Origin of the sequence: Paenibacillus qinlingensis (assembly GCF_031455095.1) — a bacterium.
GTDB lineage: Bacteria > Bacillota > Bacilli > Paenibacillales > NBRC-103111 > Paenibacillus_E > Paenibacillus_E qinlingensis_A.
Window position 1 is genome coordinate 1 of sequence record NZ_JAVDSB010000023.1, and the last position, 57671, is coordinate 57671.

A 57671-nucleotide genomic window follows, 5' to 3' on the forward strand; every position below is an offset into this window, starting at 1 on the left:
ATCCTCGGTTGTAAAGTTAAGATTACTGCTGTAGTCTCCTGCTTTTCGCACTGTTTAGTGCTTATGGCAGAACTTGTCGTACTTCGCCAGTTAGCGTTACGAATGACGGTATATGTCATCACAAATTTTTCTACATGAATATTGTTTACATGAAAACTTACTCTATTTGCAATAAAACGACAAGAAATATTACATATTTTCTCTATTTCAATGAAATTAAACTTCGAAAATATACCTTCGTATACTGCTTCAACAATGTAATCAACTAAGCTAATATTGGGAAGGTTTGTAGCAGCTCTAGGTTAGAAACTACGTTTCAGACATCCCCATCACTGAAATACTTCCAAGTGAGATTCCAAGGTTAAGTAATTCATATATTTCACACTTTTCTTCTAATAAGACATCTTTCCCAACTATACACACGTCGGCAACAAGCGAAATCAGGTTAACTTATTCCTGCCTTCGCCAGTTCCCCGTCCAGATTCGTCTTCTGACGCAAATGATGCCTGCTGTGCATGCCAACCATCTCAAACCAATCCCCCGCGTTGAGCCACCCGAACCAGCCATGGCGCACCTTGCAAGCCGGATTCGCTTCATCTACGCAACCTGCCCAGTAGGCCAACTTCTCAAGCACCTGTTCCAAGCCGGCTATGATTTCATCCTTACTCTCGGGGTTGCTTGTCTCGTTGGCCGGTTGCTCAAGTTTCACACGGATATTGGGCCACTCCTTTTCCGCAAGCGCCTTCGTTCCGACCTCCGTTTTACCTTCGGGTTCTTCATGCGTTCCCTTTGTGCATGTTTCTATATACCCAATGTACTCTTTCGCCACCTCGATCACATGGATATACATTTGCCCGACCGACCACACGTTTTCTTTGCTTTTAAAACGCAATTGTTCTATCGAATATCTGTCTAGATTCCGAATGTATTGCTCGATAATTGCCGAAGAATCGTTTAACACCCAGATCCTCTCCCCGCTAATCCCAATTTTTTAACAATGGCAGCCTCATTTTTAACTAACGTTTCCCATTTATCGTAATCATTCATCACTGTGAGTTTAGGGAGCTGTCCCATTAGAAGTTACTCTCCAACCCAGTGTACTTTTCTTTACATATATAAAAGAAGAATTAATTCCTTCTACTTCGTATAAGTCGCCATATCTTGAATCATTTTTAATTTTTCCTTCATGAATTGAATTGCTGAATGCCTTTATTGGATGGAGAGTAAAAAATAAATCTTTACGAACTGCTAATTCTGCGGTTGCTGATGGAAAAAATAGTATATAAATAATGAGCAAAACTGAAAAAATGACCCAAAGATATTTCTTCCTCATATGCTGCACACCTCCTATCTTTTAGGGTAGATGTAATGTTCTACACTTAGGGTTATTTTCCTTCTCATTCCATTATGCTCGCGTTAGATAGATCGGTTCCATCACCCTAAAAAACTAGTCGCATATGCTGGTTTAGTTGAGTGAATGAGTCTCGCCTACTCTCCATCGTGAAACATCTGAGATTTAAGCGCAATTATTTTTAAATTTCCTCAAAAACCGAAGAAATCCTTTTTTCGATTTCCAGTCAGTTAGCGCAGAAGATTAATTTCTGGAACTTTGTGTCTTCGAGAAACAAAAAAAAGAAGACGCATTTAGCGCCTCTTCAATTGGTTTTTTATAAACTTGGGATGCAATTAAACTGAACTTGACGTACATCCTTCTTGTAATTCACAAGATAATATAGAGCTGATACCGTATCGTTTTTTAAAGTTAACTCAACATACTCGCTATTACTTCTAAGAATTCCAACGGTTATCTCAAAATACTTTTGACCATGTATAGCATCGACTGGCAGCTCTTTTGCTCGCTTTCTCAATGCGGTTACTCGTTCATTAATAGAGACAATACGGATGCATTTATACTGCGTGTGTTGTTCGTGATAAATACTTTGCAGTGATGAATACACAACTGGATGCAATTGCTGTAAGAAAGCTTCCTCAAGAAATTCTTCTCGCGGCTCAGCATACACGGTAGATGCCCCAAGAATAACTAGCGCACTAGTCAAGAAAATTATATTAATTTTAAACGAACTCACTCAAATCACCTCAGAGATAGATTCTCCAGCAATCTGAATAAGTATGTAAAAAACAGGGAATATCTGGGCAAATGATTAGCTAGTCGCTACGAAATATTACATTTCGAATCTGTCATGATTTTAGGAAAGTCTTATAAAAAAGCCATGTACAGTCCTTTACCTGGGATTAACTTAAATCCGAGATTACTATATAACTTTCGAGCTGGACTATTCTCATCATCTGTCTCAAGCTGTAATCGGGACGCTTTGTTCTCAATAGCTATGCCTATGGCGTATTGTACTAGTTTACTACCTACACCTTTATTCCTATGATGCGGCGATGAATATAAAGCATCTACTCGGAGCACAGGATACCCTTTCGATATAGAAAAACTCCATGACAGAACAATAAACCCTACATACTCTTGCTCGAACTTAGCCACATAACAATGCGACTTATTATTTCGTAAAAACCGGTATAAAATATCCTCGCATTCTCTTAATTGGGTAGTTGTTGTTTCTGATTCGGTTACACCATTTGATGAAGAATTCATATATCCAGCTAACAACCTTTTAACAGAAGGAACAAGAGACTCATTCAAAGGTACAATCTCTACACTCATTCACTAACGCCCTCCAATTGGTTGCCTCGGTTTAGGAAGGGAATCTAGCTGCTTCAAAATGCGTTCCAGTAGGATTTCCTAATATTCGACCTTCACCTTGAGGATTAATTGCAAACACTTGTACAATATCACCAGCTTGTAATTGCAGAATGCCATTAAGTAACATCGTTTCTACTAAAGATGGTGCACCATTAGGTTCATATCTGATCGAGATTTGAGTATTACCATTAACTCTAATATCAGCAGTATAGTTAGTTCCACTTTTTGGATTGAGACTTAAAGTTACCGTTACAGCGTATATACCCGAATATGTTGGTGTAAAAGTTGATGTAGCTGTATTGTATTCATTATTTAAATCAAATATTTCAAGTGTAAATAATACTTTTGTTGTAGCCGAAAAAGATGGTAATTGCTGATTTACATTAGCCGAAGCTCTAAATGCTGATATTGGCATTGTTGGTCCTGTTGGTCCTGTAACTCCTGTTGCACCAGTTAATCCCGTCGATCCTGTCGGACCTGTCGCTCCTGTAACTCCTACTCCTGTTGCACCAGTAGATCCTGCCAATCCCGTTGTTCCTGTACTACCAGTTGCTCCTGTACTACCAGTCTCCCGTTGCCCCTGTTACACCATGCGCCCTAGTAGATCCTGTCGCCCCTGTATCGCCATCAGCTCCAGTTGCACCTGTTGCTCCAGTTGCACCTGTTGCTCCAAGTGCACCTGTTGGACCAGTTGCACCTGTTGGACCAGTTGCACCGATTGCGCCTGTTGCTCCTTTTGCTCCAGTTGTTCCTGTCGCTCCAGTTGCACCTGTTGCACCAGTAGGCCCTGTTACTCCATTACTCATAGTTTGCACCTCCTAGTTAATCATGCATCAGCTCAACCTTTTTATAGCATCTCTTCATTATATGATTGCGAAATTTTAATGCATGGACGAAACTAGTAGACATAATAACCGAATACTTTAAGTCTAGTGCTATATTTTCAAAGTACAGGTGAGTTAAAGAAAAGCACGATTAAAAACCCACCTTGTATTATAAGGTGGGCTGCACTTATTCCAATTATCGGTCAACCATACAAATCTTCTATTGTAAGTTGATTTTTTTAATTTTCTCCATCTCGATCTTGGGTTCACGTTGAATTGTTAACAGGCCATTCACTTCTTGCTGCACGTCGGTTAACTGGGTATAGCAGAACCCGCTAACGTATGTTAAGTTTTTAATAGCTTGCGTGATGCTTTCATACCGCGCCAAAAATTCTTCTTCATTCTTCACTTGATTGCCATAACCCCAACCCTCTTCGCTCTTGAACGCAATACCGCCATACTCACTGATGATGACCGGCTGCCCCTTGTAGCTGTATCCATTAGCAAAAGGATATCGATGTTTGTCATGAGCAACTTCATTGCTAAGTAGTGCTTCTGGGTCCTTGTAACGAGCTTCGAGTACGGATCCTAGTTCCTCGTAATCATGCAACGTTATAATATCCGAAACCGTGTGCTCCCAACCGTCATTTACAACGACAGGCCGCGTTTGATCAAATGCTTTTGTCAAATGATAGATCGATTCGGTGAACTGCTGCTGTTTCCGGTCCGTAGAGATGCTTGAAATGCCCCATGATTCATTGAACGGCACCCATGTGACAATGCTCGGATGATTATAATACTGACGCACAACTTCGGTCCATTCCTTCGTGAATCGTTGTAAGGCATCATCTCCAAACTCATACGTGGATGCGAATTCCGACCATACCAAAAGCCCTTTGCGATCCGCCCAGTACAAGAACCTCGGATCTTCCAGTTTCTGATGCTTACGTACACCGTTAAATCCAAGGGCTAATGTTTTCTCGATATCTTCAATAAGAGCTTCCTCGTTTGGCGGTGTCAGATGAGTATCTTCCCAATACCCTTGATCTAGTAGCAGACGTTGATAATACGGATGGTTATTGAGGAGGATACGATTTCCCTTTATCTGAATGCGGCGCATACCGAAATAGGTGTAAACAGTGTCGACGGGCTTGCCGTCCTTCTTCAGAACCACTTCCACATCGTACAAATTCGGATGATTGGGATGCCAAGCATGTACCTTCCATTCGCCGACATCGTTCATAACGCTTAAATCCACTTTCACGAACTTCCTATCTACGTTCATTTCGGTTGAGCGAATCAGCTTGCCATCGTATCTTACAATTGTCAGCAGCGTCAATCCTTGGAATGAGCGAACGGTACTTCCCAGTTCGTATTCGAACGAAACGGATGCTTCCTCCAACTTCGGCGTAATCTTCGCACTGCTTACATAGCAAGTGTCGACGTATTCTAGCCATACAGACTGCCAGATACCCGTCGTCTGTACATACCAGCATCCATAGTTCATATCGATCCAGCGCTGCTTACCTCGCGGCTGCATCGTGCTGTTGCCATCCTCAACTCGGACAGTAATGCGGTTATTACCACCTTGTTCAACTGCATCCGTAATATCAAAAGAGAACGCTGAGTACCCTCCCTCATGCGAGCCGATATATGCGCCATTCACCCAAAGTTTAGTTATATAGTCGACAGCTTGAAAATGAAGCATGACACGTTTACCATTTGTTTCTGCCGGTATAGGCACGATTCGTTCGTACCAAACGCATGGATGGAAGCTCTCCTCGCCTATTCCGCTTGCCTTCGTCTCGTACGTAAATGGAACTTGAATTGTCCGATCGGCATAGAGATTGCTGTACCAATTGTTCCGTTCTCCTTCGAACGAATCATCGAAGCGGAAGCTCCACTCCCCATTTAACAATTGCCATTCGTCACGTATCCATTGCGGTCGCGGGTAATTTTTAACATACTTATGCGTGCTCGTCATGTTTGGCCAACTCTCCATTAGATTAACTTTTAAGTTAACTATTTAACATTAAAAAATAATTACTAATGGTCATATTATGCGAAATAACCTGTATAATGTCAATAATAAAGTTTTTTAGTTAACTAAAAAGTTAACCAATGAGTCATGTAATTGAGAAATAAAAACCTTGAATGGCACAAAGCCAATCAAGGTTTTTATAAATTGCTTTCGTGATAAACTGGCAAAATAAATCTAAATATCGACCCGATCCCGACGATACTTTGAAAGTCCAACCTGCCACCGTGGTCCTGTGCAATTTTTTGACAAATGGATAAACCAAGACCAGTACCATTGTCTTTTGTCGTATAAAAGGGTTGGAGTATCTTCGCTTGTTCTGCCAATGATATGCCTTGTCCAGTATCCTCAATTTCAACAACAGCATAGTTGTCTTCACGTTTTGAACGAATATAAATAGTCCCCGGTTCATTCATTGCTTCTAAGCCATTCCTTACAAGGTTTAGTAATACTTGAACCATTTTATCTCGATCAATATATACACATAAGGAGTCTGCAGCAGTCTCTAGAACTATTTTATGTCCGCGGGAAACTGCATCTGATTCAGTTAAGAATAACAATCTATCTAAACAACTAGTTACAAGTTCAGGTTTCATATTACTAATATTTGGTTTCGAGAACTGTAAGAATTCTGATGTTAGTTCATTCATCCGCGTAATTTCACTCATAATTATTTCAAACCAAGGTCCAATATCATATCCGTTTTGGGTCGATAATTGCATAAACCCCTTAATTGTTGTAAGCGGATTGCGTATTTCATGCGCCATTCCTGCCGCCAATTCCCCCACTGCTCTCATTTTCTCAGAACGGAATAAGCTCTCTTCACGTTTCAACCATACATTCCGTTTGTTTTGAAACAATTTTTCTTCTGCTATAGTGATTAGTTCTTCTTTCAAAGCTGACTCTTGTGGAAATTGCGTACTACTATGTGTAACCTGATATCCTAATACATCAGAACTCAGTAATTCATCGATTTCATGAATAATGTTTTCTTTTGCTGGAATTGTAATTGCAAACCGATCACCTGCATAACGGGAAATCATATAAGCATCTGAGAATACTCGTCTCAAAAGTAGTGAGATATTTACTAATACCTCGTTTCCGTTACTGATGCTTTGATTATTTACGGACTTAAAGTCTTGGAAATCAATTAATATCAAAACAAAGTTACAGGGTTTGTTTATCAAATCTTGAAGGGCATTGATATAACCTTTATAATTCAAAAGCTCTGTGAGAGGGTCATGTGTTTCTAAAAAAGCATTTTTCTCCTTCAATCTTATTTTTTCCAATTCTAAGTTGAGGAAATAATGATAGAGTAGCACGATTAAAGCTGCACCAATAAAATCATACACGGCAACCAATAAATTGTAAGTATTTATTGGTTGATAAGCTAAACGGATTGTAGAGTAAAGTGAAATATACATAAATGAGATAGGTAACTTTTGATTGTACGTCTGTTTCTTTTGAGAAGAAAGTAGAATTAAGATGTAGTAAAAAATTAAACACCAATTCAAGTGACTATACCAATGAAAAATAAGAAGAAACACAATCTGTAATCTATGTAATCTCGGGTATTTATTATGTACTGCTACACTAAACGCAAAGAGCGAACCGAATATGATTACCATCCAAATGTTTGTTACTTTTCCCAATAGCACGGAAGAGAGTATTGTGAAAAAACATATAAGGGGAACAAAAAACTTTAAGAGCATCTTAGAGTACCTCCATTTACTAAACCATTTCGACTTCGGGAGAGCTCACTTACTAAATACCGATCCGCTATTACTTAAAATTATTCGTGATATTTCATTCGTTACCTGCTCTTTCTGCTAATTAAAATTACCTTCACATTTGAAGAATAGAAGTAATGCCAAAACGATGTCCATGACCTTAAAGCTCAGTCGTTAATAACAAAAAAAGACCCACAGCAAAGAGCTGCAGGTCTATGTTTATAATTAAAAGGCGGCGGTTTTCACTAGTTAGGCTTTGCGAACGTTCAGCAGCCGATAAACGGCAACCGCAAGCAGTGCCCCAAGGAACGGAGCCGTGACGAAAACCCACAGCTCATTCCACGCTTCTCCCCCTAGCAGAATCGCCGGTCCGAAGCTTCTAGCTGGATTGACCGAAGTTCCTGTCAAGCCAATGCCGAGAATATGTACGAACGCGAGCGTCAATCCGATGACTAGCCCAGCGACTCTGCTGTTGCCGGGCTCCGAGGTCACGCCGAGAATCGCGTAGACGAAAACGAACGTCAAGACAATCTCCACCACAAAAGCCATCAGCGCCGTAATGCCGATGCCGTAGCCATCGCTGAAACCGTTCTGCCCAAGGTTTGTCACCGCCTTGCCCGTCGAGTCGATGATCGCGTACAGGAGCGCCGAACCGGCGACAGCACCAGCGACCTGGGCGACGACGTAGCCGAAGAAATCTTTGGCAGAAAGCTTCCGGGTGACGAGCATGACGAGTGATACGGCAGGATTAACATGGCAGCCAGAAATAGGGCCTATCGTGTAGACGAGTGCTACGATCGACAGACCAAAAGCCATTGCGATGCCCAAATACCCCAGCTCGCCTCCAGCAGTAGCTGCGCTTCCGCAGCCGAACAGAACAAGTACGAACGTGCCGATGAATTCAGCCACATACTTTTGAAATGATTTCAGATTCTACCCCTCCCAAGATCAGTTTGCTGTCATTATATGCGAGAGATCTGGACAAGATTCTAACTATTAGCGTGAAAACAACCGCTAGACTGCTCCACTAACTGGGCGAGATTTCGGCTTTTAAAGTTGTTTGGAATATAGAACGGTCAATTCTTCAGAAGGGCGAATACCTAGCTCCTGATGAAGCAGCCGAACATAATCCGTATACAGTACGGTCAATCCTTTTTTGTCCCCAGTCATCTCGCGTATCAACATCAAATGGTGGATGACCGACTCATCTAGCGGATTATTCTCGTTTAACTTAAGCAATAACTTAGAAGCGGAACCTGTATCTCCCGATGAAATAAGTACGTTGACGAGGCGTTTGACGAATGACGTGTACATTTGACTATAACGTTCCGTTTCGTGAATAGCCCATACATATGCTTTATCGCCGAACAGATCACCCGTAAAAAGCCGCTCAACCCTTAAGGCCAGTTCCACTTGACTGGCATTGATCGATTGCAGTTCTTTCGCTTGCGATTCGAACTCGACATAATCAATAGTAGCGTCCTTCAACTCAAGTACATAGCCATCGTTCTCTGAACGTATGGTTTCGCGCAAACCAAGCGGTTCTAGTGACTTGCGCAGTTGGTACACGGTTGTATTCAAATAGCTCACCGCTCCTGACTGATCTATACCGCCAAAAATATCAGTAATCAATTTGGAACGTGTAATACGTCTACCTCGGTAAAGCAGGAGATAGGCAAAGAGTTCCGCACATTTTCGGGAGATCCACTTCACTCGGCCCATTTCATTGCTTACAAGAACATCTCCAAGCAGTGTAATAGCAAGCCTTCCTCTATACTCCGCAGGTGGTGTCTGGGTTGCTGGCCTATGGAAAGCCTGCCAGTTCTGAAGCGCACGATGTACGGTTCGCTGCAGCCTTTCTTGGGAAACTGGTTTGACCAGATAGTCGATCACCGAAAGGTCATAAGCTTCTAAGGCGAAATCCTTGTGAGAGGTGACGAATACAATTTGAACCGGAGATCCAGTGTTTCCTAATCTGGAAGCGAATTCCAGCCCATTCTCACCTTTCATGGAGATATCAACGAATGCAAGGCCAATATCTGTGTTCTCTTGTAAAAAGATATCAGCAGATTTCGTATCCTTGAAGGCACCAACAACATGAACCTCTGGCAGCTTATGCAACATTTTGCTCAAAATTAAATGCATTGTCGCGTCATCGTCTACCAAAATAACTTTCAAGCTTTATCGCCTTCCTTCCAATAAGAGTCAATTACATCCTTCCCGTCTTTTGAACTGTGCAAAGTAAAGTAAAACGTCGTTCCTACTCCCGGCACGCTATCAAACGACAGAGTTCCTCCATGAATTGCAATAAATTCACGAGTCAACATAAGTCCAAATCTGGCATGCCCTGCAATTTGTTCAGTATCCGGCACTTTAGTAAATGTATCGTCACGGCGCAGCATGTTCACCGTCTCTTCGTCCATTCCTTCTCCATTATCGCGTATAGTCACAACAATCCTATCCTTATCCTGATCAGCTCCTATTTCAATCCATCCACCAATTCCCGTAAACTTTATCGCATTCGATAGCAAGTTCCGCAGAATGAGATCTAGCATCTCTTTATCTGCGCAAACAGTCAACTTCTCATCAATTTGCTCTCTCAGCACAATTTGCTTCATTTCTGCCTTCGACTCTGCTAGTAACAGGGCTTGACGAACGACTTGCTGCAAATTCCAGCCTAGCGGCCGAAACACGACATTGCCTTGCTGGTTGCGATACCAGTCTAGCAAATTCTCGACAAGATAAAATGTGTTCTGTACTTGTCCTTGGAGTACTCCGAATAATTCGGCATGCTCATTGTTATCCGCAGCAAGTTCTTCACCAAGCAGTTCGGTTATACTGACTAAATGCGCGATCGGATCACGAACGTCGTGTGCCACAATAGTAAACATCTTGTCCTTAAACGAATTTAATTCCAAAAGCTGCTTCGCACTCTCACGCAGCCTTGCCTCGTTTTCTTTCAACTCCGTGATATCATTAAACAGGATCATTTTTCCAATGTGCGTGCCTGAATCAGAGATGAACGATACACTACATTGATAATATTTATTTTTATTGCCATCAGCTTCGGATCTATAGAACGAGAACCGTTCGTTTCCCTGATGAGAGTCAAGAATGGGTTGAATCAATTCAGGATTCGCGGAGAGAACCTCCCCGACATAGGCAGGGTAATGTTTCGTCAATGTGAGTTCCGGTAAGACGCCTTCGGCTGCTTTGTTGTAACTGACAATTTGATCCTCGTAATCGAGCAGGATAACACCATCCCGGATGGTGTCGAACACTTGAGTCAACGCAAGTGGTGTAAATCGGAGCAGATTGAATCGCAGAATTCCCCAGACATAGACGATCCCAGACACTGCGAACCCGAAAGGCGTCAAATCGACATCCATGCCAAACCACAAGGTTATATTGAACAAAAAGGGCACTGCAGCTCCCATGGTCAGCACAATAATTTGCTTGCGAACGACTTTTGAAGACCGCCAATACATCGGGATAAATAGAAAAAATCCACACAATATTACAAAGTAATTATATAGCGTGTGTGCTTGATACCAAGGTCCTTTAACTGTTTTATACAACGGAAATGAAGTAGACTCATTGAAGATATATTGCTCATAAAAAAGGTGATGCCACTCATTGGTCAAATGGGAAATAAAGACCGCTACAGGGATAATGAATAGTGCCAGCGCAAGGCGTTTTCTGTAAAGCGAAGCCGTTCCAGAGAATTGGATGACTTGGATGAGCCACAGCGTTGTGACGAATGGAATTCCCACATATTCGATTTGAAGCGAAAATTTAACTTCATATAAATTGCGGCTTAATAACTCGAAAGCATAACCACTTGCGTACCAAGCAGCTCCAATCATAATCAGAATCATCGTTCTAGCGACTGGTAAATGCCGTTGCTGATAGGACAAAAACGCAACGTATAGCATGACTCCCGCTGCCAGAAAAAGCAGTAAGGACAACCATTGAATTATGTTCACTGAAGCGTCTCTCCTCATTATGTAAATGCCATGCGGGTCAGTCCTAAGTAACCCCCTTTTCAATATACATGCTTATTCATCGAGTATCTACCCTCCTTCCTTGTTATCCAAGTAAATAAGCAGCAACATTTCGTTAATTACTAAAATAAAAAAGCCGCATCACATGCGACTTTTCCATTATTAATGAATGCGTAAATCAATAAGATTTGAACTGATTTCTCATTGCTTTTAATCAATAAAATGCACGAATTGCAGGAACCTTTTTAGTATAACTGCTGCTTGCGCCCTCGTAGCATACTCCTTCGGGGCAAAACGTCCGTCATCCATACCATTCAATATTCCGTCTTCCAATGCTCGGACTACGGCCTCTTGCGCCCATGAAGAAATGGCTTCTCGATCCGTGAAAGCGTCTAGGCGTCTTCCCTCTTGCCCTTGCTCTTCACTACCAGTTCCATGACTGGTCAAGGTTAAGGCGCTGGCGATCATAACGGCCATTTGTTCGCGGGTAATCCGGTCATTGGGAGCAAAAAGGCTGGTACCCATGCCGCTAACCAGGTTGCTAGCCACTGCCGTATTTACTGCAGAGGCATACCAAGCAGATGCAGGGACATCCGTAAAACGGGCACCGCCCCCGCTCTCTTTTACGGATAGAGCTAGCCCGCGAACGAGCATAGCTGAGAATTCCGCCCGTGATATAGTTCCCTCTGGCGCGAAACGATCGGCCGCCACGCCGTTCACCAGCAACTTGGACGCCAAATGTTCCACAGTCGCTTTCGCCCAGTGATTGTTCAAGTCGGTGAACGTTCGTGCTTTCACATCTACAACCGTGTACAAGCTGTTATGTGGCACGTTCAAAATCGCTTCGTTGGTGCCATCTGGACTGGTTCCCTGCTGCGCCGGAACAAAAACGACGGTACCATTTGCCGGAATATACTGAACGGCAACCAGGTTACGGTTCATGTTCTCTCCGCTTAACTTAATAGTCCGAATCGAGTACGTTCCGCCATAGTCATGCACCTCCAACGTTTGCCCGTTTGCTTCCGCTGTCACCTTGTAGTCAAAGACATCGGAGACAACAGCAAAACCTTGTGAGACGCCAAGGCGATTAATCTCTTGTCGAACATTCTCTCCGACCTGCACCTGTATGATTCCTAAGGTCAATTCGGAGACTTCCGTGTCGAGACGCTCCGCCAAGCCGATCAGATTGATTGCGTTTAACCGCAACTGATAGCTGGAATTGTTCAGCCTCACCTCGATGATTGCATTCGGATAAACTTGAGCCATTTCTGCGATCCAGTCAGCCGGAAACTGTGTTTGTACCGCCTGCTCCCGATTGCCAATATTAATGCTGACAAAAGGTTCCTTCACATCTTTCAGAAGTTCCAGTACCCTCTCCCTCGTCCGTTCGGGGAGGATGACCTGCTCGACCACCATGCCGTCCGAAAGCGTGATCTTTGTGATGTCGGAAGGATCGACAATCGCAGTAATTCCTCCGTCCATATTTATCTTCACAGTCGTCCCCAATGTGATGGGTCTATCGCCATTATACGAAAAAGACGGGATTGAGATCCCAGTAACTGTGATGGTTTTCACTGTTTCATTTCCTGCTGCATCTACGGCATATACGGTATAGTCGCCGTTAGCACTAATCGCGAATTGAGATGACGCCAAAATATCGGTTCCTTTCGTTCCGCCAGAAAAATCAGCCTCGCTTAGGCTTCCAGACAGCCAACGGAGCTCCTTCAGCGCATTTCCCGCAGCTACGCCGTACACACTTGTGGTCACGCTTATCATTTTACGTGAAGATCCGTCCGATGCAGCCGTCAGGGTAACATCGGGCGGTATTGCCACGATACGTATTCCACTCAGATCCGGCGCTGCGTAAGTCAGCGAAGCTGCGAGTCCGCTGGAGGTGCGAATGATGCTTGCACCGTTCGGGAGGTCCAATGAAGCGGCAACTTTAATTCCGTCAACATCCGCGAGCCCTGCTGGAAGTTGGTATTCGAAATTAAGTTTTCTCAATGCTTTACTGCGCTCTCCTGTATATGGGGCATATACCGTTTGAGTGACGGAATCATCTCCAATCAAGATTGGAACCGCAGGTGTTCCCATCACGGTTACTTCGTATCCGTAAAATACGGTAAAGTGAATCGTGTCGCTTGATCCATACAAATCATTGGCCGATGCGGTTAGCACCACCCCTATCCAAGAGGCTTCAAATACCGCTATAGCGTCGTTCAAACTGACAATGGCTTCATTTAATCTAGTCTGAGATTGATTCTTCGCATCGTCGACAATAGTCTGCGCTGTATCAATTGCGGTCTGAAGGGCTGCGCGGTCTACTGCCGAAGTCTGCCCTACATCCGTACCTTCTGGATGATCCGTCAATGCTTGCTGCGCCGCTGTGATTGCTGCCCCCAGCGCTGTCGAATTTCCCGCTTGTATGACTGCGGCATTAAATACTTGTACCGCTGCGTTTAACTGGTTTACAGCCGTATTCAATTGATCCTGCGTGTAATTACCCGCGTTATCGAAAATTTGCTGCGCCGCATTGGATGCTGTCTGCAGTGCGGTGCGTGTTCCTGCCGAAGTCTGCCCTACATCAGTACCTTCTGGATGATCCGTCAGCGCTTGCTGCGCCACAGTGATCGCCGCTCCCAGCGCCGACGAATTGCCAGCTTGTATGACTGCGGCATTAAACACTTGTACCGCTGTGTTTAATTGGTTTACAGCCGTATCCAATTGATCCTGCGTGTAATTGCCCGCATTATCGAAAATTTGCTGCGCCGCATTGGATGTTGTCTGCAGTGCGGTGCGCGTTCCCGCTGACGCCTGTCCCACGTTTGTCCCTTGCGGATGATCTGTCAGCGCTTGCTGCGCTGTTGTTATCGCCGCTCCCAGCGCCGTCGGACTGCCAGCTGAAATAATTACATTTTCGAATGTATCTAACGCTGATTGTAAATTTGTAACAGCCACATCTAATTCGACTTGAAGATACTGAGTAGCCTGATTAAAAATTTGCTGGGCTACAGTGATCGCGTTTTGCAAATCGCTACGGTTTACCTCCGACGCCTGTCCCACGTTCGTCCCTTGCGGGTGATCAATTAACGCCTGCTGCGCCGACGTAATCGCCACCCCCAACGCCGTGGGATTACCAGCTTGGATAATTTGTGAACGGAATGCCGCGTTGGAAGTGGTCAGAGGAATTGCGGCATTAGCCAGGTCGGAAGCGTTGCTGGCATTCCCGATTCCGTCGATAAAAACCATAGCTGCATCATAAGCTGCAGACAAGTCGTTATAAGTATTGGCCGGTACTTGTCCTACGCCGGTGCCTGCCAGATGACTTTTCAACAACGATTTGGCTTCAGCAACCGCTTGAAACAAAACAGTTCCGTCCACAAACGAATGTCCGTTACTCGATGCATAAGCATATACGGGTGAATTCGCAATTCCGAATATTTTCAGATTGACCGGATTTCCTGTAAACACGCCTGACCCAAAAGTTGTTGCATCGCCTAACACAGTTATGCTTGTTAAGTTGTTATTATAAAATGAGCTACTGTCGACTTTCGTTACACCTGCTGGAATGACTAGTTTCGCAATGTGATTAGTGTCGAAAGCTCCACCGTTAATCGTCTTCAGATTTTCCGGCAATTTAATCGATGTCAACTTGTTCATATAAAAAGAATAATTGCCGATCATCGTCACACTGTCTGGAAAAACAACGCTTGTTAGCGGATTGTTTTCGAATGCGCTGGAGCCGATCGTCAACAAGCCGTCAGGAAGGTCTATGGAAGTGAGGCTAGTATAACGAAATCCATATGTTTGAATTACCTTTACGCTGCTCGGAATTATGACGCTCGTAATTTTAGGTTTCCCCGTACCGTTCGTATCAAATGCTGATCTTCCGATCTCGGTTACCGTCGTACCGGCATACGCTTCGGGAATAACCACGTTCAAATCCGTGCCCTTGTAGTCCGTAACTGTCGCGCCATTGGAACCAACTGTAAAAGTAAAATCGGTCTCAACTGCATACACAGGTCGAATTTGCGAGAATGAAGTCCAAAACACAAATAAAACAATAATTAGGGATAAGACTAATTTTTTCATGGTTTTCTCCTTTAATATGGATACGGAAACGTATCTGTGGTATCTGCAACTAGACGTTCACTATAAATCATAATAAAGAAGTCTAATGAAAGAATAATGAAAGAATCTTAAGTCGTGTAGTATCAAACCTTGTGGATTTTGGATAACGAGCGAGGGGGAATCGGAGTCTTGATGGCTGAAGTTGCAAATTGAGAAAAGGCTGCCGATTTACTCGGCAGCCTCGTCCTGGTTAGTCAATACTGCTCAATTAAACAGGTCCCTCCAGCTTTACAAGGATAATTAAGCATGTTACATTTATATTGCATTCATTGAAACTGTGTTTCACAGTATGAAATTAATGAAGGAGTGATGAAATGGATATTAAGGAACAAGTGAAAGCGCAATTCGGTGCCAACGCTTCTAATTATGTTGTTAGCACACGTCATTCATCCGGCCAGGATTTAAACACATTGATCGAATGGGCTCAATCGGAGAATGCTGTTCAAGCGCTCGATATTGCAACCGGAGGCGGACATTGTGCCTTGGCGCTGGCCTCCCACGTCAGTGAAGTGACCACATTGGATATTGCGACCGAGATGCTTCAACAAGCGGAAACTTTTCTTGCCGGCAAGGGCTGTACAAATATGAAGTACGTTGTTGGGGATGCGGAAAATCTTCCCTTTGTCCAAGAACAATTCGATATCGTCGCCTGCCGAATCGCTGCTCATCACTTCCCTAACCCCAACCGGTTCGTAGAAGAAGCCTGGCGTGTATTAAAGCACGGCGGCAGCTTCATTTTAATGGACAACGTCGCTCCAGAATCAGATCGGATTGACACTCTTTATAATCATATTGAACAACGACGAGACCCGAGCCACTTCCGCGCATGGAAGAAAACAGAATGGATTCGTCGCATTGAGTTAAATGGATTTCAGGTTGAACAGCTGTTGCAGACAGGTAAGCCTTTCGAATTCACTGACTGGTGTGCTCGAATGAATGTCTCCGACCAGATCCAGCAAGAGTTGGAGAATGATATTCTAAACTGGCCAGAAGCAGATCGACAGCAGCTCAAGGTCCACAGCGAGAATGGTAAATTGCTCAATTTCGAAGGCAGCTACATGATGATGAAGGCCCGTAAGTTTTAACTTGGGATAAGCTTGATGCAAGTTCTTGTTCTGCAATTATGACAAGAACTTGCATCCATAGGATAAAGACTCTGCACTACTTACCGCCATTACGGAATTATTTCAAAGTTATGGACATCAACTCAAACCTGAAATCGAGGTTGGAAGTTTGAATGCTAGGCTTCCTATCCCGTCGAATACCCTCTATACAAGTAATTAATATATTTCGCAATAGCCATAGACCAAATGAATGGAGTAATAGGCTATTTTGAACGTATTGGCATATAAAATAATATTGAATACAAAAATCGTACACCTAGGTTGAACGATTTTTGTGTTTGGTTGTTATTCATATTGAGTACGAGGATATTAATAAATGGCAAATTTATTTGTTGTTCTGAATGATTTCTTATTCAGGAAATTTTATACCGGTCAAGCTTTCACTAAGTTGCCAAAGTTGCTCGGCATATTCAGGATTAACTGCCCAAGGTTTTACCCCTGGTCCTGAAGGATTATCGGAAGGCACTGCCTGTGCAATATCAACATTCTCGCAATAGACTCCACCCTTGCCTTCCAGCTGCTTGTTTACAGCACACCAGATGATTGTAGCTGCACCTTCTGGAATAGTTTTCAGCTCATCGTTATACGCACTAAAACTCCGTTGCCCGTGTTCGTCAAGGGCCCCCATTGTACGCATTTCATCATCCGATAAATTACGCGACAAATCAGTTACAATAGATCCAGGGTGTACAGAAAAAGCACGAACGCCATGGTTTTTACCGCGTTTATCTAACTCAACTGCAAATAAGGCATTTGCTGTTTTTGATTGGCCATACGCCATCCATTTGTCGTATTCACGTTTCTCAAAATTAGGATCGCTAAAGTCAATACCGCTAATCATATGGCCGCGTGAAGAGACAGACACGACTCTAGCTCCCTCTGCTTTGACTAAAGCTGGCCAAAGTCTAGCTGTTAATTGGAAATGTCCCAAATGGTTTATTGCAAACTGCGATTCATACCCACGTTTATCGCGTGAAAGTGGTGATGCCATAATTCCAGCACTATCAACAAGAATATGCAAATGGCGATTAGAATGAAGGAACCTCTCAGCAAAAGCATCTATGGAAGTAGGATCTAATAGATCCAATGATTCTAATTCAACCCGAGGGATACCTGCAACTGAAGCAAGTGCCTTCTCAGGTGTACGCGCGGGAACAATGACAGTTGCCCCTGCTTCCGCAAGTATACGTGTTGTCTCTAAACCTAGACCGGAGTAACCCCCGGTTACAATGGCTACTTTTCCACTTAAGTCTTCTCCTTGTAATGCCTCTATCGCCATCGTTCTAGGACCGAATCCTGAATGAATAGGTGTCTGCATCGTTATGTCGCTATTACTCATTTGTATTTTCCTCCGTTATCATAGATGTCTGAATGATCTGTTGGTAGTTCTCCAGCTTGTAATTCATTCGTTCAAGCGACTCGGTCATTTCTGCGAGCTTGGTTTCAATGTAATGCTTGTGCTCTTTAAGCACGTTGTAACATTGGTCATATTGCCCTTCGTTATAGAAACGAACGTATTGTTCAATGTCTTTTAATGGCATTTGTGTTCGTTTGAGATGAGTGACAAACATAATACGTTCAAGGTCAGAACGGGAATAAATGCGGTGACCATTCTCCTTGCGACTGATAGGCGGTAACACGCCAATTTTCTCATAATAACGGATTACATCTATGCTCAGCCCTGTATGAGAAGCAATATCCGAGATTAGGTAGCTCGTGTCTTCCATGGATGACCTCCTTCATATCACGTCTCCTTTAGGAGCGTGTCCCCAGTCTACAACCTGATCCATAGTTCAGGTCAAGCTTCTAACAGCTTTTTAAAATGCCCTTTTTATCCAATCTCTATCGTCATGCTTGGATTCATATATTACATATCTTTTACATTACATGTACTATGATTTAACACTAGTTAGTTATGATGTAACAGTTAGCGAGAATATAACAAATAAAGAAATATAGGGAGACTATCCAAAATGAAAAAAACACAGTTGTTGATTGCTACTACAATGTTCGCGGGGATGCTCTTGCCCACTCTGCACCTTAATGCTGCTAGCTCGGATTATGTACCATTGCGTGAACAACTTGAGAAGATTGGATCGAAGATCAGTTGGGATACGAAAGATCGTACGGTAACATTCAAGCTGAAGAACGGCATTGCAGGGATTGTAACTATCGATGATGCGAAGTACCGCTTAGCTGGCAAAGAAGCCAAACTTTCTACTCCAGTGAAGTTGGTCGACGAAAAAACGGTTATTCCTGCATCATTGCTGCAAAGTATTCTTGCAGAAAATGCTAAATACCAAGATTCAAAAGATGTCATTCCGACTTTCTCCGTGAAAGCACAGGGAGAGACAGAAGCGGTTGACTCTGGGGAAGATGCCGCCGACGATCCATCCATTTGGGTAGATCCGAAGGATCCAACGAAGAGTAAGTTGGTCGCTACGAATAAAGCAGGCGGCTTGCTTGTATATAACTTGGACGGCAAGCAATTGCAGTCTTACAAAATTGGTAAAATGAATAATATTGACCTGCGATATGACTTCCCGTTAGGTGACAAAAAAGTTGATATCGTTGCTGCGTCCAACCGCACTACGAATACGATTGACGTATTTGTGATCTCGGGGGAAACAGGTGAATTGACGGATATCGTTGCCCAACCCATTAAGTCCAGCATGAGTGAAGTTTACGGATTCAGCTTGTACCACAGCTTGAAAACAGGGAAATTTTACGCACTTGTTCTTGGGAAAAAAGGCGAATTCGAACAATATGAGCTCTCAGATAATGGCAATGGTAAAATTGCAGGGAAGCTCGTTCGTGAGCTTCACCTCGCAACGCAATCAGAAGGTCTTGTAGCTGATGATGAATACGGAACGATGTATATTGCAGAAGAAGACTATGCGATTTGGAAATATAGCGCTGAGCCTGATGGTTCCAAAGAACCGCTATCGACTGTAGATATTGCAGATGGACGCCGTCTACAAGATGATATCGAGGGTCTGACACTGTATTATGGCAAAGATGGGTCGGGCTATCTCATCGCTTCAAGTCAGGGTAGTAACAGCTATGCTATTTATAATCGTGAAGGCAATAATCCTTTCATGACGACTTTCAACATTGCAGATGATGATAAAATCGATGGAACCAGTGAGACAGATGGTATCGATGTCATGAGCTTTGGTCTTGGAGCAAAGTATCCTAATGGTATCTTCGTTTCTCAGGATGATGCTAACATGGATAACGGCAAGAAGATCAACCAGAACTTCAAGATTGTTGGTTGGGAGCAGATCGCGAGCGGGGCTTCACCGAAGCTGGACATTCAGAACAACATGAATCCCCGTCAGTTAATTAATCGAAATACGAAATAAGGTTTGTTATAAAAATCCTACCTATTGTAGACCTCCATACACCGCGGAAGTGGTTTGGAGGTCTTTCTACATCCATTCACATCTCTTAATTAAATAAATGAATTAGTGTCGCATAGGTGGAGGATTTAGAATAGTTTTATCTGAAATGTAAATGATGCCATTATCGTCAACGGAAGCATAGAAAATATCGTCTTGGCACACCCCTCTTGCTTGCAATTGCGACTTCAGCCATAATGCGTCTTTTTTAATATAAGCAAGCGTTTCGTTGTATAAGGTCCCTTCTACGATTAAAGGATAGGACAAATCGATTTGCCGCTTGACTACCCCCAAATCTTCGAGAGTTGGTGCAGATTTCGGGCCTTTCTTGTACACAGTCAATTTACCGTTTGCCTCTAGTATGGCAAGATCGACATCCGGGAGATGAAATACATCCTTCTCTCGCAACATCTGAAGAATATTATCGATTGAGTAACGTACTTTCTTGAGGTTATTGACCAACAAGTTCCCCTGATGAATCACGATTGTTGGTTCGAACGAGATTAGTTTTCCGAATATTCTTGAATTAATCGCTAATATAGAGACAATCCGTTGCAGCAGACCGATTAAGACGATGGCTATTGCAATATGGACGTGGCTAATGTCGGGTTCGGCTATATCAGCCCCGACGACGGATCCCAAGGAGAGGATAACCAGAAAATCAAATACAGGCAGTTCTCCAAGAGACCGTTTACCCATAAATAATCCGACAATCAACATAAGAGGGAAAATCGTCACAATCCTTCCTGCGATCAGGAAGAAATCTTTTATGGTTTCCAACCACATGACGTACACGACCTCCCTTCTTGAACGAATTAATTTGTCAGACGATTGAACAATGGATTTATATTCAATATATCCAAATCGTATTTTTTTACTCTATACGGATTCGACTACCATCTTGCAGAGGCTCACTGCTCTCCATGATAATGGAGGATTGTTCTTAAACTCATGTACCCCGATCGTTCAATGAGAATCACAACTTCCACGTAAACCATCGACCATGTCCGTCTGTTTCTGCAAGTTTCTCTTTGTATTCAATTCCATTTATATAAGAATCAAGATGAAGGTCTGAGTCCCACATATTGTTATAGAGATGAAACACGTCCCTCTTTTTACCCAAGGCTTGAATTTGCTCAATCAATTTTCTCTTATCAGCAACAGGAATCTGGTTGGCTACATGGGTATGAAAAATACATATGGATGAATGTAGAGACACGGTTGGAATAATCTCCTGGAGCATGGCCACCCCATCCCCTTCAATTAGTTCGATAGGTTCGTTTTTCAGGCAATGTGCAGCTGTTTCAAAATACAAATTACGCTCCTTATGCTCAGGCCAAATTAATGCTTTTAGCCAAAGGTAATCTTCTGAATCGTTTAGGTTATTTACGTGTAAATCCAAACCGATTCTTCGAATGACAGGTGGACTATGCTCTAACAAAAATGGGAATTTATCTCCTTTAATCTCTGCACTAATTTCTAAAGTCGACTGCAAAGATCCGTACTTATGATTAGATTTATAGGAGTAGGCATACTTATCCCACATGAGTTGTAATCCAGCACCCGTTCCTATTTCTAAAAGGGTTAATGGCTTCTTTGACATTTCATAAATATGACAAAAGCTAGGGTACAAATAGGCACAACGTCTAACTTCGTTAGTTTGGACAAGTTTATTTGCTACAAGTTGAATGATCTCTTTTTCATTCTGCTTACAAAAATCCTTGAAACTATCTATTGCTCCTGTAGATACCTTTGGATTGTCTACTACACTAGCGTAATATGAGGCCAGCTCATGTTCTACACCACTTAATAGCAAATAATGAACTGCCCCAAGTAAGAGGTTAGGTACTGGTTGACCTGGTTTGGAGTGCGCAGCTAGTTGAAGCAATTCCAGGTCATTTGCGATGTTCCCAGCAAGATGTTCATAAAGGCGGCTTGAGTTCTTACATTCCCTTTCTGCAAAAATCCTAAAACGATCCGATAGTAATTTGATATCCAACATGACCACCACCTTTTCCAGATAGTGGTATATTATCATGAATATTCGATAAACATGGCTTTAATATTTTTATTATATTGATAGCGTTCCTTTATCACTTCACTTTCTAGCTAAGGCAAAAATGGACTGTCTCTTTTGGAGACAGCCCATTTTCAGTGCATGATTACATCTATTTTTGTAAGTCAGTATTTGATTACTTCATCGGTTGTATCGGATTGCTCTTCAAGATATCTTCTACTTCTTGATAGCCATCAGGATACGCAAAGTTATAGCGTGCTGGAAGTGCGAACACGTATTTATCATTGCGCGTCAGTTCGCTTGGGCCGATAGGCGCTGCGCCAATGTGGACTTTATCCTGCTGAAGCTGGTTCCATTGGTCGACCGTAAAGACGAAGATAGGGATATCCTGTCTAGGCTGTTCAGCCGTCCATTGGGGGTGGCGGATGCTGAGGCTAGCGCCGCTGATCTTTTCACCTTGCGTATCAGAAAGCCCCTCCCATTTGTCCGTTACGATCGTGTACCCTTTCCAACTGTCCGGCAGCGTGAAACGGAAGCCATATTGGGTATTCTCATAAACGGTTTGACTTAATTGACCCGTTTGTCCTACAATTCTAATCTCCCGTTTGTCCCCATCCCACTTTACGTCAGCTCCAAGTGACTCAGAAACAACCCTCAAAGGAACATAGCTTGATCCATCTACAATCTGCAAATCCGCATTGATTATTTTCCCGTTAATATATAATTTAATATCCGTTGCCGCATAAGCCCCAACAGCAACAGATGCTGCGATAACACCAGAAAGTCCAAGCGCAATTAACAATTTCTTCTTCATTTAAATTCCTCCTGATTTTGTTTTGCCATCATTTCTCTAATGCTTACGCTAGTTTCTATCTCCTCGTTGAAAGTAGTTTTCACTTACAATACTTCAAACGTACAATTGGTTGAATTTGTTGCACAATATTTTCACATTGTATGCGTGTATTGTTTCGGTGTCATCATTCAGTGGTTTCCTAAACCTATCATACCTATCATTCCTTTCTTCCTAGCACGAAAAATTATAACAAGATTAAACCGTCGGTAAATCTGTGAAAAGTCATGAAATGCATAAGAAAAAGGCACGACATTTGGCCGAGAACATGAATATTTTCATTCCCTATGCCAAAAGTCATTGCCTTTAAGTCAACTAAAAAAGCCCGCGATTTACGCGGACCTTCATTCAGACAATTGTTTTAATGTGATATCTTCTTCCTCTACCTGCTTTCACCATCCGAATATAAGTAGCCGGGCTTCCATTGTAGGTTACTTCTTTGTCGGTACATCTATAATGTACGAGCCTGCCCCGAATTCTTCCCCGTAAACTGTTCCCACATACCCCTGCGGTATACCCAGTTCAAGCTTCCATTGCTGAGTAGTGGTATGGTACAGCTTCATCTTGATTTCTCCTGCTTCCACTGGTAGATCTGCTTGAATCTCTTCAATCCCGCACGGGTCCGGGCTCAAAGAAAACCGCCGATGGCCAGGCTCGATCGACTGAAATCCAAAGATGCCTTCAAAAACAAATACAATCGGACTCGCTCCCCACGCATGACTAGCGCTTGAGAAATTAACTTGCCCATTTTTTTGTTGATGAAATATTTCCCAAATTTCCCAAGTCGTGTCTGAGCCGGCATCTAGCATAACGCCGTAACGCTCCTGAATTAGTTCGAGCGCTCGTTTCGCCTTGCCGAGCTTAATTAGCGCTCTACAGATAACAAGCATAAAAAAGGGGCTGCCCGCGGTAACATTCTTTCTGGCTTCCGGCTCGAAAACGTTCTTGTAAATTGCAATCGCTCTCTCGTCCTTTTCCTCATGTAGATGAAGAATGGCTAGTGCGTTAGTCGGTTCACTGATGCTGTCGCTGAGCGCGCCGTTAACAAGGCAATCGGCGTATGCGCCTTTGCTCTCATCCCATAACAAAGCAGGAATCGAAGACTTCAACGTACGAATCTTCTCTAAATATACCTCTTTCGCATCCGCGTCATTCAATTGCCCGGCAAATTCACATGCAATCTGCAGCGCTTCAAGGTATTGCAAGTTAAGCGGAGTAATCATGCCGCCCCGCTGGTCGTCTGGCACAGGGCCGTCTGGTCTCTCCCCCCAATCCGTGAAAGACCAATACGGAACATCAGCTAGGAGGCCATATTCATTTTCGTATGCAGAAAACCAACGAAGCGCCAATACAACATTAGGCCACCATTCCTGAATGAGCTCCAAATCCCCGCTGTACGTTTGATGATCCTTGAAAGAACAAATCCAAGCAAGGCAAAAGGAAGGAATCGGAGGAAAATTGTGATGTCCGTCCGGATATCTCGACTTGGTCATACCCATCCAATCCTGCGATTGTCCGATTTGTTTCAGCAGCTTGCGATGCAGGCGCGAATCTCCAGAATAATGATAGTTGATAACGGCCTGCCATCTACCGTCTCCCATCCACTGCTGCTGTTCCCGGCTGGATGAATCCAAAAAACCGTCTTGCATGCAAAGCCGAAGGGTACGTGCCGAAATATCCCAGATACCAGACAAGCGATCGTCGCTGCACACCATCTCTGCTGTCCTTTTAAGCGGATATTTTCTCGTTCGAAGACCTACACGATGGAACGTAACTGGCCCTCGGTGATTTCGCAATCGGAATTGCACGTATTTACAAGCACGCCAGGCAAACGAAGTTTCCAATACGTTGTGACCTTCGGTTAGAATGAATCGGTCAATAGACCTACTGCTGTTAAGATTAATTAAAGCCTTGCCTTCCCACAATTCCTCGGCATGCACAGCATCAATGACATCTCCTTGACAGCCGGTTACCTCCAGTTGCAAATAGCCAGCTTCCGTCTCAGCAAACTCGAATGTAATAACCGATGCTTCTCCTTCGGGAAGGGCTGCAAACATGTATTCGTCAAACCGCTCTTTGTCCTTGACTTGCATTCGAATGGATTGTTCTTCGGTGTGAATCTGTTTATGCAACTGGGACACCGGATAAGGGATCTCTGTCATGGTACCGATGCCCGCAATAATGTTCGCTGCCAATTCCGATTCTTCAAGCAATGGAATGTCACGCGCCGCCCAATTCCAGAACGGAGATAACTGGATCCCGCGACCCTTCGCTGCAATCCAGCTCACGTCATCAAAACCTGTTTCCAACCAGCCACCTGGTGCCAACCCGGCGTCGTAAATTTCAATCGGGCCCTGGCAGCCGTTAATTCTCGGTGCTTCGCGGTTGAATGCCTCTGCGAGGAGGCATTTCCAACTTGAATCGCTATGGACCTTAACTTGAAGGTGATCATCAAAATCAACAGTCGCTTCCGCTGCGATTGCGGGTATCCGGCTCACGGATTGCCCCGTTCCATATCCGTAGTGGGCGGCTAATACGGCAATCACATTCGGTCCGGGTCTCAGATAGGCGGAAATATCTAACTCATCGTAATATTGCATGCGTGGATCACTGCGGCAAGGACCACGGCCAATATAGACGCCATTCACATGCAATTTATATCTGGAGTCCGCGAAAATTTTGATCGTTGCGCTAACTGGCATCGCGGCAAGTTCAAACGTTTTGCGAAAATAGCAAAACGAGTTACGTGGCTGTTCATAATGGGTCTCCACCTCTGCCGGATGCCAGATTAATTCGGTTTGTCCTGACCAACCGTCAGATACAGAAGATTTTCTTGCAAATCGTTCATGGATTGCTCCTGTCATAAAGCTCAAACCACCTTCATCAAATTGTAAATCCTTTCTTTCTCGGTTTACAGTAAGTATAAAAGAATATCAATTAATTAATAATTCAGCAAAACAACAAATAGTAATACAAAATCTACGATCATTTTTGTTATAGATGAGAAAAAAGGCAACCGACCCAAATAGGGCAGCTGCCTTCTCTTGCGATTCAATCGTTCTCCGTAAGCTTAATCTAACCTCTTCGTAAATCAGATTCGTCTAAGTCGAAGCATGGCAGACTCACCCCGGAGTATGATAGGCTCCCGTAGGCTCAGTACCCCATCTCGGATACGCCCGTGTCGTGTGAACGTTAGACCTTCTGGTGCCTGCAAAACTTCGTAATGACCAGGTTCAATTTCTAGATTCCCCCAAGAGACACGAAGACCGTCAATGTCCCGCCATGCCTCCAGCACCGTTTGGCCAATAACGCCATCAATTTCTGTAGGCAGAATCACTGTTTGTAGCGATCCCGGCATAGGCGACTCATCCAGTGTAAATGCACGATAACCCTTCTCCAGCTGCAGTTGTAGTCGATCGGACGACGCCGTCCAGTGCACGCCTTGACTGTTTAAGCGATTTTCGATATTCCCTCCCTCTGGGAGATCGTGACCCGTACTCTCGTCACGAAGGTGGATCGGACTGGACATAAGGAGGGATAGATTCGCCTCGCCCTCGACGGACACGGAAAGTCGTCCGTCTCCCCATGCAATTGTAGAGAGCATGTTGCTCTGGGCGACGATGATTCCGTCTCGTTCGGCCTTCGTACCGTGTACGAGCAATAGAGATCCATCACGGACCGCCAGTGCCGCGCCTTCGAATCGAAATCCGAAACCGCCAGTATCTACTAGACCCTCCGGCGCCGTTCGTACGTATAGCATGGTACCATCAGCGAATGCCAATCGGATAAAGTCCTCGTATTCCTCCGACATTATCTCTTCTGGTGAATTGTCCAACCTATAGGGTGCAAGGGTCGCAACTAGGATAGCAGCGTTCGTCTTGGATGTCGCAAACGTCGCATGTACCTGTGTCATACCTGAGAAGCCAGCGACCGGAGGCACCTCCTCCCCATTGGGATCACGGAAATGAGTCTTAACCGAAGCCTGGTAACTGCAAGCTTTTCTACCAAGAAAGCGAACTTTCAAACCGGCCTTCCCCTTTTCAATCGTTGCGCCACCGTTAGAATCGAGCGTCAGACGCTGATTCGCATGTAGATTCCATTCAAAAGAGACACCAGCCGGCTTGGAGGTTGCTAAGTCGTCGATGACGACGAAGACAGAAGGCCTCACATAAACGATGTGTCTAAATGCGCGAGTAAGCTCACCCTCATAGGCTCCAACGGCATCACCAGTTGTAGCGTCGAAGGCGGGATGGGACGCGAATCCAACAATTCGCCCCTTGGCGTCGAAGTCGTTGACTGGCTGCCCCTGCCCTCCATCTAACGTGATCGCGTTCGCAGAGATCGTCCTTTTGGTGAACCCCTTGTGATGAGCGCTGTTGTAATAATCGTAGAATCCGCTTTTGATCGCAAGTGACTCGCCGTAGGCATGCAGGATGAAGCTATTTTGGTCTGCTAGACTATTGCTGTAACTGCCGTAAGGACTAGAACGGAAATACAGAGAGATTCTCTCAGGATCGGAGGTCATCGTGCATAGCAACAAGTCCAGTCGTCGGGAACCACTTAGATTTGGGTAGATCGCATAAGGGCAATTGACCAAGACGATCATCACCATAGATGTAATCGTGCAAACCTAGCGAGGGCTCTTCACCGATCGCCTGGGACGCCCACTTCATGCGCGGATCGCCATATATATGAGCCATGCGGTTCAAGAGACTGATGCTTGGCAAATCCGGTTTGTAGTGGCTATCATTGCCGAACACGCCGGACGGGCTTCCATGCGGGAACATGTAAAGCGGGTACAGTCCCTCGTTGCGAGAGAATGCTTTATCATATAGGTTTATGGCGCCTGCGCTCAGTAGAACGTCCATCAATTCCTTGTTGGAGCCGGACGACCACTGCCAGTATCCAGTTCCTTGAGACCAGGAGCCATCCTCTCCACCCCATGGTGGCAGCAGATTGATGAATGGGGGTATAGATTGTCGAACCCAGTCTTCAGCGTCCGGGATATCGTTCAACATGATCGTGCCGATAAGTCCGATATAGCCTATGATCGTCCAACCATGAGAATCAAACGGAAACTGATAGATAGGTTGTCGGACTAAATAATAGTCGATTAACGCAGAAACACGTGTATGTACCATGTGCTGAACAGCCTTTCGTTCTGCCGTCGACAGCAAATCGTACACCCAATCATAGGCGATAGAGGAACGGTAGGCGATAGCGCGGTGGACTTGATCATTGATATCGAATCGGGTTGCCCCGTCGCAGTCCCAAGAAGTGAATTCCATCAAAAGATTTTTAGCATGGTCTCCGATAACGCGGTCGCCCGTAAGAAGATAAACGAATGAGGCTGCCAGTAACCGGTCGAGCGCTGAATCGGTATATTTACGAAGGTCCTGCAGAGCCTTAACGTAAGCTGGGGAACCTGTAGATTGGGAACCGTCCATATAAGGGAAATTAGGGTCCTCAGGCAAAAGTTTTTCTAGACTTGCAAGCACTAAAGCGTGAGTCTTTTCGAATACCAACTTCGCGGTGCCATGCTGACGACGTGCACGGAAGTCAGAAAGTACTCTGGGATTCGTCCAAACTCTCGGATGACCGACCTCCATGCGCGCCAGCATCTCGTTTATCGGCGGCACGGGGAATGGTACGCTTGATTCCGTGATCCGAAACTTTCGGATAGGGCTCCATTCAGACCAGCCCCCTGCTAGATTATGGTACCTTACCCGCCAATACCAAATCCCCGCATTTAATGTGTAGGGAAAGTTAAAAAAGTTGTTCGTCAACTCCATTGTCTCGCGAGCGCCTCGATCCATGGCAGCCTCCTGCGAGAGTTCCAGCCAGTAAAGGTCCGCCCCGGGTACAAATGGCCAACTAAAGTCGGGGGGATTCTGTGTCGTGACGAGTGCAGCAGCCGGACGGAATGGGAAATTGGCGTTCGCCTCCAAATCGGCCGGCCATACTTGACGCGCATTTTGGTACTGCACCGGCGCCTGCGACTTCTCCTCCGATGAGGAGTCCAAATCTTCACTTAAGTTTTCCATGTATTTCCCTCCTGATCTCAAAATACCACATACGTTTACACGAACCAGTGCAAATTTTATACTTTTGCTTCCAATAGAAATGTATTATTTGAATTTTAGTGATATTTTGCGTCATTCGTGTTGAAAAACAACATAAACCACTGACATTCGAGTCAGTGGTTTTCAAAGAAATGGTTTACCGGCTTATTCGTAGGTCTTCTTGTAGCCCAGCATTTCAGCAACCGGAGCGAGTACCGTGAACACGGCTTTTTGAACGGCCCACGGCGGATTTACCGTGCGGATTTCGTTTTGGTATTTGAGCATCGGACGCGACATACGAAGCAGGCTGGGCAATCCTTTACTGTTGAGCATGCCGTTTCTGGCAAACGCGAAATAGCATTTGAAAAAGCCGTCGATCTCGAGCGCCGGATAAAATCGCTGAATCGTATGTGCTTCCTCGGCACTTTCATTCCAGAAATAATGCGCTACGCCGGCTGGAATCTCTAGGCTATCACCGGGCATTAAAATATGGGTCTTGCCGCCCATATGAAAATGAATAACGCCGGAGTCACGAAGCGTGGAATGTCTACCGCGGCCGATGTCGAAAAGGGTTAATTATTCGTGTTGACAGTGATCAGATAACAAAAAAAGCCCGCGGTTTACGCGGACTTCATTCGGACAATGTACTTGTCACCCGTCTCAATCTCTCACTTTTGATTTCAACTTCTCAAGTCTATCAATAATTTCTGAAATTGCGTTAATACTAATCGGCTTGCTGATGTATGCGTCCAGACCTTCAGATAAATATTTCTCACAGTCGCCTTTAATAGCGTGAGCTGTCACTGCCACAATATACGGGCGTTTCTTGCCATTTAACATGTCAGTAATTAACTTCGTTGCCGTTAATCCATCCATCCAGGGCATTTGAATATCCATGAAGATGATATCGTAATTGTTACGTTTAACAGCTTCCACGGCTTCTTTTCCGTTATGTACCAAGGTCGTTTTGTGCCCGAGTTTCTCTAACATTTTATTGATCACAACTTGATTCACTTCATTGTCTTCAGCAATTAATATTTTCAAGGGTTGTGCTGCTGAATTTTCGACGATATCATCCTGTTGTGGCCACATATCATATGGCGACGCATCTACATGATTCGATAAAACTTTCAAATTGGCTGTGAACAGGAAAGTTGATCCTGATTGATCTTCGGAAGATTCATGCCAGATTTCACCGTCCATAAGCTCAACAAGCTTTTTACAGATAGCTAATCCTAAACCAGTGCCCTCTGTTCGCCGAGTCATAAAATGATCAACTTGATAAAAGGGTTCAAATAAATGAACTACCTGTTCCTTAGGTACACCGATACCTGTATCTTTAATTGCAAATTGAAGACGAACTGAATTCAGGTCTTGCGATACGTTATCAACACTGATCGAAATCGCACCGTTTGGCGTAAATTTTACGGCATTGCTGAGTAAATTCATCAAAACTTGTCTCAACTTCGTAATATCTCCATGAACCAAGCTAGGAACCTTAGGACAGACCGATGTCGTGATCTCCAGATTTTTCTCTAGAGCTTTAGACATGACCATACTTAGCGATTCTGATATAATATCAGCCACATTCAAGGGTTCTTCCATTAATTCGGTTTTACCGGATTCGATTTTGGAGAAGTCCAGAATATCGTTGATAATCATAAGCAATGTGGAGCCACTCTTTTTAATAATTTGTACATATTCAATCTGCTCTTCGTCCAATTCGGTCTCTAAAAGAACATCTGTCATACCGATAACTCCGTTCATCGGCGTACGGATTTCATGACTCATCATGGCTAAAAACTCGCTTTTAGCTTTATTCGTCTTTTCAGCGGCTTCTTTCTCAATGATTAACTTTTTCTGTTCCGTCATGTCTTTCGCTATGATGTAAAAGCCCTTCGTCTGCGTCTGGATGATGATTGGAGCTAACGTTACTAACACTTCAACGGAATAACCATCCTTGTGTTGAATGAAAGTGATTTCTTTTTCAACTTTTTCGATTTCCACATGATCGTTTAATGCCAAAAGCAAATTCGTCGCATTTTTTTCACCTATTAATTTGGACATTCCATTGCCGATTAACTCTTCAATCGGATATCCGGTCATGTGTTGCACAATAATATTGCCATTAATAATAATGCCGTCCAAACCAAATGAAATAATAGCATCGTGGTTGTATTTCTTTAACGACGTATAGCGTTCAATGCTTTCTTGCAGTTTTAGCTCTGCTAGTTTGTTCTTGGTTACATCGATAAATTGGGTCATAAAATATATAGGCTTCCCGTCGTTATCATCACGAATTAATGAAACAAATACGGAAGCCCAAACGATATTACCATTTTTATTAAAGTACCTATTTTCTAATTCAAATGAAGGGATAACCCCATCCAATAAAGCAGTTAGTAAACCACTGGTGTTGTTTTTATCATCAGGATGTCGGATATCTTCTAGTGTGAAATTCATGAATTCTTCTTTTGAATAGCCGAAAATATGGCAAACCGCAGGGTTAACATTTAACCATTTGCGATCCATAGAGATTAAAGCGATCCCAATCGGAGCATTTCGATATAAGTGCTCAAATAAAGCTTCAGAGTCAAATAACTTAAGATCCTGCATCAACGTATTCCTCCTTTTGAACTAACGCGATAGCAGCCTCTTACTTACCCCATGGCAGCTACTCCTATATTACCATAAAAAGAGTACTTGTCCGTTAGCTTAATCTATATCAATTGAAGTTGCGTTCTGCTGCTCGATAAGCTCAGTATGAAATAAATTCTAATGATGGCTTATCTATCTGTAAGGATTCAATACAATTACCGTTCGTGTATTCGCTGATCGTCTTCGTCCAAAATAACTTCGCAACCAAGTTTTTTTCCAACCAAGAAACGCTCCAATTCCCTTTGAACATCGCAAACGTTTTATGAGCAATTTTTTTACCAATACCTTGTCCTCGATACTTTCTTAATATGAAAAATTCCGCAATTGAGAATATTGACGATTTACTATCAGCAATTTCACGAACTAAAACAAAACCCGCCAGCTTACCAGACTGCATAATAAAGAAGGGGTATCGACCTTCTTCTGTCCAATAATGATCAAGATACATGTAATCAAAAAGACCATACTCATTTACATCATCTTCACCATTATCCTCAAATTCACTCATATCGTACTGATATAGTTCCATGAGGTTGCGTAATATCATTTTCCTATCAAAGGATACCTTGATTAACTCCATACAATGCCCCTTCTTTCCATACTATAATTCTATCGTACCATTATTTAGCAAAAGTAACAGTTGGAAAATATATAAAAAAATAATTCAGAATTATTTTTTACACAAAAAAAATCACATCATGAGATCTGATGTGATTTCTATGACATATACCTCTACCTCAACATCGTGCAAATACTTACTTGGTTACATTGACAATCATCGTATCACTAGACGTGGCACCTGCATAGTTAACAAGTTCAGCTCGATAAACATAGGTGCCCTTTGCCTTATTGACTGCGACATTCAAAGCAGATTGAGCAGTCGGGCTGTTATTGGTCAATGCTTGTGTATAGATGAGAGTACCATTCTCATATAAGTTATATGTTGTCCCATTAACTCCCCACCACATGTTCATGTTGATGTTGAAGTTTCCGTCACCATCCCAGTTATCGTTGGATAGAACCGGTTTGGCTGGCGCTGCTTGCGTTACGTTTACCGTGAACACATTACTCTTCGTTGTACCATACGCATTGGTAAGCTCAGCGTAGTAACGATAAGTGCCATTAGGCTTATAAGTAATTGATGTAACGGTTGATTGGGCATTCGGCGTGTTATCTGAAAGAATCTTGGTATCGATTAACACATCATTTTCATAAAGCTTATAAATCTTGCCGTTTTCACCGTACCACATTTTCATCAGAATATTATAGTTACCATCGTTAAGGCCAGTATCATACCCATTATCATCGGAAAGGACAGCTGTGCCCGGCTTAGCTTTACTTTTGGATACAATATTGCTTACAAGATAAGAAGTAACATTCGATACATTACCGACTGCATCCGTTCCTCTTGCATAAATCGTGCTGTTTTCAGAGATAACCACTGGAGCGGCGTATGCCGTCCATAAGCCGTTATCTCCTACTTTGTATTCTTTCACCGCTGCGTCGTCCGGATAATTGATCGTTACGGTAACGTCCTTATTGGTTGGTGCTGTAACGTCAGCTGACAACACGGCTTCGACCGGTGCGATGGAATCGACGAACAACACGATGGAGACCGGGTCCGCTGAAATTCCTGCCGAATCGATCGCTTCAACGGTAATATTATTATTGCCTTGCACTAGCTGCAAGGTAGTGTTAAATCTCAAATCTGAACCAACTGATACTGAAGTCCCGTTTACTTTTACCGTCGCAGCCCTATTCAGGGTGCCCGTAATCGAATAAGTCGGTTGAGTTATGGAGCTGCTTTGTTGATCCAATGTAAGGACAAGCGGGCCTACCCATTGTTCATTGGAGAGGACAGCACTTATATAAGAATTTCCTTCCTTCTTCACAGTGAGCGTAGCTGTATAGGTTTCAAACTTGCTGCCGTATTTCGCTGTGATTACAACTGTAAATACCCCTGCGTTTATTTTACCTTTCGATTGCCAGCGGTAGAAGCCTCTTGGGTTGTTGGCATCCGGAGCCCTGAAATCTTCTAGCGTTGGCACAACCAGATTGCCATTGGCATCATACACTTTAGCGGAAGTGAGAGTAGCGCGATCCCCGAGAACAAACCAAGAGATCCAAACAGCACTGGCCGCGCCTGTTCCCGGTATCGGGTCCACCTGGCGGATTTCAATCAATTCGCCCTCTTTCGCTTTTACAGTAACCTCACAAGTGGCGATAATGCTGCCAATCGTCGCTGTAATGGTCGCCTTCCCCTCTGCATATGCGGTTACAAGCCCGTTTTGATCTACTGAAGCTATATCCGAGTCGCTCGATGTCCAAACAACGTTCTTATTCGTGGCATTGCCGGGTAATACATCGGCGATAAGCTGCTTCTTGTTTCCAGCGAAAATGGTAGTCGTCTCGGCATTTAACACGATTTGCTGTACGGCCACTTCCGTGGTATTTTTCACATAAACCGAGACTGGGACAGAGTTGCCATCGTCAAGCTTAATGATGAAGGCGCCTTTCCCAATGGGATATTGCCAACCCCTAAAATCTTCTTTGATCTTGGTCATGTCGCTAGTTAATGTAAGAGTAAGCACGCCCGCCGTTAAAGTGCCGGATGTGTGGCCCGACGCGTTTTTAACGGAGAAGAACTCAGCTTCATTGTTCTTGAGCAGGGTATAACCCATACCACTGGGCACGGAGTCGCCTACGAAAATCTCAATGGTTTTCGTCTGGTTCCCATCAAACTTAAGCTCATATCCATCTGCGTTCAAGTAATTGATTGGCCTGAATGGCATCAGATCCATATGGCCGTTTACGTCATACTCTAAAGCACCAATGTCGGGGGCCTCTCCCTTATAGCCTTTGCTGAAGTTGGGAATCACCCAACCGTCGTCTACACCAATGCTATCGGCCGTAAGTCGGTAGTCGCCTCTCTGGGGGTTTACAAACGCAGCCTTGGCTGTTTCGCCGTCATAACCCGTAAGCGCTGTAAAGCCGTGTTCTTCTTTAGGCTCGCCGACATAGGTGTTAAGCTGTATCGCTCCGTTAGAAATATCATAGTCGAAGCTGGAGCCGGGTACAGCGTACACATGGGCCATGCCCACCAGTTGAGGGCTGGCTAGTTCAATTATGTTATTTCTATAAAATGACCTGTTGAATAGCCCGCTAGTATTCGCTATGCCACCGCGCGCGCCAACAGCGCCTTCGGGGAGTATGATTGTATTGTTGAATACATGATCCAGACCACGGTAGTGATACCAGTGCGCCGGTTTCGAGGCGCTTGCATCCGCTGTGCCATGCTTTAAGCCGCCAACCGTATATTCAAGCTGATCCCCCTGATTGGTAATAAGGTTCCTGAACACGTATATAGGGCCTAGCGCACTGCTGTCAAGGCTTATCGGTTGGCTTGCGGCTTCTATTTTATTGCCGTAAACCCTAACGTTCATGGAGCCGCCGTCAACCTCAAGACCATCGGCGTTCGCGCCTAAAACATAGTTCCCGTAAAGATCGGAGTCCCAGCCTATACCTCCGTCATACGCGGAGTTGTTATAGGTTGAAAGACCATAGCTCCAGTATTTGTCGTTGCCCGCTACAATGTCATTATAGCGAATAACAACGCCTTCGCCGCCCCTCAAATAGAAACCGTCGACGCCAAGCGGATGCCGTTCGCTCCATCCATTAACGCCGGAGTTGCTGCCCCAGCCTGTGGCTGAACCTTTCGGGTCATGCATATAGTTTTTCTCAACAAGGATATAATCTACATCGCTAATGCGGATACCGGCATCGGTGTTGATTGGCCGTACGTTAGCATCATAGAACCACCCCGTGCGCCTGTCCACTATAGTCCTTCCGCCGGCGTCCGCCCCAGGAAGATTATTGCCCAGATACTGCGTGCCGTACCTGCCGAAGCCGGAGACATCGCAATTCACAATGCGAATATGTTTCGCCGAGCTGTGAACGGTTATACCGTTGCGCAAGCCGCCTCTTACAATCAAGCCGTTAAGTTCAACATACTGAGAGTTGCCCAGGACGACCGTATCCCAGAACTCGTCGGTGGCGTTAATCACGATTCCGTATTTGTTAGTTATTTTAATCCATGCGTCGGCGGTACCTTTCAAGCCCTGAAGTGATAATGGTTTGCCTGCATTCGCCATCTCGGGTGTGTAGAAGTCGCTTACGTCATATTCAGTAGAAGAATAGGTGATTTCCTCACTCAAGGTTGTGATTGAAGCTACTTTTACAATGCTTTTACTTTCAATCGTTAGTCTTACTTCATATATTGTGCCCGGTTCAAGCCCCACGATAGAACCCCTGAAGTTTTTGTAACGATCGTCATACATCAGGTTCATGGCTTTTTCCCAATTGTTTTCACCCTGTTTTCTGTACTCCAGAGTATGATCTGTGTTAAAGGGAATAGAAGCCGTTACCGATGGTACCCAACTTGCTGTTGGTTTCCAATCAAACCTTTCGTTGGCCGCATAATCATAGTCAAAGTACACGCTTATATTTTCAAACGTGGCTCTCAACATCAGTTCATTATTGGTATAAGGAACGAATTTTCTAAAGAATTGTTCGTTATATATGTCTGAGCCGATCCCAAACCGCCCAGCCTTCGTTGTAACTGTAGTTTGGAATTCATACGGGGCGCTGCCATTGGTAGGCTCAATCCGTACCCTAAGCAGTTGAGTCTCTTTCTCGTTTAGATGTCCCACGCTACCTACAAAACCGGCTTGTCCGGGGAAGAATGTAGACAACTTATTAACATATTGCGGTTCTGGCGCGAGTACCCAAGCAAACCCTGTGTTTACAGTATCCATCTGCGGGCTGAATAACTGCTCAGGATTTGTTGATCGGCGCCAAACCGTTACTTTAGCGTCCGGGTCGTCAAGCGGAATCTCATACCACCCGTCTCTGGATAAGCCGTCGGTTTTGATTTGATTTGCTGTGGCTTGCGGGATATTATTTACATCGTACAAAGTAGCGTCAAGCGTTACAAAAGCTTTTACCGCCGAGGAAGTCGCTTCTATATTCAGGTTTATAGCGTTCTCACCGAATACCTCTTTATAAACCTTTACAAGGGTTTCAAGCGGTATATAGTTTAAGTCTCCTTCCCTGTAAACCTGCGTGCCTGTTGGAAGATTAATTGTAGTCCCTATGCTTCCGGCACCACCGTAAGTGTTATTTGTAACGGTAACAAAGCTGTCGCCATGCTTGGCTATCATTTCAAAGTAGTCATTTTTCATAGCAAAGCCGCTGCCGTCAAGCAAATTGTAGGATAACGCGCGAAAGTCGTTTGCCATTGCCTCTGACGCTACCCAAAGGATTCCATTTTCATCGTACTTATTACTGTCTAGTACGCGCACGAGCAGGCTGTTAACATAAACCTCAACCTTTTCGTTGCCAATGGTACTCGCGTACGCTGTGTACGCCATTGGACTTCCAATAGGTGATATGAACGTGGCCAGCAGTGACACGATAAGCGCCACCGCCAAGAACTTCAATTTTGGAAAAAAACTCTTTGTCATTCCTAATCCCTCATTTTCTTAGGTTTTTGATATTCCACACATTCAAACTTGATGCATAAAACATTTAAAACAAAACTTAAACGAGGTCGTTATTAATCAGCTGCTTGAAATCTCATTTCCTCCTCCCTTGCACTTGAATGCGGAACCATGAATGGAAACGATTACAAATGCAGTGTGATTTTATATTGCTGTGTTGTCATAATTGGAGTCTGCACCTTGATGAAATCGGTATTATGATCCCATTGTAGCCCCATACTTTCGTATTGTCTTTGCCCTGCATTGTGTTAAAATGTTGTTGTATTGCGATGCGTTATATGGAGGTCATCCTACTGACTCTCTTTTAAGGATTTTCATCTGCATAGGTCCAACCTTCTATTATAGACAACATGCTGAGCAGATTTCCCATACTGCAGAGCTTTTTCCGATCCTCGTGGAAAAATACATAACCAAAAGCCGTCGCACAATGTTGCGACGGCTTTTGTGATATGAACTATAATTCGCTTTTCTTTAGAAGTTACCTTAAAACCTTTGAGTGTATTGATGGTGATTTTATGCACTTATTATTTTCATATATAGCTTTTATTAGTGATATTTCAACGATTGTAGTTGTTAACGGTTCTATTCTTGTAGTGCAATAAACAATGGCCTCTTTTAACTTCTCTTCGTTTAGTCTGTTAGCTATTGTACAGTGAGGTATCCAATTATTCGGAAGATATTGAGTTTCAGCGCTAGTTTGATATATTTCAAAATTCTTATGATGGTTATTGTGGAATTCTAAGAACTCTCTGGAAGGAACAGGGCTAAGGAATAGTGCTCCTGAGTTTAAGAAAGTCCCTAACGAATTCAGATTAATTGAAATCTGTTTTTTAGATTCATAGAAGTTGTCAAACTTGGCGATAAATTGTTCAATATTAACACCAGAATCATACCCTGCTATCGTAATATGTGGTCGTCTATCTTGTACTTCCTCAGCATATTGAGATAAAGCTTTATCACTCAACTCTTTCCAAACCTGCTTTATATAGTTTTCCGTATTTGAGTCTAAATGAGCAACAACTCCGTACATGTTATCTCCCTCCAAAAAATTACTAATAGATTACTATTTTGGATAATATTAGACTGCGTCATTTAACAATCCTGCCAGTTACTTGAATGAAAACAAGGAGCAACTGTCACCGCAGTTTACTCCCTGTTATTGTGCTAGTTTTATCGTTACCTACTAACATTTCCAAAGTTGGTATCCGATTGAACTGTCGTTCCCCGTCAATAATTTGACTCACTGTATTCATTTTACAACTACATTAGAAATTACGTCTTTTCTCTACTATCCACACTACACTAAATATCAGAATTATTAGGAACAAAAGGCTCACCGTCAAGACAATCCAACTTTGCTGATAGAATCTATTTGAACTCTCCACTGAAACTTGAGAAGATTCTTTTTTAAATACAGTGGGTTCGAGTTTAATCTCCCTCATTGCTGCTTCTTGAGCTGCATCCCAAACACCAGTACCACCGCATAAATTGGTTCTTAACTTCCCTTCCCTCTGGCTGCCAAAAACCAGATAATCGGCACCAATTGTATAAGCATCCCATCCGGTATCATAAATCTCGAATACGGGATCCTCTATGCCTTTCCATGCTTTCTCTACTTGGAAAACAGTTAGTCCTTCGGTTTTAGTCTCAATCACTCTTCCCTTAAAAACGACAGAGCTACGTTCCATTTCCTGGATAGTTGGATGTGGTGCTGCGCAAGACAAAGCCTCCACTTTAGGCACGGTATTCAAAATAGAACCAATCACAGCAAACATTACAATTACAAAAAGTTTCTTCACAAGTTATCTCGCCCTTAACCGTATTATTTTATTTTTGACAAAGTAACATTTTCGTAAATTTAACGTTTAATTCATTAAACAATAGATAATGAGGTGAAACCCTAATGAAGAAGTTCGGTCTTCAAAAATTCGCTGCTCTCACAACTGCCGCCGCACTATTGCTTACCGATCCGCTAACGTCAGCCGCTTACGCTGCCAGCAATTCCGTGAAAGTCAGCCTACCCACTTACCCTGTACAAATAAACGGGGGTATCATCGATTCGTCCAAAGCACAATACCCGCCTATCGTCTACAAAGACATTACTTATTTGCCATTAACCTGGGATTATACTCGCTCTTTATCTTTAGAGTACACGTGGAGCGACTCGGAAGGGCTTCATGTCAATGCGACTGGAAATCACTATCAGGTACCGCCAGCAGCTGATAAGAATAGCAGCAACAAAAAACCGACATATACAGCAGAACTCGTGAATTATCCCGTCTTTGTCAACAACAAACCGATCGACAATCAATTGGAGGAATATCCGCTGCTAAGTTTTCGGGATATTACATACTTTCCGATGACCTGGCATTTCATGCATGACGAATTCTACATGAATTTGTTTTGGAACCCAAGAGACGGATTCGCCGTCGTAGGTCCGCAGCGTCATTACCTAGACTCCTTTGTCAACGACTCCGCCGATTACCTGTACCTTTACTCTGGCTTACAAACGTTTAAAATTGGGAAATCATTAACTGATCAGCCAACGCTATTGACAGAAGAGGAAAGCCAGAAGCTTTCCGCCATGCCGACGAGATCAGGTGCCGAACCGTTATCTAAAGCGGAATTCATTTCACCAGACTCTGCGTCCATTGAACGAAAGGAGAAAACATTTTATTACAAAGGACATGAACTACTCTCGTTGATGCCTGCGGACGGTACAACTTCTTCGGTGGGATTCATGGAACGTTCATACGCGGGCTTAGAGTATAAGGAAGCATGGCTTGATCTGGGAACAGAAAGAAAGATCTTATCGTTAGTAGAGACGGACACCAATAATCAAATTCTTCCGGACTTTTCTACCTATTACCGCTATTTCTTCGTAGATGGCAATGAACGACCTGTACCCTTGAATGAGTTCACCCACTGGCCCATCTCCAGTGTACAACCAAATCCAAACGGAACTTGGTGGTTGACGAGCAGACCAATTGCAGGGGATTATATTAATGGTCGAAATGGTTTTATCAGAGGCGAGCTCAGTCTACTCCAGCCAAACGGTCAATCCGTTTCCGTGAACCGTCAACTGAAGATAGACGAGATTGAAGTACTTTCCCATCAAGAGGACGGCACACTCATCTTTCGTGCTTATACGCGTACCATGCAGAGAGAAAATCCTGCCTTTGGCATTTATAAAATCGATACCTCAGGAAATCTTGTCAAACTGAACGATCTATTCGGTCAAGCCTACGTAAGTAGCGATGGCGACCTTTGGGCAACGGACCGCTACATAAACCGGATTGTTAACATTACTAAGAATATGAACAAATTGTGGATGGACTATGAATTTCCGTTCCCCGACAACAATTAAGCTCATACGGACAGACGGCAGCCATCCCTGGCTGCCGTCAGGTTCATTCTTACCCAAATTATGGATATACGCTATATGAATAACTCACTTTTCATAACTGTAATTGCTTGTCCCGCCATCAAAACCCTGTCTTGTTGTAATTCTAGTTTTAGTAAGCCACCTCGTGCAGAAGCTTGATACGCATACATTTCAGTTTTGTTTAATTTCTTGCTCCAATATGGAGCAAGACCACAATGCGCGGAACCAGTAACGGGATCTTCGTTGACTCCTAGTGCTGGGAAGAAGCACCTCGAAATAAAGTCGAAATCGTTCGATTTGCTTGTGACATTTATCCCTCTTGTTTTGATAGTCCTCAACATAGAGAAATCAGGTTAATTAGTTCCAAAGGATAATCACTTTCACTCACAGGTTCCGCTGGAAAGTTCATTTGAATCCACGAACCATTCATACTCGCAGTCAAAAGCCCACTTTTTGTATAGAAATTTGCCTGTTTATCTTTTGATAGCATTTCTGTTTCCCACAAGATGTGTGCGCTTGCTAACGTAGCATGTCCACACAATGCAACCTCAGTGTTAGGTGTAAACCATCTAAGTGAATACCCCTCCTGCTGAGGTGACAAGAAGGCTGTTTCAGATAGATTCATTTCTGTAGCGATACTTTGCATTAAAATATCATCGAGTTCACCCGAAACTATATCGTTTTCCCCTTTTTCTTCGCATCTGCATCCTTACCAGCTCCAATTGCTAACCCCATGCACATTCCAATTGATATTCCTATGCCAATATTGTCAAATACAGTTAATCCAAAAACAACACCAAAGCTCATCCCCAAGGACATGAAAATTCCTGTGTAATATCCCTCTCGGATCAACTTATGTTTTATCTGAAGATGAGAAGAGATGTGATTAATTAATTGTTTATATGGCTTCAATTTAGTATCTTCTATCCTGTTCGTATCCTCTTTTATTAGCATGAGACAATTCATTAATTCTAGTAGTTGTTGCTCACAATCCTTACAACTTGAAGAAAAGGAATCTAACTTTTCAACTCCCCGTTCACATTTATCTAAATTGAGCTTCTTTAAAATTGATTTGCTAACAGTACCCCTAAGCTCCCTTAAAAGAGTTTTAACGTGATCTACTCGGTTTTCCAATTAATCTCCCCCTCCTTCTTTTTACATTAACTTTCTCACGCACCAAGTACTCATACAACGCTGACCGGCCACATTGACCGTTTTAATAGGCTCAACAAGTATCCCCTTCAACTCTTCCGTAGTTTTGTGTAATCTCTCCTCATCTACAAGAAAACGGATGCTCCCGTCTGGAAGTTTATAACGTTCATCACCGAGTGGCTTTACCACCGTTTCAATTCCAATTGAGGATGCAAGTCGTACAAACATCAGCCCGCCAGGCTTAAGTACACGCCATAATTCATGCACCATTTGCTGAAAATGGGCCTCATTCTCAGCAAAATGCAGAACGGCATTACTAATAATAAAATCAAAATAGTGATCATCAAAGCTCATCTTCTCAACAGCTTCAACCCGAGTGCGCTCGTTCGACCAGTCAGGTGCTAGCTTCATGGCAAGCTTCTGAACAGTGTCAATCGCTTCCTCAGATCGATCCACAGCATACACTTCATAACCGTTACGCAGGAAATAAATAAGATTGCGACCAGGGCCGCATCCGGCATCGAGAATCCGCATTCCTGGCGTAATACGACCTTTTAATAGCTGATCAAATAAATAGATATCAATATCGCCAAACTGCTCTTTTAGATTCATATGCTTCACCTGTTTACCTTTAAAATACTCAGCCCAATGATAATGGATTGATTTCATTATGTAATTTTCGGCCTAGTCGTGTTGGCTTGCACCGCAGGTTTCCGCTTCTCAAAGCTTATCCACGCCAAACCTGCAGCCATGAACAAGGCACCGAACAATTGCGAGCCTGAAATGCCCTCGCCGAACCAGAAATATCCCGTAATCACGGCAGATGCTGGTACGACGTATCGAAAGAAATTCGCTCGTGTTACACCGATTTTGAACATACATGCATTCCATACGATGAAGGCTATCACGGTGCTGATCAGTACGTTATACAGGATGGCAACATAGCTAGCTGTTCCAAGATCTCTCCAGGCAACCTCGCCCCAAGAGCCAATTGTAAATGGAAACATAAATAAACTGCCAAACAGGATAAACCAAGTACTCACTCGCAGGGCAGAATAGCGTTTCATCAATGGCATGCAGACAACGTTAAACAGCGCACCCACTATGCTGACTCCGAACGCAAGCAAATTACCAATCATATTGTCCGAACCGAGACTGAACCCTTCATTACCTCCGAGAATGATGAGGCAGACACCGATAATTGCCGCGACACCGCCTACGACCAGACGTAATGATATCGCTTCACGCAAGAACAATGGAGCGAACAAAGCCGCAAAAATCGGCCATGGTGCAACATTAAGCAGCGAAGAATTAGCTAGCGTTGTGTATTTAATTGAATACATGACGCCGATCTCCAAAACCGTTATCCCAATTAACCCGATCAGCGCTAGTTGCACGCCTGTTTTGAAAGGAATGCATACGTTTCCTTCCTTCACCTTAAGGAGCAGGAAAAAGATGGGCACCGCCAGGCCGAAGCGCAGAAATGTGAATAAGATTGGATCAAACGTCTCCATCGCATACCGGGATACCCCGAAGTTCGCCCCCCATATAGCTGCGACGACTACTAATCCTGCATAACTAAACCATTTTTTTGTCAATCCTGTCCCCATCCTATCTAAATCTATTCGTTATCCAACAAAAATACAGCAAGCTTTAGCTAAGAAACCCTCGTGATCCAAGGGGAATGCTAAACAAATCATCGAGATTCTCTTCCGAGGACCCTCTATCTGCCCTCAAAAAATACTCATATCTACCGAAATTAGCAACTGCCTCGTGGTCTGGGAGCCACACCCATTCGTCAATTCCGGTTTGACATCGGTGGGCCCGAAACGCGGCGAGTTTGGCTTCCAAGTGAGCATGCACATCGATTTTCATAACATCCTTACGGGAATACCCATACCGTTCCGGACGCTCCATTGCGTTACCAAATGTAATGAAATATAATGCACCCCGAATCCCACTTCTTTGAAAAGCTGCTGTTGTTGCCTTCCCAATTGCACAATGGTCTGGATGTCCACCCAATTTCTCATGAAAAGTAAGTACGACATCGGGTTTTACTTCGTAGATAAGATCCGCAATGCGTGAGGTCAGGCTACTTTCATCAGCAAACTCAACTGTCTTATCACGGATATCCAAAAATAGGAGACGTTGGATTCCCAAACTGTCGCAGGCACTTCGTAATTCCATTTCACGTGCAGCTGCCATCGATTCACGGTTAAGATAAGGTGGATTGCCCATGCGTCTACCCATTTCTCCCCGCGTAGCACTCACTAGCGTTATGTCGACACGTTCACTGGCATACTTGGCGAGGGTACCTCCACAAATAAACGACTCATCGTCGGGATGGGCAAACACCGCGAGCAGCTTTTTCAATGGCGATTTATTCGTATTGTTCATTCAGGAAACGGCTCCTTTCCGATGTGCAGAGCAACATTCATCCGACCTCTGTCATCATAACCAGCCAATAAAAGACGACCATTCGCATATATTTCATAATGAGTGAGTGCCTCCATTCGCAGCCAGCCATGCCCATCAAATCGAAGAGCGACACGAAATGGACCTTCTCCTGCTATAAAGGCATGGGTTACATTGACCTTACAATTGCGAACGAATACAAATGAAGTTGCTTCGCTGTGAATATATGCATCAGAGCCGATGAAGGCCTGAAGCTCGGTTTCTACTTTCGACTTCATGATTTTAACCATTGCTTAGCTTCTCTTTTCTTCTGGAAGGAATTTTATTGTATTGTTACATAATCGTATCACAGCTTATTAAACAAATGAAATAACCGCTTACTCCAATTCTAATAAAAAAGGAATCAAACAGGGGGTATTGCCCCTAATTGATTCCCTCAACATGTGTAATCTCGTTGCTTACTCCCTTTTAAGTTCAACACCTACTTTGCCATCTTCTACATTCACTTTATATGTTTTCACCCAAACCTTATCGTTAAATAGTGATTTGCCTGTTCGAATATCAAATTCCCAGCCATGCCATGGGCAACGGATGATTTCGCCGCTTTTACCATACTCATATTCATAAACGTCCGAAGGCATTGTAGTACCAGAAACGAGTCCTGCACACATCGGCGCCCCTTGGTGGGGGCAATAATTGTTTAATGCGAAATATTCGTTGTTTACCCGGTATATGCCAATGCTCTTCCCTTCAATCGTAACGACGGCGTGTCCGCCTTCGGAGACAGCGTCTGTATCAAGCACATAATGTACCGTCATAATGTCCTCCGTGACTTAAAGATGATAAAGGCCCTTCGCATTTTCGTAAAAAATTTTACGTTTCGCTTCAGGTTTTAGCCTCCGCAGAATCATACTTGGCGAATCAAAGTCCCAATGCGGATAATCGCTTGAGTACAAAATCATATTCTCAGCATCAATCATATTAAACAAATCGATCAAATGCTGAGGATTGTCTGGTTCCTCAATGGGCTGTGTCGTTAAATAGCAATGCTCTCGAATATACTGACTGGGCATTTTCTTCAACCATGGGACTGTGGAACGTAAAGCTTTGTAGTTCTTATCCAGCCTCCACATCAGGTGTGGCAGCCAAGCTATCCCCCCCTCAGTAAGCACCACTTTCAATCTTGGGAACTTCTCAAACACACCTTCGCATACCATGCTGACGAGATGAGCCATAAACATTTGCGATAAGCATGTATGCCACTCGATGTATCGAGAAGGATAGCCTGCTGCAGTAGGGGCCGTAGAGCTGCCCCCACCTTCCGCACCTGGATGAATTGCAATAGGTAAGCCATTTCGCTCCGCAGCCTCATAAATAGGATGATACAATCGTTGTCCCAACGGTGCGCGAGCCGCACTTGAAATCATCACTTCGACGATATCGGGATGCCCTCCGATGCGATCAATCTCTCTGGCAGCAAGATAGGGGTCTTGTGTGGCGACAGCCATGGCGCCTTTGAACGCCTTATGTTTACCAAGCCATTCAGCAATCAAATAGTCGTTATAAGCTGAACAAATCACTGCTGCATAGTCGGGATCGTGCGTCGTAGAAATATTATATACAACCCCGGTTAGCACGCAGTATTCAACATTGTAGCCCTCGACCAGTTGTTTAATCATCAAATCAGGATCAGAGCCCGCTTTACCACCGCCAGTAGGAATAGCATCCTTCTTCATGACACCAACGGGCGAATAGTAGCCAGATCCAGCATAACCAATGCCAGTTGCCGCTACACGTGAACGCCATGGTTCAGCCAGATACGGTAGTAAATCCACATCATTTTGTTCATTATGGACATCCACATCAATAACTTTATAATCTTCAGCCATAAGGTTCCCTCCGATCCAGTGAATAAGAAATGTTCACTTCACTGCAAGAATGTTTATTTCTTGCCGTATGTGCGCGTATAGGAAGCATTGTACATGGCAAGCAATTCGTCAGCTCCGAGTTTCTTCGTTTGATCAATGAATTCTTGATACGTCTTATCATTGATTGGCGTCTTGCCAGAGACGAATTCGGTTAGCTTCTGTTCTAAGAATTTGTTCAGGTTGTTTAGTTTCGATTTTTCCAACTCCAATTCTTCAGTTGTCTTCACAATTTGTTTAGGTGCTGGAATAATAAATGACTCATATCTCTTGTTAATGTCCTTACTCTTGTCGCTTAAGCCGCGCTCCCACACCTCACGAGATTTGGCATTATCAAGTGTAAGCATATCGTACCAAACGCCCCAATCCTTACGTAGTGTCGTGAATGGCGAAGCACCAAAATCTTTATTGTAAGAAGGTTTACCGTTTTCCTTTGTATACGTTTTGCCCTCAATTCCGAGCGACAAATAGTTGGATCCTTCTTCTCCCAGTAAATAGTCAAGAAATTGAACAGCTCTGTCCTTATCTTTAACCTTAGCTGAGATCGCCCGGCCAGAAGCACCAACAACCGAACGGGAGAACTGGTAGTTTCTGATGCCGTCTGCAGCAAACTGAGGAATTGCATCGAGCGTGTAATCTGCAATACCGGCTTTACGTCCTTTGTCCATAAGCGTCTCCAAGTCAGCCTTCCAGAAATACGTCACAAGTGATTTGCCTTTAAGAAGTCGCTCTTCCCACTGGGCTTGCGTAATCATAGAGAATTCCGGATCTAACAACTTTTCGTTAAACAGTTTGTTCAAGAAAACGAGGGAATCCTTAAATCCTTTATGGTATGGAGCAAATGCGTATTTATCGGTGGATGGATCGACGTTATAGAATCCTTGAATGCCTGTGAATGCTCTTCCGAAGGTCGTAAATAACCCTGTATCGCCGACTAGCGCATTATTAATGAGCGGATAAGTATCTGGTTGTTTATCTTTTAGCGTTTTCAGGAAGAGATAAAATTCATCCACGGAAGCCGGCGCCTTCAGTCCGTACTTATCCATAATGTCCTTACGTGTATACCAGATAAAATTAAAGCCTTTCCCTTCCGCGTCTCCTTCGATGACAGGGACTGTATAAATACCACCATCAACGCCGGTTGCAACTGCTTTGGCCTCCGGGTATTTGTCATAAAACGCCTTAAGGTTTGGTGCCTTATCTAAGTAATCTTTTAAATTCAAAAACACTTTATCTGGACCATGCTGTCTTCCTTCTAATGTATCTACCTGAATGAAGTCTGTGACTGAGTTTGTTGCAATCATAATTTGCTTCTTTTCCTTTAAACCTTCCTGACTAACCACTTGAAATTCTACTTTAACGCCTGTTTTCGTTTCGATTTCCTTAAATATATCCCAGTCCTGGCGCACTTTTCCTTCCGGGCGATCGTAGGCCAGCCACGTGAATGTGATTGGCTTTTTTGACTCGGTTGGTTTGTTTGTTTCTCCTGCTGAGGGAGTACTAGTCGCTTCGTTCGAGCAGCCTGCAGCTACAATACCTATGAGCATTACCGTAGTCAAACCTGTTCCGACAGTTCTTCTTTTCATTTGAAAACCTCCCTATTATGGTGAAAGCAGCCATTCCATCTATAGCGATAGATTCCTTAGAATCTAGAACTATCCTTTAATACCACCAATCATAGTTCCCTGTACGAAGTATTTCTGAATGAATGGATATACACAAAGAATTGGTAGCGTGGCAATCATGATGATGGCGTACTTCATGGTTTGCAGCAGGCTTAAATCGCCTTCACCTTGAATCGTAGTTCCAGCTACAAGAATGTTTCGCAGCATGATTTGTAATGGATACATCGAGCGTTCGTTCAAATAAATAAGCGCATCGAAGAAGGCGTTCCACTGGTTTACTGCCGTGAATAAGCCAATCGTCATCATGACTGGCAGAGATAGCGGAAGTACGATACGCAGCAGCACTTGTATGGAAGAACAGCCATCTATCGTTGCTGCATCTTCAAGTTCTTCTGGCAATGCCTCAAAGAAAGTCCGCATAATGAACAAATACCATGTGCTAATCAGTGAAGGAAGGACTATGGCCCATATTGAATTTAACATCCCCAACTTCTGTACAACGAGAAACGTTGGGATCATACCACCGCTAAATAGGAGTGTGAAAGCAGCCATCATCAGAATGATTTTACGGCCGGGGAGCCATTTCTTTGCCAAGGGATATGCCATTGCCGAGGTTACAAGCAAGGTTAGTATCATTTGAACAATTGTATAACGGATTGTATTCCAATAACTGATCCATAGATCTGGATTGGTGACCAGTTGCTTATAGGCAATGAGTGTCACCTGCTTAGGCAAGAGAAGTACATCCCCGCTGGATACGAGCGCATTATCGCTAATCGAAGCACTGAATATATAAATCAGTGGGTAGACCATAACCAACATCAACAAGATCATGATGACATAGTTGAAGGCATCAAATATCTTTGAAGCCAGCGATTCTTTGATTTTCAATAGGCTTCCTCCTTTACCATAAGCTTGTTTCAGAATATTTTCTTGCAATACGGTTAGCGGCGATGACAAGAATTAGTCCGATTACGGACTGAAATAACCCAACGGCAGTGGCGAAGCTGAAATCCGCGTCCAAGATCCCACGCCTATATACAAAGGTGTTGATTACATCCGAAGTTTCGTAGTTCATAGAATTGTAAAGCAGCAATATCTTTTGGTACCCTGTTTCCATAAAATGACCAAGCGTAAGGACAAAGAGGATGATCATGACTGGCACCATGCCGACGAAGGTAATATGACGCATTTGTTGATAGCGGTTTGCCCCATCCATCTTAGCTGCTTCATAAAGTGTTGGATCAATACCAGCGATGGCAGCCAAATACAGAATCGTCCCCCAGCCGATTTTTTGCCAAATCTCAGAAGAGATATAGATCGTTCGAAACCAAGACGGTATTCCTAAAAATAGGACTGGCTCCATCCCAAACATTTTGACAAGAAAGAAATTGATGATTCCAGTTTGCGGAGAAAGAAACGTGACGAGAATCCCAGCAATAACAACCGTAGATAAAAAGTGAGGCATGTAGCTGATGCTTTGTACAACTCGTTTAAATGTTGTGTTCTTAATCTCGTGGAACAAGATAGCTAAGATAATCGGTGCAGGAAAACCAAATAGCAAATCATAAACGTTAAGCATGACGGTATTTCGGATCAGTTTCCATGAATCTGGATTCACATAGAAGAATTCAATAAAATGTTTTAGTCCTACAAACTTACTGCCTAAAATACCTTTACCGATCGAATAGTCTTGGAATGCAATGATGATTCCATACATGGGTACATATTTAAAAATGATGTAATACAAAATCCCAGGAAGCATTAGTAGATATAGTGCTCTGTGTTTCTTTAGCATGTACCACATAACATTTCTCTGTGTCATTTCACCCACTCACCTCTTTCGGCAGCATTACATTCATCAGTTGATTGCCTAACTATACAATGATCTCTCCCCCCTCCGTAAAGCATACATAATTACCCAACGTCTCCTATTTTGCGTGCGCTGTAATCCTAGGAATACCAGGCTGCTTGGGAGTGATGGAAGAAAAAAAAGAGACTTCAGAAAAAATGAAGTCTCTTTTATTAATTGTGAATCGTCCGATATTTTGCCGGCGTAATGCCCTCATATTTACGAAACGTTCGAATAAATGAGTTGCGTCCCCAGTAGCCTACCTTTTCAGCAATGTCATCGATTTTATAGTCTGTCTCCAACAAAAATTTCTTAGCCATCTTCAGCCTGTATTTCGCTATATATTCCACGTACTTCTCTCCTATTTCATCTTTGAAGGTGCGGCTGAAGTGACCGTTGGACATATTCAAGAGCCCGGCAAAATATTCAATAGAAAGTTCCTCATTATAATGCGTATGGATATAATCTAAAATCTCAGTAAACTGCTTCGTTCGCTGATCAGGCTCTTTATTCCGAAATAAGACACTATGTATATCTAGGAAACAGTCTTTAAGTTCTTTGCTGGTCATACTGCGCTCAAGCCGCTCGAACAACTTGGAAAAGAACAGCACATTAAAATCATCATGCTCGGTTTCTATAGCACGGATCCACGTGTTGAGAATATCCGTACATAAATATTTGATTTGAATAGCAGTGACGTTCTTACGTAATCCATCGTCCAGCATATCTAACGCGAATTGCAGAAGCTTCTCGTATTCGCGTGTCTTGCATTGATTGAACATACGGTTTACATCCTGCACAGTCAAAAAGCTGTCCCAATGCGCGCGATCCCCAACGTAGGGTCCTCTGCATATCTCCACTTCAAAATCAAGTCGCCGATTCTGTAGCACTGAAATCCCAAGTTCATATGATTCATGAAGTAGCTCAATGGCGTTTACCGTCTTACCTATGCCTACTGTTGCTTTAAAATATTGGCTGTACTGTTCGAGAATGACGCTGATAATATTAGCTGCATCCTCGGCACCAACATGTAGGAACGAATCATGCAACACGACGCATGCCATAACTTCTGGTTTCGTTTGGCAGAGCCAGACAGGCGAAGGTGATAACTTGCAAATACGTTCCTTTAGTTCTACGAATAGGAATGACTTCGTCGGCTCCGATAATTGTTCATAGGTTACATTATAATGAAAGGCAATACAAAGAACTGTGCGTACATCATTCTTGTTATAGGCAAACGCGATTTCCTTTGCATAATTTTCAATAGAACACGCATCTCGATACTCGCCAAGAAGCATCTTGGTTATGAAGTGCTCATGCAACACGTGGGACATCCCACTCACCCTTTGAGACAGTTCTTCATTCGCTTCCGTTATTTCCTGAATTGGGCGGTACACACGACGGCTTAAATAATAAGATATGATGCTGCCGACGACGAGGAAAAAGAAAAGAAACGCCCAGCTAATCAATCGCGTAATATGTGCGGGCTTCATCAGTGTACCTAGATCCGCTATGGTCACGTAATACCAAGAATCGTTAAAGCGTGATTTCACAAGCGACATAGCGACTTCGTTCGTGATGAGAAATTGGGAGCCCTTGGAGTTAGATCGCGTATGCGCTAACACGGCTGCCCCCTCTTGATCTGTCAATCCAACCTGATTCAGTATGAATCCTTGACTACTTGCAATCGCTGTTCCCGTCACCCATTTTTCGGGATTGCTTATCAAACTTTTAAGCTTTTCCTGATCAAAGTCAACTACCAGGTATACCTCTGGATTATTGGTGTTAAACGGATAGCTCATGACTGCTGACATGCCATGCTTGTTCGGATCGGTAAAATCCATCATCTTTTTTCCACTGAAATGGGACAATTGCGCTTTTCTCTGCTGTTCATCTAACGGATAACTAAAAGTAAAGTAATACCCTTTGTCGGTATATATATCCTCATCGACGACAAGGTCGTGATTGACAAAATATAAGAAAACCTTTGAAACTAATTTGTCCGATTGAAGCTTATTCAGCTGCTCTTTGAGCGCATGAAACTGTTCTGCGCGCTGTTGATTTTCTTGCGATTCATCCATGATGTTGAGCAAACTCGTTAAATTGGATGAGCTTAGCATGTTGATCATATTGCTTTTGAGCGAATCTAAAGCCGTATCCGCTTGCTTTGAAATTTGACTAATAATGACGTCGTTCAGTTTCTCGGCATCGTTCTCAATCGTGCGGATCACAAGAACGTGAGCTAAAATACAGGCGACAATAACGGGGACAAGAATTACGATAAAATAGTTGGTGAATAGCCGCCAGAAAAGCGCTAGACGGAATTTGTACAACTTCGAAATTGTCATCACAATCACCTCACGCTCCATATAAACGTCCGTAAATGGTTACAAATACATAAGTGAGTGTAGAATTATTGCTGACAACATGATTCATAATTAATAAAACCTCTATCAGGGTCTTGTAAGGATGAACGACCATGTCTAGAGGTTTTTGATATTAAAAATACTCTTTTGCGCAGCACGCATGAGCACCATTTGAAATTAATTCAATATTAACCAAATATTAAAAAACGGTCAATACTTTTCGAAATATTTTGTTAATTTATTGTATATTTTTAATTTTTTATTTTAAAGTCAGGACTATTCGTTATAGCGTACCAGTGCTTTCCGACGATTGAAAATAAATTGCGTAACAACTTCTGCATATTTATCAGGTTCTTCCACTCTCACGTAGTGTCCACTTTCATAAAACATCTCAAAACAATGATTAATAAATTTTACTTTAAACTCGTTTATTTGTTCTTCACACGTTATCGGATCATGCATACCTTTAATTAGTAATGTCGGTTTATCAACCATAGAAATGCTATCTAAGATAGAATGATACATTCTCCAATCCTTCATCAGTTTACTTCTTGTATGATTAGATTTTTTCCAGAGATCCAATGTCTCGGGATTGGCTCCGACTATCCGATTGATTACTTGCTTATCATCGCCATACCAAAACACAGGACCATCATCACCTAAGTCGTTAAATGCTTTGCCCATGATAGCGTTAATTTTTTTATAGTCAGACTCTTTGCTAATAGACTTTACATAATATTCGAAAAGTTCTTCTTTCCCATTTATTCGAAGTTGATCAGCAACTGCTCTGATAAGCGATCGTTCGGATAATGCAAAAGTAAAAGACGGTCCTTCAAAGATCATACAATCAATCGACTCTGGAAACATATCTACATAAAGAGATGCAACATATCCCCCAAATGAATGAGCAATTACTGACCAGCTAGTTATTCCTAGAACGTTTCGTAATTCTTCGTAATCATAAATTAGATCTTCGAATGTAATTTCCTCGTCGACATATATGGCTTCTGATCGCCATACACCCCTTTGATCTACTGCAACTATTTTAAAATGTTCACTTAGTCGTTTCCCTTGATATTGCACGAAATCTGTTGAACCAACACCACCAGGGCCGCCGTGAATGTGTAATATGGCTGGCAGTCCTTCCTCACCTAACACTTCTACATAAAGGTTTTTTCCTCGAATGTTAATTACATGTTTAATCATGTTGAACTCCCATTAAATAGTTATTACAATCATTGCGGTAAGTGAATCATGTTTGAGTTTTTCGACGGTATCCCTCATCTAGGAATTGTTTCAAACCTTTCGTTCTTTTTTGGATAAATGTCTGCCAGAAAACCCTGCCTTTTTCGGACAATTCTTCATGTGAATAGCTTCCTTCTTCGAACTTTCCCCAACAACCATCTTGCGTAAGTTTGTCCCATCCTAAGTAATCTGCGTAAAGACGATTTTTTGAAGGTATATCTGAGCCCATTGATTTCATTTTAACCAATTCAGGACAAAGCCACATTGCTGTACAAACAGACAATAACCCGCCATGCATTTCGTTCAAGCCTTGTAACCCTGCAATCTCTAATGCGTCTTCCCATGCGTTATGATTGTTATGGTAAGCGGATATTAAGATAATCTCAGGGTACTTGTAATTCATATGTTTGACAAATGCTCCCTCCCAATATGAGCCGCCGTGTCCAGTACACACTAAAAACTTCCTAAACCCTTGTCTTATGAGGTTGCAAATAATCTCCTCCAGCATAGCTGTCAAAATATTGGGACTTACCGTAACTGTCCCTTTAAAATTGGCGTGTTCTTCCGATGTATTAAACGGAATGGTAGGTAAAACGTAAGCGTTTAATTCTCTCCCATATGCATCTGCATATAATTCGGCCATCAGCGTATCCAAATGCATGGGCAAATACGGTCCAAATTGTTCGGTTGCTCCTACTGATAGAACAGCCGTGTCAACCCCGCTATTTGCAATTTCCTTTGTCGTGTTCTTAAAACTAAGCATCTTAACACTCCCTAATAAGTCTCGATCATATAATACCATTTTAAGGCAGTTGAAAATGCCTATAACTAAACTCTACCTACTTTGAACTCTTCTACGCGGTAATTCAATAGGTAAAACGAGTTAAAAACCCACCCTACATTGAAGGTGGGTGGGTAAACTTTTAGGTCCCTTCTCCCCGAAGAGGCAATACACGCTTGCCAAGCATGGATTTTGCCACGTTACTACCAATATCAATGACTGTTCCTACGCCCTCATATCCTGGAATACATGGGAGTGAGATACGATGTCGATAAGCACCGCGAATTGGGATCAAATCAGATGGATTTATGGGACGAGAGATCATTTCCACCAAAATCTCATCTGCATCTAGAGAAGTCACTACTTGCTGTTCTACTACTAAGACGTCTTGTGGTTCACCGAATTCATAGAAACTAATTTTTTGTCCATTCATATGCTTCATCCCTTTTGTATGTCAAAAAATTCATTTCTTTTTTCCGTAGACATACACATTTGCCTTCGTTTGTAATCCCTTATAAGTTGCTGTTAATACCGTTTGTCCATAGTTAAGCCCCGTCATATTACCGTAACTATCTACGGACAATATGGAAGGATCAGCTATTGAATAGCTGCCATAATGGCTAACATTGACCTGCTTACCCTCGTAGACTGATGTGAGAACCGTATCTAAAGTTTGTCCGACCATCAGACTATAATCTTCTGAATCGAGCTTTAGCGCTGTTTGTGGAGGGAGCGAATTTTCTGCTAGTTTCAGGAGCGTGTCCGGAGAAGAAAGGATCAAATACCCTCCGTTTTTAACTGATATCGCTTTTGTCAGACCACGAATAGGCTTTGACCATTGCTTAGTCCCAGCAGCATCGGTTTTGATAAGGAGCTGCGATTGCCCTATTAAATAGCCGCCATCACTGGTATTCGTTAAGGAGACTGTTTGTCCTCCATTCATCGTTTTCGTCCAACTCTCTTTACCCATGGCATCTGTTTTTATCAGAACAGTTTTGCCTTCTGGACGAGTTCCAACGATGACATAACCGCCGTCAGGTGCTTGGATAACATAACCGCCGTTACAATTATATGACTTCTCCCACACGATTTCACCTGAAGAATCCAGCTTCCAAATGGCAACATTCGTATCCTTGGTGCCGCTGACTATATAGCCGCCATCTGCTATTTCTTCGATCGTGCGTGCTTGTACTTGCGGACTATTCGGTCCACCTGAACCTAAGACAGTCGTCCACTCGGTAGTACCGCTGCGATCCCTTTTTTGAACAGCCGTTTGAAACGACCCTACATTTAGACTCTCCGAAAAAATAGCATTCATATAACCACCATCTTGTGTATCTCGAATCATATTAAAGTGACCATTGGCACCAGAGTCAAATACCCGTGTCCACTGAATGACTCCGTTCTCATCTGTTTTGGCAATGACATAATCATTATAGCGAAAATAAAATCCTGGGACAGTTCCTCCTACGATGTATCCCCCATCATCTAGATGGTGAATAGAAGAAACCGTTACGTTTTTTTCAACACCAGATGTATTAATAGCCTGAAGCTGAAATTCTTTTGACCACAACTGATTACCCTGCTCATCCATATTAGCTACAAATAAGTTGCCATCACCAGAGGTCCCCATCACGGAATACCCATTTCCTTCCATTTCTTGTACTTCCGAGAGTGCAAAACCTGTGTTATAATTTTTTTCCCACAGAGTCTCAGGTGATAGTCCTTGGGCAACACTGTGCCCTGTGTTCCAGCCAATGAATAGGTTGAATGCGAGTGTTCCTGCTAATATTAACTTCCTCCATGAAACTCTTTTCTTCATAATTCGCCATCTCCTTATTCGATTTGTAACTCTGCTACTTTGACAATCAGAACGATCAGTCCATCCTCCTTCTCCTAAATGAAATACAAAATATTGTATTTATTACATATATTCGGATGAAAATCGCATTAAATGTCGTATTAACAAAAAAATACGTCTATGATTCAAATTTCATCATGGCGTGTAATGATTGGCGTATACCCGTTTCATGGGCACTTGCGGCCTGAGGAGAAGAAAGCGAGGTCACTATCAAAGGAGGCATTACCCCTATGTGCAAAAAAATCCAGTTAGAACAAGCTGCGAAACAAGTTGCTGAACAAAATAGTGCACCGCCGTTTCTGCACGAGCTGGGTCCGGAGAAGGGCCGCGAAACGGTCGATAAAGTGCAGTCTGAACCTGTACACAAAGAGCCCGTGGATATCGTGGATTTGATAATCCCGGGTGGCCCGAAGGATGAAGTATCGATCCGTATCTTGAAGCCGAAGAACGCGCCGGAACAACTGCCCGTCATCCTATACATTCATGGCGCAGGCTGGGTGTTCGGCAACTCGCATACACACGACAGACTCGTTAGAGAACTGGCCGTCGGCTCGCAGTCGGCAGTCTTGTTTGTGAATTACACATGCTCGCCAGAGGTGAAGTATCCCTTCGCGCTTGAAGAGATTTACGCAGTGCTGGAGTGGGCCTCCTCCAGTGGGCACTCTCACGGTCTCGACGCCAACCGCTTGACCATCGCTGGCGACAGCGTGGGCGGCAATATGGCCGCCGCGATCACACTGACCGCTAAGTCTCGCAGCGGTCCCGCAATTCATAAGCAACTGCTGTTTTACCCTGTCACGGATGCCTCGTTCGAGACGGAGTCGTATCAGCAGTTTGCTGAAGGCTATTTCCTCCGCCGCGACGCGATGGAGTGGTTCTGGAAGCAGTACACGGCCGATCCGCGACAGTGTGAAGAGGTCACGGCTTCGCCGCTGCGCGCCACGATTGAGCAGCTGAGCGGGTTGCCGCCCGCCCTCATCATCACGGGCGAGGCGGATGTGCTGCGCGATGAAGGTGAAGCCTACGCGAATAAACTGCGGGAAGCGGGCGTGCACGTGACGGCTGTGCGGTTCCAGGGCATCATCCATGATTTCGTGATGCTGCATGCCTTGGCAGATACCGCGGCGTGCCGCGGTGCGCTTTTGTTGGCGAACGCTTGGCTTCGGGAATGAGGGATATTACCTTGCTAACACTCAACTCTCCAGGAGGGAATACCATGAGCAAACATATTATCGGTGTATTCAACACGGAAGAAGAAGCGATTCGCGTCATTAACCAATTGAAAGCAGACGGATTTCACTCGGATGAACTCTCGGTTGTAGGTCGCAACAGTGACGATCTGGATCACCTTGAAGTAGCAAGCGCTAGCAAAGCAGAAGAAGGCCTTGCAACAGGAGCAGCGACAGGCGGTGCGTTAGGCGTGGTGACGGGACTTCTCTTAAGCATTGGCGCTTTGGCGATTCCCGGGGTGGGTCCTATTATTGCTGCTGGTCCTATCGTGGCAATTTTAACAGGTGCCGCTGTTGGAGCAAGTGCAGGTGGACTCATCGGCGGCTTGGTCGGACTCGGTATCCCCGAGGAGGAGGCGATATATTATGACGAATATGTTAGAAACGGGAAAGTGCTCGTCCTCGTAGCGAACGACCCCGTCCGCGCCAATTTGGCGTATCGGATTTTCCGTGACCACAAGTCGCTCAATGCAGATATGTATGACCCTGATTACGGGTATACAAGACAGTACATCCGGCGCGAATGACCGTTATCGTAATAACTTGTAAAGTAGTGGAATGTTTGCTTTACAGCATGAATGCCTGCTTATCCTGATGGATAGGTGGGCTTTTTTGTGAATATGATGTCATGCTGCCTGAACTTGCTTTTCATCCAACTCATAGCGGGTCGCGATAATGCCTGAGTTGAGCGTTCGGGTGGACATAAAAAA

The 57671-nt window shown here is 43.5% G+C and carries 47 protein-coding genes and 1 pseudogene; 5 read left to right on the plus strand and 43 right to left on the minus strand.

Translation table 11 applies throughout. The features are described from left to right. Positions 1–445: 445 nt before the first annotated feature. From J2736_RS31105 to J2736_RS31160, 12 genes are all read right to left on the minus strand, one after another. On the minus strand, positions 446–961 hold the full coding sequence (locus J2736_RS31105) for a DinB family protein (RefSeq protein ID WP_310502450.1): 516 nt from the start codon (positions 959–961) through the stop codon (positions 446–448). A gap of 96 nt (positions 962–1057) precedes the next feature. Next, positions 1058–1333, minus strand: a complete 276-nt coding sequence (locus J2736_RS31110; RefSeq protein ID WP_310502451.1) for a hypothetical protein — start codon at positions 1331–1333, stop codon at positions 1058–1060. A gap of 334 nt (positions 1334–1667) precedes the next feature. Then, on the minus strand, positions 1668–2087 hold the full coding sequence (locus tag J2736_RS31115; protein ID WP_310502452.1) for a hypothetical protein: 420 nt from the start codon (positions 2085–2087) through the stop codon (positions 1668–1670). Between the two features lie 131 nt (positions 2088–2218). Continuing rightward, on the minus strand, positions 2219–2689 hold the full coding sequence (locus J2736_RS31120) for a GNAT family N-acetyltransferase (protein ID WP_310502453.1): 471 nt from the start codon (positions 2687–2689) through the stop codon (positions 2219–2221). A 31-nt stretch (positions 2690–2720) separates the two neighbouring features. Continuing rightward, positions 2721–3254, minus strand: a complete 534-nt coding sequence (locus J2736_RS31125) for a C1q-like domain-containing protein (protein ID WP_310502454.1) — start codon at positions 3252–3254, stop codon at positions 2721–2723. A gap of 34 nt (positions 3255–3288) precedes the next feature. After that, positions 3289–3534, minus strand: coding sequence for a hypothetical protein (locus J2736_RS31130; RefSeq protein ID WP_310502455.1), 246 nt, complete (start codon positions 3532–3534; stop codon positions 3289–3291). A gap of 238 nt (positions 3535–3772) precedes the next feature. Next, positions 3773–5536 carry a glycoside hydrolase family 2 protein gene (locus tag J2736_RS31135; RefSeq protein ID WP_310502456.1) on the minus strand — a complete coding sequence of 588 codons (1764 nt, stop codon included), beginning with the start codon at positions 5534–5536 and terminating at the stop codon, positions 3773–3775. Positions 5537–5730: 194 nt separating this feature from the next. Next, the gene (locus J2736_RS31140; RefSeq protein WP_310502457.1) at positions 5731–7014 is read right to left on the minus strand and encodes an ATP-binding protein; all 1284 of its coding nucleotides are present in this window, start codon (positions 7012–7014) and stop codon (positions 5731–5733) included. Positions 7015–7569: 555 nt separating this feature from the next. Continuing rightward, positions 7570–8250, minus strand: a complete 681-nt coding sequence (locus J2736_RS31145) for an MIP/aquaporin family protein (protein WP_310502507.1) — start codon at positions 8248–8250, stop codon at positions 7570–7572. Positions 8251–8370: 120 nt separating this feature from the next. Further along, positions 8371–9498, minus strand: a complete 1128-nt coding sequence (locus J2736_RS31150; RefSeq protein ID WP_310502458.1) for a response regulator — start codon at positions 9496–9498, stop codon at positions 8371–8373. Further along, the gene (locus J2736_RS31155; protein ID WP_310502459.1) at positions 9495–11306 is read right to left on the minus strand and encodes a sensor histidine kinase; all 1812 of its coding nucleotides are present in this window, start codon (positions 11304–11306) and stop codon (positions 9495–9497) included. Before J2736_RS31155 ends, J2736_RS31150 begins: the two co-directional genes overlap by 4 nt. A gap of 228 nt (positions 11307–11534) precedes the next feature. Next, positions 11535–15416 (minus strand): leucine-rich repeat protein, encoded by a 3882-nt coding sequence (locus tag J2736_RS31160; protein ID WP_310502460.1) that lies wholly within the window; start codon positions 15414–15416, stop codon positions 11535–11537. Between the two features lie 353 nt (positions 15417–15769). On the opposite strand from J2736_RS31160, the gene J2736_RS31165 reads away from it, so the two are divergent. After that, positions 15770–16540, plus strand: coding sequence for a class I SAM-dependent methyltransferase (locus J2736_RS31165; RefSeq protein ID WP_310502461.1), 771 nt, complete (start codon positions 15770–15772; stop codon positions 16538–16540). Between the two features lie 388 nt (positions 16541–16928). Here the strand turns inward: J2736_RS31165 and J2736_RS31170 are convergent, their stop codons facing one another. Both J2736_RS31170 and J2736_RS31175 read right to left on the minus strand, forming a co-directional pair. Continuing rightward, a complete protein-coding gene (locus J2736_RS31170; protein ID WP_310502462.1) occupies positions 16929–17918 on the minus strand; it encodes an oxidoreductase in 990 nt (329 codons plus the stop codon). Continuing rightward, positions 17911–18306, minus strand: a complete 396-nt coding sequence (locus J2736_RS31175) for a MerR family transcriptional regulator (protein ID WP_310502463.1) — start codon at positions 18304–18306, stop codon at positions 17911–17913. The genes J2736_RS31170 and J2736_RS31175 overlap by 8 nt, the downstream gene beginning before the upstream one ends. Before the next feature lie 246 nt (positions 18307–18552). On the opposite strand from J2736_RS31175, the gene J2736_RS31180 reads away from it, so the two are divergent. Continuing rightward, positions 18553–19944 carry a phytase gene (locus tag J2736_RS31180; RefSeq protein WP_310502464.1) on the plus strand — a complete coding sequence of 464 codons (1392 nt, stop codon included), beginning with the start codon at positions 18553–18555 and terminating at the stop codon, positions 19942–19944. Between the two features lie 102 nt (positions 19945–20046). On the opposite strand, the gene J2736_RS31185 is transcribed toward J2736_RS31180, so the two are convergent. The 12 genes from J2736_RS31185 to J2736_RS31240 all read right to left on the minus strand — a co-directional run bounded on the left by J2736_RS31185 (position 20047) and on the right by J2736_RS31240 (position 38924). Next, positions 20047–20760, minus strand: coding sequence for a DUF421 domain-containing protein (locus J2736_RS31185; RefSeq protein WP_397342041.1), 714 nt, complete (start codon positions 20758–20760; stop codon positions 20047–20049). A gap of 196 nt (positions 20761–20956) precedes the next feature. Then, the gene (locus J2736_RS31190; RefSeq protein ID WP_310502466.1) at positions 20957–21982 is read right to left on the minus strand and encodes a DUF2332 domain-containing protein; all 1026 of its coding nucleotides are present in this window, start codon (positions 21980–21982) and stop codon (positions 20957–20959) included. Between the two features lie 190 nt (positions 21983–22172). Beyond that, positions 22173–22811, minus strand: a complete 639-nt coding sequence (locus J2736_RS31195; RefSeq protein ID WP_310502467.1) for a copper amine oxidase N-terminal domain-containing protein — start codon at positions 22809–22811, stop codon at positions 22173–22175. A gap of 467 nt (positions 22812–23278) precedes the next feature. After that, positions 23279–25711, minus strand: a complete 2433-nt coding sequence (locus J2736_RS31200; protein ID WP_310502468.1) for an alpha-L-rhamnosidase-related protein — start codon at positions 25709–25711, stop codon at positions 23279–23281. Between the two features lie 227 nt (positions 25712–25938). Next, on the minus strand, positions 25939–27372 hold the full coding sequence (locus J2736_RS31205; protein ID WP_310502469.1) for a heparinase II/III domain-containing protein: 1434 nt from the start codon (positions 27370–27372) through the stop codon (positions 25939–25941). Further along, entirely contained in the window at positions 27356–28891 is a 1536-nt protein-coding gene (locus J2736_RS31210; protein ID WP_310502470.1) for a DUF4962 domain-containing protein, read from the minus strand. Before J2736_RS31210 ends, J2736_RS31205 begins: the two co-directional genes overlap by 17 nt. 183 nt (positions 28892–29074) lie before the next feature. Continuing rightward, positions 29075–29470, minus strand: a complete 396-nt coding sequence (locus tag J2736_RS31215) for a cupin domain-containing protein (RefSeq protein ID WP_310502508.1) — start codon at positions 29468–29470, stop codon at positions 29075–29077. 99 nt (positions 29471–29569) lie between these two features. Next, positions 29570–31525 (minus strand): PAS domain S-box protein, encoded by a 1956-nt coding sequence (locus tag J2736_RS31220; protein ID WP_310502471.1) that lies wholly within the window; start codon positions 31523–31525, stop codon positions 29570–29572. Positions 31526–31667: 142 nt separating this feature from the next. Beyond that, positions 31668–32096: a GNAT family N-acetyltransferase gene (locus J2736_RS31225; protein ID WP_310502472.1), complete on the minus strand. Its 429-nt coding sequence runs from the start codon at positions 32094–32096 to the stop codon at positions 31668–31670. A 226-nt stretch (positions 32097–32322) separates the two neighbouring features. Continuing rightward, positions 32323–37089 carry an Ig-like domain-containing protein gene (locus J2736_RS31230; RefSeq protein WP_310502473.1) on the minus strand — a complete coding sequence of 1589 codons (4767 nt, stop codon included), beginning with the start codon at positions 37087–37089 and terminating at the stop codon, positions 32323–32325. 514 nt (positions 37090–37603) lie between these two features. Beyond that, complete coding sequence (locus J2736_RS31235) at positions 37604–38155, minus strand: 2'-5' RNA ligase family protein (protein WP_310502474.1); 552 nt, start codon at positions 38153–38155, stop codon at positions 37604–37606. Between the two features lie 235 nt (positions 38156–38390). Beyond that, a complete protein-coding gene (locus tag J2736_RS31240) occupies positions 38391–38924 on the minus strand; it encodes a hypothetical protein (RefSeq protein WP_310502475.1) in 534 nt (177 codons plus the stop codon). A gap of 104 nt (positions 38925–39028) precedes the next feature. Here J2736_RS31240 and J2736_RS31245 point away from each other — a divergent pair, with 104 nt between their 5' ends. Then, entirely contained in the window at positions 39029–40492 is a 1464-nt protein-coding gene (locus J2736_RS31245; RefSeq protein ID WP_310502476.1) for a hypothetical protein, read from the plus strand. A 71-nt stretch (positions 40493–40563) separates the two neighbouring features. Here J2736_RS31245 and J2736_RS31250 read toward each other — a convergent pair whose 3' ends face one another. From J2736_RS31250 to J2736_RS31330, 17 genes and pseudogenes are all read right to left on the minus strand, one after another. Further along, complete coding sequence (locus J2736_RS31250) at positions 40564–40851, minus strand: PhzF family phenazine biosynthesis protein (RefSeq protein ID WP_310502477.1); 288 nt, start codon at positions 40849–40851, stop codon at positions 40564–40566. Beyond that, on the minus strand, positions 40845–41156 hold the full coding sequence (locus J2736_RS31255) for a PhzF family phenazine biosynthesis protein (RefSeq protein ID WP_310502478.1): 312 nt from the start codon (positions 41154–41156) through the stop codon (positions 40845–40847). The genes J2736_RS31250 and J2736_RS31255 overlap by 7 nt, the downstream gene beginning before the upstream one ends. A 26-nt stretch (positions 41157–41182) precedes the next feature. Next, complete coding sequence (locus J2736_RS31260) at positions 41183–41644, minus strand: hypothetical protein (protein ID WP_310502479.1); 462 nt, start codon at positions 41642–41644, stop codon at positions 41183–41185. A 21-nt stretch (positions 41645–41665) separates the two neighbouring features. Continuing rightward, complete coding sequence (locus J2736_RS31265; RefSeq protein WP_310502480.1) at positions 41666–42331, minus strand: class I SAM-dependent methyltransferase; 666 nt, start codon at positions 42329–42331, stop codon at positions 41666–41668. Continuing rightward, positions 42331–43260, minus strand: a complete 930-nt coding sequence (locus J2736_RS31270) for a DMT family transporter (protein ID WP_310502481.1) — start codon at positions 43258–43260, stop codon at positions 42331–42333. The genes J2736_RS31265 and J2736_RS31270 overlap by 1 nt, the downstream gene beginning before the upstream one ends. Before the next feature lie 55 nt (positions 43261–43315). Next, positions 43316–44059 carry a PIG-L family deacetylase gene (locus tag J2736_RS31275; protein ID WP_310502482.1) on the minus strand — a complete coding sequence of 248 codons (744 nt, stop codon included), beginning with the start codon at positions 44057–44059 and terminating at the stop codon, positions 43316–43318. Further along, the gene (locus J2736_RS31280) at positions 44056–44355 is read right to left on the minus strand and encodes a DUF1806 family protein (RefSeq protein ID WP_310502483.1); all 300 of its coding nucleotides are present in this window, start codon (positions 44353–44355) and stop codon (positions 44056–44058) included. The genes J2736_RS31275 and J2736_RS31280 overlap by 4 nt, the downstream gene beginning before the upstream one ends. Before the next feature lie 180 nt (positions 44356–44535). Beyond that, positions 44536–44895 (minus strand): Rieske (2Fe-2S) protein, encoded by a 360-nt coding sequence (locus J2736_RS31285; RefSeq protein ID WP_310502484.1) that lies wholly within the window; start codon positions 44893–44895, stop codon positions 44536–44538. Positions 44896–44910: 15 nt separating this feature from the next. Further along, complete coding sequence (locus J2736_RS31290; RefSeq protein ID WP_310502485.1) at positions 44911–45966, minus strand: amidohydrolase family protein; 1056 nt, start codon at positions 45964–45966, stop codon at positions 44911–44913. A 53-nt stretch (positions 45967–46019) separates the two neighbouring features. Beyond that, the gene (locus J2736_RS31295) at positions 46020–47588 is read right to left on the minus strand and encodes an extracellular solute-binding protein (protein ID WP_310502486.1); all 1569 of its coding nucleotides are present in this window, start codon (positions 47586–47588) and stop codon (positions 46020–46022) included. Between the two features lie 69 nt (positions 47589–47657). Further along, positions 47658–48518, minus strand: coding sequence for a carbohydrate ABC transporter permease (locus J2736_RS31300; protein WP_310502487.1), 861 nt, complete (start codon positions 48516–48518; stop codon positions 47658–47660). A 13-nt stretch (positions 48519–48531) separates the two neighbouring features. After that, positions 48532–49452 carry an ABC transporter permease gene (locus J2736_RS31305; protein ID WP_310502488.1) on the minus strand — a complete coding sequence of 307 codons (921 nt, stop codon included), beginning with the start codon at positions 49450–49452 and terminating at the stop codon, positions 48532–48534. 200 nt (positions 49453–49652) lie between these two features. Then, a complete protein-coding gene (locus tag J2736_RS31310) occupies positions 49653–51827 on the minus strand; it encodes a helix-turn-helix domain-containing protein (protein ID WP_310502489.1) in 2175 nt (724 codons plus the stop codon). A gap of 294 nt (positions 51828–52121) precedes the next feature. Continuing rightward, positions 52122–53051 (minus strand): alpha/beta fold hydrolase, encoded by a 930-nt coding sequence (locus J2736_RS31315; RefSeq protein ID WP_310502490.1) that lies wholly within the window; start codon positions 53049–53051, stop codon positions 52122–52124. A 46-nt stretch (positions 53052–53097) separates the two neighbouring features. Further along, positions 53098–53853 (minus strand): creatininase family protein, encoded by a 756-nt coding sequence (locus tag J2736_RS31320; RefSeq protein ID WP_310502491.1) that lies wholly within the window; start codon positions 53851–53853, stop codon positions 53098–53100. A 163-nt stretch (positions 53854–54016) separates the two neighbouring features. Further along, positions 54017–54304 (minus strand): annotated as a pseudogene (locus tag J2736_RS31325) (alcohol dehydrogenase catalytic domain-containing protein); the annotation flags it as partial. 30 nt (positions 54305–54334) lie between these two features. Beyond that, complete coding sequence (locus tag J2736_RS31330) at positions 54335–55693, minus strand: hypothetical protein (protein WP_310502492.1); 1359 nt, start codon at positions 55691–55693, stop codon at positions 54335–54337. Between the two features lie 269 nt (positions 55694–55962). On the opposite strand from J2736_RS31330, the gene J2736_RS31335 reads away from it, so the two are divergent. Together J2736_RS31335 and J2736_RS31340 are read left to right on the plus strand one after the other, a co-directional pair. Next, a complete protein-coding gene (locus J2736_RS31335) occupies positions 55963–56904 on the plus strand; it encodes an alpha/beta hydrolase (protein WP_310502493.1) in 942 nt (313 codons plus the stop codon). A gap of 44 nt (positions 56905–56948) precedes the next feature. Continuing rightward, a complete protein-coding gene (locus J2736_RS31340; protein ID WP_310502494.1) occupies positions 56949–57488 on the plus strand; it encodes a general stress protein in 540 nt (179 codons plus the stop codon). The last annotated feature ends 183 nt before the right edge of the window (positions 57489–57671 follow it).

What these genes read in the sequence shown, in the direction of transcription:
- J2736_RS31245 (WP_310502476.1), top strand. Translation starts at nt 39,029, where the DNA reads ATGAAGAAGTTCGGTCTTCAAAAATTCGCTGCTCTCACAACTGCCGCC.
- J2736_RS31310 (WP_310502489.1), bottom strand. Translation starts at nt 51,827, where the DNA reads ATGACAATTTCGAAGTTGTACAAATTCCGTCTAGCGCTTTTCTGGCGG.
- J2736_RS31335 (WP_310502493.1), top strand. Translation starts at nt 55,963, where the DNA reads ATGTGCAAAAAAATCCAGTTAGAACAAGCTGCGAAACAAGTTGCTGAA.
- J2736_RS31170 (WP_310502462.1), bottom strand. Translation starts at nt 17,918, where the DNA reads ATGAGTAATAGCGACATAACGATGCAGACACCTATTCATTCAGGATTC.
- J2736_RS31275 (WP_310502482.1), bottom strand. Translation starts at nt 44,059, where the DNA reads ATGAACAATACGAATAAATCGCCATTGAAAAAGCTGCTCGCGGTGTTT.
- J2736_RS31175 (WP_310502463.1), bottom strand. Translation starts at nt 18,306, where the DNA reads ATGGAAGACACGAGCTACCTAATCTCGGATATTGCTTCTCATACAGGG.
- J2736_RS31305 (WP_310502488.1), bottom strand. Translation starts at nt 49,452, where the DNA reads ATGACACAGAGAAATGTTATGTGGTACATGCTAAAGAAACACAGAGCA.
- J2736_RS31160 (WP_310502460.1), bottom strand. Translation starts at nt 15,416, where the DNA reads ATGAAAAAATTAGTCTTATCCCTAATTATTGTTTTATTTGTGTTTTGG.
- J2736_RS31110 (WP_310502451.1), bottom strand. Translation starts at nt 1,333, where the DNA reads ATGAGGAAGAAATATCTTTGGGTCATTTTTTCAGTTTTGCTCATTATT.
- J2736_RS31205 (WP_310502469.1), bottom strand. Translation starts at nt 27,372, where the DNA reads ATGACCTCCGATCCTGAGAGAATCTCTCTGTATTTCCGTTCTAGTCCT.
- J2736_RS31315 (WP_310502490.1), bottom strand. Translation starts at nt 53,051, where the DNA reads ATGATTAAACATGTAATTAACATTCGAGGAAAAAACCTTTATGTAGAA.
- J2736_RS31285 (WP_310502484.1), bottom strand. Translation starts at nt 44,895, where the DNA reads ATGACGGTACATTATGTGCTTGATACAGACGCTGTCTCCGAAGGCGGA.
- J2736_RS31180 (WP_310502464.1), top strand. Translation starts at nt 18,553, where the DNA reads ATGAAAAAAACACAGTTGTTGATTGCTACTACAATGTTCGCGGGGATG.
- J2736_RS31230 (WP_310502473.1), bottom strand. Translation starts at nt 37,089, where the DNA reads ATGACAAAGAGTTTTTTTCCAAAATTGAAGTTCTTGGCGGTGGCGCTT.
- J2736_RS31135 (WP_310502456.1), bottom strand. Translation starts at nt 5,536, where the DNA reads ATGACGAGCACGCATAAGTATGTTAAAAATTACCCGCGACCGCAATGG.
- J2736_RS31195 (WP_310502467.1), bottom strand. Translation starts at nt 22,811, where the DNA reads ATGAAGAAGAAATTGTTAATTGCGCTTGGACTTTCTGGTGTTATCGCA.
- J2736_RS31200 (WP_310502468.1), bottom strand. Translation starts at nt 25,711, where the DNA reads ATGACAGGAGCAATCCATGAACGATTTGCAAGAAAATCTTCTGTATCT.
- J2736_RS31140 (WP_310502457.1), bottom strand. Translation starts at nt 7,014, where the DNA reads ATGTATATTTCACTTTACTCTACAATCCGTTTAGCTTATCAACCAATA.
- J2736_RS31320 (WP_310502491.1), bottom strand. Translation starts at nt 53,853, where the DNA reads ATGCTTAGTTTTAAGAACACGACAAAGGAAATTGCAAATAGCGGGGTT.
- J2736_RS31165 (WP_310502461.1), top strand. Translation starts at nt 15,770, where the DNA reads ATGGATATTAAGGAACAAGTGAAAGCGCAATTCGGTGCCAACGCTTCT.
- J2736_RS31265 (WP_310502480.1), bottom strand. Translation starts at nt 42,331, where the DNA reads ATGAAATCAATCCATTATCATTGGGCTGAGTATTTTAAAGGTAAACAG.
- J2736_RS31225 (WP_310502472.1), bottom strand. Translation starts at nt 32,096, where the DNA reads ATGGAACTATATCAGTACGATATGAGTGAATTTGAGGATAATGGTGAA.
- J2736_RS31130 (WP_310502455.1), bottom strand. Translation starts at nt 3,534, where the DNA reads ATGAGTAATGGAGTAACAGGGCCTACTGGTGCAACAGGTGCAACTGGA.
- J2736_RS31250 (WP_310502477.1), bottom strand. Translation starts at nt 40,851, where the DNA reads ATGTTGAGGACTATCAAAACAAGAGGGATAAATGTCACAAGCAAATCG.
- J2736_RS31280 (WP_310502483.1), bottom strand. Translation starts at nt 44,355, where the DNA reads ATGAAGTCGAAAGTAGAAACCGAGCTTCAGGCCTTCATCGGCTCTGAT.
- J2736_RS31190 (WP_310502466.1), bottom strand. Translation starts at nt 21,982, where the DNA reads ATGTTGGATATCAAATTACTATCGGATCGTTTTAGGATTTTTGCAGAA.
- J2736_RS31210 (WP_310502470.1), bottom strand. Translation starts at nt 28,891, where the DNA reads ATGGAAAACTTAAGTGAAGATTTGGACTCCTCATCGGAGGAGAAGTCG.
- J2736_RS31330 (WP_310502492.1), bottom strand. Translation starts at nt 55,693, where the DNA reads ATGAAGAAAAGAGTTTCATGGAGGAAGTTAATATTAGCAGGAACACTC.
- J2736_RS31295 (WP_310502486.1), bottom strand. Translation starts at nt 47,588, where the DNA reads ATGAAAAGAAGAACTGTCGGAACAGGTTTGACTACGGTAATGCTCATA.
- J2736_RS31340 (WP_310502494.1), top strand. Translation starts at nt 56,949, where the DNA reads ATGAGCAAACATATTATCGGTGTATTCAACACGGAAGAAGAAGCGATT.
- J2736_RS31255 (WP_310502478.1), bottom strand. Translation starts at nt 41,156, where the DNA reads ATGCAAAGTATCGCTACAGAAATGAATCTATCTGAAACAGCCTTCTTG.
- J2736_RS31290 (WP_310502485.1), bottom strand. Translation starts at nt 45,966, where the DNA reads ATGGCTGAAGATTATAAAGTTATTGATGTGGATGTCCATAATGAACAA.
- J2736_RS31220 (WP_310502471.1), bottom strand. Translation starts at nt 31,525, where the DNA reads ATGCAGGATCTTAAGTTATTTGACTCTGAAGCTTTATTTGAGCACTTA.
- J2736_RS31235 (WP_310502474.1), bottom strand. Translation starts at nt 38,155, where the DNA reads ATGTACGGAGTTGTTGCTCATTTAGACTCAAATACGGAAAACTATATA.
- J2736_RS31120 (WP_310502453.1), bottom strand. Translation starts at nt 2,689, where the DNA reads ATGAGTGTAGAGATTGTACCTTTGAATGAGTCTCTTGTTCCTTCTGTT.